The organism is Streptomyces sp. T12 (assembly GCF_028736035.1).
Classification (GTDB): Bacteria; Actinomycetota; Actinomycetes; order Streptomycetales; family Streptomycetaceae; genus Streptomyces.
In genome coordinates this window covers 2,007,381-2,063,852 of the sequence record NZ_CP117866.1, presented here as the reverse complement: position 1 = coordinate 2,063,852, position 56,472 = coordinate 2,007,381, and the positions used below count along the sequence as shown (strand labels likewise).

Below are 56,472 nucleotides of genomic sequence, written 5' to 3'. Positions count from 1 at the left end.
AGCCCACACCTTCGACGCGGCCCTCGACGACGCCGAGCTCGCCGCGGCCCGCACCGCATTGGCCCAGGGCAGGTGGCAGACGGCCCGCTCACTGCTCACCCGGACCGGCGACGACTGGGACCGCAGAGGGCACCGCGTCACCGTCCTCGCCCAGGAGCCGTACTGCGCCCCTTGGGTCCGTGACTGGCTGCTCGCCGAACCCGACTCCGCCGACGCCGCCGTCCTGCTCGCCCTCGCCCTGGTCCGGCGCACCCTGCGCGGCAAGGAGAAGCCGGTCCGCGCCCGCGAGTCCTGCCACGCCGCCGCCGCGCTCACGCCCGCCGACCCCACGCCCTGGCTCGGCCTGCTGATGCTGGAGAGCGCCCTGGGCGCCGAGGAGGAGGTGCGGCGCCTCTTCGCCGAGGTCCGTGCCCGGTACGCCGACCACCACCACGCCCATCACCTGATGGTCGCCCGGCTCGCCGAGCGCCACCCCGGCGCCGGTCCCGACCCGCTCCACGAGGTCTACGACTTCGCCAACGACGCCGCCGAGCGGGCCCCCGCCGACTCCCCGCTCGCCATCCTCCCGGTCATCGCCCACACCGAGCGCTACCGCGTCCTCGCCGCGGCGGGCCACCAGCCCCGCGACACGGCCGCCTCCGGGCACTGGACCGGCCGCCGGGCCCGGCAGGTGATGCGGGCCGCCTTCGACTGGTGGCTGGAGTGGGAGCAGGAGGGTCACCCGCGCCGCCTCATCGACCTGAACTTCCTCGCCCACGCCAAGGTCCGCGAGGGCCGCAGCGCCGAGGCGGCCGCCCTGTTCCACCGCATCGGTGAGCACGCCACCCCGTCGCCCTGGTCGTACCCGGACCTCGATCCGTATCCCGCCTTCCGCGCCGCCCGCGCCACTGCACTCGGCACGTCGTAACCACACGGCCCCCGTCCACCCGCCCCAACGCCCCCGACCCGACCACACACCCAGCGTCGCCGACCCTGACCCGCACCCAGCGCCGCCGACCCCCGACCGGACGCCAGTGCCCCCGCCCCGACCACACACGCAGCGCTTCCGCCCCCGACCCGCACCCCCAGCGCCCGCCCCCGACCCGCACCCAGCACCCGCCCCGAGCAGGCACCCAGCGCCCACCCCCGACCACACACGCCCCCCACCCCCGACCCGACAAAGGACGGTCATTGCGATGACGACGGGCAGTTCCAGCACGAGCAGGGCCACCGCGGACGGCGGCGGCATCAGTACGTTCAAGGGGCAGGACCGAGCCCTGCGCGCCGACCGGCTGGGTACGACGGGCCTGCTGCTGTCCGTGCTCGCCGCAACGGCACCCCTCATGGTGGTCGCGGGTGTCATGCCCACGACCTTCGGGGTGATGGGCGTCCTCGGGCAGCCGCTGCTCTTCGTGATCCTCGGCCTCGTGCTCGCCCTGTTCAGCGTCGGGTACGCCGAGATGAGCCGGCACGTCCACAACGCCGGTGCCTTCTACGCGTACATCTCCCGCGGCCTCGGCGGCACCGCCGGCGCCGGTGCCGCGATGGTCGCGCTCGTCGCCTACAGCGCGCTCCAGGTCGGCATCTACGGCATCTTCGGGTTCGAGGTCTCCGGGCTGTGCGCCACCTACCTCGACACCGAGGTCGCCTGGTGGATACCGGCGCTGGTGGCCGTACTCCTCGTCGGCGCACTCAGCTGGCTGAAGATCGACCTCAACGCGCGCGTGCTCGGCGTTCTGCTGATCATCGAGGTCGCCCTCGTGGTCATCTTCGACGTCGCCGCGCTCGCCGACCCCGGCAAGGAGGGCCTGTCGCTGCACGCCTTCAACCCGGACACCCTCACCGGCGCGGGCATCGGCACCGCCCTGTGCTTCTGCGTCGCCGCCTTCCTCGGCTTCGAGCAGGCCCCCGTCTACGCCGAGGAGACCAGCCGCCCGCACGTCCTCGTGCCCCGCGTGATGTTCCTGGCCATCGGCGGTATCGCGGTGTTCTACACGATCAGCTGCTGGGCGTACACCGTCGCCGCCGGCCCCTCGGCGATCGTCGGCACCGCGCAGGAGCAGAGCGCCGGGCTGCTGTTCTTCCTCACCGAGGACCTGCTCGGCACCGGCTTCACCGACACCCTGCACGTGCTGTTCGTGACCGGCATGTTCGCGGCGATGCTCAGCTTCCACAACGTCGTCGCCCGTTACGCCTTCGCCATGGGCCGCGAGGGACTGCTGCCCGCCGGCTTCGGCCGCACCAGCGGCGCGAGCGGCGCCCCGGGCACGGGTTCGCTGCTGCAGACCGTGATCTCACTCGTGGTCGTCGCCGTCTTCGCGTTCACCGACGACAAGCCGGCCGGCGACCCGACCGCCCCGGTCCTGCACCTGTTCACCTGGATGGGCAGCCTCGGCGCGCTGGGCGTCGCCGCACTGATGGCCGCCGCCTCGGTCTCGGTCATCGTCTTCTTCGTCCGCCGGGGCGCCGTCGCCGCCCAGTTCTGGCGGCTGGCCGCCTCCGCGCTCGCCGTCCTCGCGCTGGCCTTCATCGTCGTCTACACCGTCAAGGACTTCGACGTCCTGATCGGGGCGGGCCCGGGTTCGTCCCTGAGCTGGGCGCTTCCCGCCGTCATCGCCCTCGCCCTGGCCGTCGGCCTGGTCCAGGGCCTGCTCCTGCGCTCCCGCGCCCCCGAGAAGCACGCCCGCATCGGGCTCGGCAACGAGGCGTTCCAGCTGGAGAAGGCGGCGACGGAGGCGTCGTAGCAGACGGAGCCGTCGTAGCAGAGGGCCGCCACTCTGAGAATCCCGTAAGAAGTGATTACGGAACCCTGACGAGCACCCGCGATTCCTGGTCCCGCCCGGGTCGCGGGTGTTCGAATGGACAGGTGAATCCCGAACAGCCCGAAGCCTCCGAAGCGAAGGGCGAGCAGAAGGGCAAGCCCGTCGGCCGCCGCGTCTTCCTCGGCACCCTCGGCCTGGGCACCCTCGGCGTGGTCACCGCGCCGACCCTGCAGCGCGGCCTGGAGTCCTTCCTCGCGGGCGCCTCCGACAAGGACCCGACCGGCCTGACGGGCCTGCTCCCCAACGGCGGCGGCTTCCGCTACTACTCGGTCGCCTCCTCCGTACCCCACAAGAACGCGACCAGTTACCGCCTCACGGTCGACGGCCTGGTCGACCACCCCCGCACCTACACGCTCGCCGACCTGCGCGCCCTGCCGCAGACCCGGATGGTGCGCGACGTCCAGTGCGTCACCGGCTGGCGGGTCCCCGGCACACCCTTCGAAGGCGTACGCCTGTCCCGGCTGCTCGACGCCGCGGGAGTGCGCCAGGAGGGCGGGGCGGTGCGCTTCACCTGCTTCGACGGCACCTACACCGAGAGCCTCACCCTCGACCAGGCCCGCCGCGCGGACGTCCTGGTCGCCCTGCGCATGCAGGACAAGGACCTGGGCCACAGCCACGGCGGCCCGGTCCGCCTCTATGTGGCCCCCATGTACTTCTACAAGTCCGCCAAGTGGCTCTCCGGCATCACCGTCACCAAGGACGTGAAGCCGGGCTACTGGGAGGAACGGGGCTACGACGTCGACGCCTGGGTCGGCCGCTCGAACGGACGCGACGATGAGCCTACGAGTTGACGCACCCGGCCGGTCCACCGGCGTCCGGCGCTTCAGCCGGGCCGAGCGCTGGGTGCACCGCACGACGGCCGCGCTGATGGGCGTGTGCGTGGTGACCGCGGCCTGCCTGTACGTTCCGCAGCTCGCCGAACTCGTCGGGCGCCGCGAGCTGGTGGTCCGCATCCACGAGTGGGCCGGCCTCGCCCTGCCCGTGCCGGTCCTGGCCGGCCTCGCCTCCCGTGCGTTCCGCGCCGACCTGGGCTTCCTCAACCGCTTCGGCTCGCACGACCGCGTGTGGCTGCGCGCCGCGTTCCGCCGTGACAAGCGGGCCGCGTCCCGTCCTGCGGGCAAGTTCAACGCCGGGCAGAAGATCTATGCGGCCTGGATCGCCGGGGCGACGCTGGTGATGCTCGGCACCGGTCTGATGATGTGGTTCACCCACCTCACGCCCCTGGTGTGGCGCACCAGCGCGACGTTCGTCCACGACTGGCTGGCCCTGACCATCGGCATCGTCCTCGCCGGCCACATCGGCATGGCACTAGGGGATCCGGAGGCCCGCCGGGGCATGCGGACCGGCTCGGTGAGCCGGGAGTGGGCCGAGCGGGAGCACCCGCTGTGGCGTCCGTGAGGCGGTGAGCGCCGGGGGCGGTGGTGCGGGGAGGAGCTCCGCAGGATCGCCGGGGGACGGCACCGACGCGCTGAGCAGCGGCTCCGATCCGCCGGAGGTCCCTGTGGCCAGGGCGGCGGAAGCGCCCGGGCCCGGCTCCGTGCCCACGCTCGGTTCGGGGTCCACGTCGGGAGCGGGGACGGTGAAGGCGGCCGGCAGGCGTACCTCGGTGCCCGCGTGCCGGACGGCCACGTCGACCGGGCCCGGCTCCAGGACCGGTACGACGACGGACAGCACCAGCCGGTCGCCCGACTCCGACGTCAGGACGGGCACTTCGGGTACCTGCCGGCCCCCGACGACCACGGTCGTGTCCCGCGGCAGTTCGGCGGGGTCGAAGTAGGTGCCCGCCAGCTCGATCCCGATCGTGTTGCCGGGCCGCGCCTCGGCATCACCGCCCGTGTCCACCCCGGCGATCCGGTAGCCGCACGCCGCGGGAGTACCGCTCGGCGAGGGCTTCAACCGCACGATGTCGCCGGGATGGCGCCGATGGAAGTCGAGCAGGGAGCCCAGGACGGCGTACGCGGCACGGCCCTTGCAGGTGTCGGCCTTGTCCGCCGGAGCGGCATGGTCCCGAACCGCCTGCCCCCAGCTGCCGCCCTGGCCCTGCACGGCCAGACAGGCGGAGGCCAGCCCGCGCAGCAGCGTCCACTCCGCGTCGGCCGGCGTCCGGGGGATCACATTCAGCGCGGTCCGGCACTCGGTGGGGGAGCGGAGCAGGTCGTACACGCTCGCCGGGTCCGGCGTGCCGTCGATGTCCGGTGAGTCGGGGCCGGGCGGGAGCCAGGCGGGGACCTCTAGGAGCTTCTCGCTCATGGAGGGGCTGGGGGAGGAGGGGCTCGGACTCTCGCTCACCGCTCCGCCCTGGGAGGCGCGGGGCGTGCCGGTGGCCGCGGGCACTGCGAAGTGGCCGTCCGGTGACTGCCGTACCGGAGGCGGGGAACTGCCCGGCGCACCGGCCGGCAGCCTCCGCGTGCCGTCGGAGGGCTCGGCGGTGACGATCGTGCCCCCGCCGCCCCTGCCGTCCGCAGTGACACCCCCGTCACTCGTGAAGGCCGCGGCGGCGACCGCCACCGCCCCCGCAACGAGCAGCCCCGAGATACGCATCCCGAGGGAAACCGCCATGACGCCCCCCGATGTTCCCGCCCCCGACGGCTGCGGCAGCCGCCAAGGGTCACCTCATCATCGGGCCGAGGGCGCCCTTGGGGAAGCCGCTTCATGCGATCGCCAGAGTGAGTTCAGGCACTGGGACATGGCGATCCCACGAAGCGGAACCCCTGCGCGACCCCGGCTGTTCAGCCCCCGAAGTCCAGCAGCACCTTGCACGACCGGCTCCGGTCCGCGGCGAGCGCGAACGCCGACTCGGCCTCCCGCACCGGCACCACCGCGCTGACCAGCCCGTCGAACGAGGGCTCGGCGGCGAGCAGTTCCAGTGCCGCGTCGAACTCCCCGTCGAAGCGGAACGCCCCCCGCAGCTCGATCTCCCGGCTCACGACGAGGTTCCCCGCGAACGGACTCAGTCCCGGCGGCAGCATCCCGAGCTGCACCACGGCACCCCCGCGCCGCACCAGCCGCAGGCACGCGTCCAGCCCCGCGGCGACCCCCGACGCCTCGATCGCCACGTCCACCTCGGAAGGCCACCCGGCATCGCCGGGATCATCGGCCCGTACGAGGCTGTCGGCGCCGGCGATCCGCGCGTACTCCAGCGCCGTCGGCAGCAGGTCCGTCACCGTCACGTGCGCCGCCCCGGCTGCCTTCGCCGCCGCGACCACCAGACACCCGATGGGCCCGGCACCGGTGACCAGGACATGCCTCCCGGCCACCTCTCCGGCCCGCCGCACCGCGTGCAGTGCGACGGACAGCGGCTCGGCGAGCGCCGCCCGCCGCAGGTCGAGCCCGGCCGGGAGGGCCCTCAACTGGTCGGCGGGCACGACCACTTGGGCCACAAACCCGCCCTGCACATGCGGGAAGCGTGCCGCGCTGCCGAGGTAGCGGGTGTCCCGGCAGACGTTGCGCCGCCCGTCCGCGCACTCGGGGCAGACCGAGCAGGGGGTGGCCGGGTGGACCGCGACGGCCGTACCGGCGACCGGACCTGATGCCCCGTCACCGTACGAGACGACCGTCCCTACCACCTCGTGCCCGAGCACCATCGGCTCCCTGAGCCGGAAGTCGCCGACCCCGCCGTGCCGCCAGTAGTGCAGGTCGGAGCCGCAGACCCCGCCGTACCGCACGGCCACCAGCGCCTGTCCCGGGCCGGGAACCGGCACCGGCAGCTCCTCGACCCGCAGGTCGTCCTGCCCGTGGATCACGCAACCGAGCATCCCCGAAGCCTCCTTCACAGCACGCTCGTCATGCCGCCGTCGACGTACAGCACCTGACCGCTGACGAAGTCCGCGGCGGGAGAGGCGAGGAACAGCACCCCGCCCACCAGGTCCTCGGTACGCCCCCAGCGCCCGGCCGGGGTGCGTCGCCGCACCCAGGCGCTGAACTCCTCGTCCTCGACGAGAGGTTGGGTGAGCTCGGTCTCGATGTAGCCGGGGCCCAGGCCGTTGACCTGGACGCCGTGCGGGCCCCAGTCCGCGCACATGCCCTTGGTGAGCATCTTCAGCGCGCCCTTGGTGGCGGCGTAGGGGGCGATGCCGGGGCGGACGACCTCGCTCTGCAGCGAGCAGATGTTGATGATCTTTCCGTGGCCGCGTTCCGTCATCCGCCGGGCGGCCTCCCGGCCGACCAGGAACGCGCTGGTGAGGTTGGTGTTCAAGATCCGGTGCCAGTCGGAGTCAGTGAACTCCAGCAAGGGCGCGCGCAGTTGCATGCCCGCGTTGTTGACCAGGATGTCGAGCGGGCCCACCCGCTCCTCGACGTCCGCGATCCCGGCGGCCACCGACGGGCCGTCGGTCACGTCGAACGCGGCCGTGTGGACGTCGCCGGGCAGTTCGGCGGCGGCCTTGGTGAGGCGTTCGCCGTCCCGCCCGTTGAGGACCACCGTGCAGCCGGCCTGAGCCAGACCGCGGGCGAGCGCGAGGCCGATGCCCCGGCTGGAGCCGGTGACCAGGGCCGTGCGGCCGCCGATGTCGAAGAGGGGGTGAGCCGTCATCGTCGTACTCCTGAAGTCGTACTGAAAAGGCGCTGGATGACCGCTAGATGACCAAGGACAACAGCAGGACCACGCCACCGGCGACGACCGAGATGATCGTCTCCATGACGGACCAGGTCTTGATGGTCTGTCCGACGTTCAGGCCGAAGTACTCCTTCACCAGCCAGAATCCGGCGTCGTTGACATGGCTGAAGAAGAGCGAGCCGGCGCCGATCGCCAGGACCAGCAGGGCCGCGTGGGTCGTCGACATGTCGGCCGCGAGCGGGGCGACCAGGCCGGCCGCCGAGACCGTCGCCACCGTCGCCGAACCCGTCGCGAGGCGGATGGCCACCGCGATCAGCCAGGCCAGCAGCAGTGCCGGGATCGACCAGTCCTCGGAGATGTCCAGGACCATCTGGCCCACACCGGTGTCGATCAGCGTCTGCTTGAAGCCGCCGCCCGCACCGACGATGAGCAGGATGCCCGCGATGGGTGCGAGACCCTTCTCGACCAGCGGAGAGATGCGCTCCTTGCCGAACCCGGCGGGCGCGAGCAGCGTGAAGATGCCCAGGAGCACGGCGGCGAGCAGCGCGATCATCGGGGAGCCGATGACGTCGAAGACACGCTGGACGGTGTTGGCCGGGTCGTCGATCACGATGTCGACCAGCGCCTTGGAGAGCATCAGGACGACCGGGAGGAGGATCGTGATCAGCGTGGGCCCGAAGCCGGGGAGCTTGCGCTTGCCCAGTTCGTCGGATTCCTCGGAGGGACGCTGCGGGATCATCCGGTCCGGGGCCGGGACGTCCACCCAGCGGGCGGCGTAGCGCGAGAACAGCGGACCGGCGATGATCACGGTCGGTATGGCGACGAGGACGCCGAGCGCCAGCGTGACACCGAGGTCGGCGCCGACCGCGTCGATCGCGACCAGCGGGCCGGGGTGCGGCGGGACCAGGCCGTGCATCACGGACAGGCCGGCGAGGGCGGGGATGCCGATGCGCATCAGCGAGTAGTTGCCGCGCTTGGCGACCATCAGCACGACCGGGATCAGCAGTACGACGCCGACCTCGAAGAACAGCGGCAGGCCGATCACGGAGGCGATCAGCACCATCGCCCACGGCATCGAACGGCCGCCCGCCTTGGCGAGGATCGTGTCGACGATCTGGTCGGCGCCGCCGGAGTCGGCGAGCATCTTGCCGAGAATCGCGCCGAGCGCGATCAGTACGCCGACACCGGCGACCGTGGTGCCGAGGCCGGTGGTGAAGCTGGCGATGGCCTTGTCGAGCGGCGCCCCGGCGATCGCGCCGAGCACGAGCGTTCCGAGGGTCAGCGACAGGAACGCGTGGAGCTTGAACTGGGTGATGAGCAGGACGATGACGGCGATGCCCGCCAGGACGGCGATGCCCAGCTGAGCGTGGCCGGCCGAGGTGATGGGCTCGACGGTGTCCGCTGCCAGCATCTCGACGCTGAGTCTGGTCACGGGGGTTCCCTTGCAGGTACGGGGATGGGGGACGCGTGGGGGGTGTTACCGGCGCTTGCCGGTGGTGCCACCGGTGGGGGCTACCGGCGTTGCCGGTGTCAGTCGGGAAGTTCGCTCAGCGCCTTGACGGCTCGCTCGGTGATCTCCTCGGGGCTCCCGGCGACGTCCACGGCGACTCCGGCCTCGTCGGCCTGGAGCGGCTGGAGCGTGGCGAACTGGGAGTCGAGCAGCGCGGTCGGCATGAAGTGGCCCTGCCGATGCGCCATCCGGTCCTCGATGACCTCCCGGTCGCCCGTGAGGTGCACGAACACCACCCCGGGCGCGGCGGCCCTGAGCCGGTCACGGTACGACCGCTTCAGCGCCGAGCAGCTGACCACCCCACCGAGCCCGGCCCGCCCGTGCGCCCAGGCGCCGATGGCGTCCAGCCACGGCCACCTGTCCGCGTCGTCGAGCGGGGTACCGGCCGACATCTTGGCGATGTTGGCCTGCGGGTGGAAGTCGTCGCCCTCGGCATACGGGACGCCGAGCCGGGCGGCGAGCGAAGGACCGATCGTGGTCTTGCCCGTGCCGGCGACGCCCATCACCACGACGACGTGGGGGGTACGCATCACTGCCTCGCTGTCTTCCTCGACATCCGACGTCGACATCCGACGTCGGCCACACTGAAACCCATTAGGTACGACGAATTCAAGAGCCTGTGACAAATAAGTCTGACTTTTTGATTCCGTGATCTGCCCCGTACGCTGAGTGCATGAGCACACCGGGCCGGGGGCTGCACGGCCATGTACTGGAAACCCTCGGCCCCGCGATCGCCGCGGGCGAGTACCCGCCGGGCAGTGTCCTGCGCACGGACGAGCTGGCCCAGCGCTTCGACGTGTCGCGCTCGGTGATGCGGGAGGCGGTCCGCGTCCTGGAGTCCATGCACCTGGTGGAGTCACGCCGCCGCGTCGGCGTGACGGTCCTTCCCAAGGCCGAGTGGAACGTCTACGACCCGCAGGTCATCCGCTGGCGCCTGGCCGGCGCCGACCGCCCCCAGCAGCTGCGCTCACTCACGGTCCTGCGCTCGGCGATCGAGCCGGTCGCGGCAGGCCTGGCGGCCAAGTACGCCACCGCCGACCAGTGCGCCGCACTCACCGAGTGCGCCCTCGGCATGGTCGCCCACTCACGAGGCCACCAGCTGGAGGGCTACCTCATCCACGACGTCGCCTTCCACCGAGTCATCCTCAACGCCTCCGGCAACGAGATGTTCGCCCGCCTGGGCGACGTGGTCGCCGAGGTCCTCGCGGGCCGCACTCACCACGAGGTCATGTTCGAGGACCCCGACCCGGCCGCGGTCACCCTGCACGTCCAGGTCGCGGAGGCGGTCCGGGCCGGCGACGCGGTGCGCGCGGAGCACCTGACCCGCGAGATCACGGTCGGCGCCCTCCAGGAGCTGGACATCCTGGCGCCATGAGCGAGGCAGGCCGACGACTGGACATCGAGCGGACCACTGGCTGGAGCCGGGGGCGGCCGTGTACGTCACGTAGGGACCCCGCCTAGGCCATCACTGGGGGAAGTCCCCGTCCACGTACACCCAGGCCCCGCCCACCCGCTCGAACCGGCTCCGCTCATGCAGCGACCCGCCCCGGTAGGACGCCCGGAACTCCACGGTGCCGGTCGTGTGGAACGCCGTGCCGTCTCCCGCCGCGAGGATCTCCAGCCCCGTCCACCGCATCCGCGGATCGAGGTCGAGCCGCGGCGGCCGGGTCCGGGGGTGCCAGGTACGCAGAAGATACGCCTCGTCGCCCTTCACGAACGCGCTGTACCGCGACCGCATCAGCGCCTCGGCGGTGGGCGCGGCAGCCGTTCCGGAGTGATACCGGCCGCAGCAGTCGTCGTACGCCTTGGGCAGCCCGCAGGGGCAGGAACGCGAGGTCATGCCCGCCATTGTGCTAGCCCGCCGCCCGCGTCGGGGCCCCGGGCAGCGGCGGCAGCGCCGCCCCGTACACCCACGCCTCGAACAGCTCCTCCACCGGCTCGGTCGCGAAGCGGGCCACGTGCGAGGTGAGGGCGGCCGTCGTCACCGTGCCGCCCCGGTGCAGTTGCCCCCAGGTGCGCAGCATGCGGAAGAAGGCGATGTCGCCCAGCGCGCACCGCACCGCGTGCAGAGCGAGACCGCCGCGTTCGTAGAGCCGGTCGTCGAACATCGACTTGCGCCCGGGATCCGCCAGCCGCAGATCCTGCGGCAGCGTCGACAGCAACCGGTGTGCAGCAGTGGCGAGTTGCTGCGCCGTACGGCCGCCCGACCGCTCCGACCACAGCCACTCCGCGTACTTCGCGAACCCCTCGTTCAGCCAGATGTGCCGCCAGTTGGCGATGGACACGCTGTTGCCGAACCACTGATGTGCCAGCTCGTGCGCGACCAGCCGCTCCGAACCCCGCGCCCCGTCCACATGGTTGGCGCCGAACAGCGACAACCCCTGTGCCTCGACGGGGACATCGAGTTCCTCCTCGGTCACGACGACCGCGTACTCGTCGAAGGGGTACGGCCCGAACAGGTCCTGGAACAGCTCCATCATCGCGGGCTGGCGGGCGAAGTCCCGGGAGAACTCCGGGAGCAGGTGCGCCGGGATGTGCCCGTGCTGCGGCACCCCGCCCAGGCCCGGGTCGCCCAGCAGCACCGTCTGGTACTTGCCGATCGACAGCCCGACCAGATAGCTGGACGTCGGCGCCGACTGCTCGTACACCCAGGTGGTCGTGGACGCCTTCGTCGTACGGGTCAGCAGCCGCCCGCCCGCCACCACCGCGTACGCCGACGGCGTCGTGATCGAGATCTGGTACGACGCCTTGTCCGCGGGCCGGTCGTTGCACGGGTACCACGACGGCGCCCCGATCGGCTGGCTCGCCACCAGCGCCCCGTCCTCCAGCTCCTCCCAACCGAGGCCGCCCCAGGGGCTGTTCACCGGCTTGGGGTTGCCCGACCAGTGCACCTCGACCGTGAAGGCCGCCCCGGCGCGGACCGGCTTGGCGGGGCGCACGCGCAGCCGCCCGCCACGGTGCGTGTAGTGCGGCTGCCGTCCGTCGACCCGGACCCGCCCGATCTTGAAGTCGCCCAGGTTCAGCACGAACTCGGCGAGCGGTGCCCGTCCCGCGATGGCGTTGATCCGGGCCGTCCCCGAGAGCCGGTTCGGGCCTGGGCGGTAGTCCAGCGCGAGCTCGTACCGGTGCACCCGGTACCGGGGGTCGCCGTGCTCCGGGAAGTACGGGTCCGCGCCCGCCGTCTGCTGAACTGCCACTGCTGTCTGTGCTCCCTGCGCCGTACTGCTGCCACTCCCCGCCGGCCCACCGCTCTCCGGCTCCGAGTGGGCCGGCATCAGGGACGCCATGCCTCGATCGGATTGCCGAGCCAACGGGTGTCGTCGGGGACGGACTCCGCGGCCATGACGAGCGAGGCGGGACCCAGCGTCGTACGGGCCCCGATCGCGCTGCCGGGCAGGACGATCCCGCCAGGACCCAGCGTCGCGCCCTCACGGAGGACCACAGTATCCGTCCGCAAGATCCGGTCGTGGAAGAGGTGCGTCTGCAGCACACAGCCCCGGTTCACGGTGGCCGCGTCCTCAAGCGTCACCAGATCCGTCTCCGGCAGCCAGTAGCTCTCCACCCATACGCCCTTGCCGATCCGCGCGCCGAGCCCGCGCAGCCACGCCGTCATCACCGGCGTACCCGGAACCGAACCCGCCAGCCACGGCACGGCCAGCACCTCCACGAAGGTGTCCGCCAGCTCGTTGCGCCACACGAAGGAGGACCACAGCGGATGCTCACCGCTGTGATGCCGCCCCACGAGCAGCCACTTCGCGAGGATGGACACGAGCCCCGCCACGACCCCGGCGCCGAGCAGCACCAGCCCCGACAGCAGCGGCGCCCAGACCCCCAGCGCACACAGCGCCGCCACCGTCAGCACCGCCAGCCACGCCGAGCAGAACACCGGCACGATCCGGCACAGCTCCACCAGCCCACGCGCCCACAGCAGCCGGGCCGGCGGATCGTACGTCAGGCTCTGGTCGCCGTCGGCGGCGGCACGCGGCAGCTTCACCGGCGGCAGCCCCAGATACGACGTGCCCTTCTTGGCCTTCTTCGGCGTCGCCGACAGCACGCCGACCAGCCCGCCGTCCGGCACGGTCCGCCCGGGCGCGGTCATTCCCGAGTTCCCGAGGAAGGCCCGCCGCCCGATCTCCGCCCGCCCGATCCGCATCCAGCCGCCACCGAGCTCGTACGGCGCGGTCAGCGTGTCGTCGGCCAGGAACGCGCCCTCGCCGACCGTGGTCAGACTGGGCAGCGCCAGGACGGTCGACACCTCGGCGCCCCGCCCGATCCGCATCCCGAGCAGCCGCAGCCACACCGGCGTGACCAGCCCGGCGTACAGCGGGAACAGCGTCTCGCGCGAGCGGTCCATCAGCTGCGTGACCGTCCAGGCCTGCCAGCCGACGCGGCTGTGCGTCGGGTGCGTGCCCTCGCGCAGACCGAGACTCAGCAGCCGTACGGCGATCAGGAGCAGCACGGCGTACGCCAGCCCGAAGGCGAGCGTCGCCGGGACGAGGGCCAGCGCGGCGCCCGTCAGGGGCGCGTCCGGCGTGAAGAACACCTGGGCCACGAGGAACGCGGCCGCGCCCGCCAGCACCGGCAGCGCGGTCAGCGCCAAGCCCGTGATGCCGTACATGACACGCCAGTACGTCCCGCGTCGCGGCCGGTCCTTGGGCCAGTTGCGCTTGGCCTTGCCCAGCTTGACCGCGGGCGCGCCCGCCCAGCGCTGACCGGTGGGAACCTGCCCCGTGACCGCCGAACCGGGCGCCACCTCTGCCCGCTTGCCCACCCGGGCACCGGGGAAGAGCATGCTGCGCGTGCCGACGACGGCATGCGCGCCCACCTTCACCGCGCCGATCTCCAGCCGGTCCCCGTCCAGCCAGTGCCCGGACAGATCCACCTCGGACTCGACGGCCGCGCCCCGCCCCAGCTTGAGCAGCCCGGTGACCGGCGGCAGCGAGTGCAGGTCGACGTCGGGCCCGACCTTCGCGCCCAGCGCCCGCGCGTACCGCTCCAGCCACGCCCCGGTCAGCGAGGTCGCCCCGCTGAACTCGGCCAGCCGCTCGGCGGTCCACAGCCGCAGATGCACACTGCCACCGCGCGCGTACCGCCCGGGCTTCACGTTCCGGAGCAGCAGCCGCGCGCCACCGGCGGCCAGCGCCAGCCGCCCCGGCGGACTGAACAGGACGACCGCTCCGACCGCCACGAGCCACCAAGGGGCCGTCGGCAGCCACGCGTAGGCGGGCAGCAGATTCCCGAGCGCGGCCAGCGCGACCGTCCAGCGCAGCCCGAGCAGCGTGAACAACGGAACGAGAAGCAGGAGTTGGATCACCTGCGCGCGCCCGGGCACCGGGGTGATCGTGCGTTGCGCCCCGTCGTCCTGCGCGGACTCCTCCAGGCGCCGGGCCAGCTTGCGCAGCACCGGCTGCTGGTAGATGTCCAGAACGGCCGCGCTCGGATAGCGCGTACGCAGCCGTGTCGTCAGCTGCGCGGCGGCCAGACTGCTGCCGCCGATCGCGAAGAAGTCGTCGCGGGCGCCGGAGACCGGGATGCCGAGCACCTCGGCCCACTGCTCGGCGAGCCAGGCCTCGGTGCCGTAGAGCTGCTCGGCCGGACCACCGCTTTCGAGCCCCTCCAGCGGCCAGGGCAGCGCGCCCCGGTCCACCTTGCCCGAGGTCCGGGTCGGCAGCTCCTCGACCGGCGCGAGCAACGGCACGAGCGCGGCGGGCAGTTCGGCCCGCAGCTTCTCCACCGCGGCCGCGTGATCCCAGCCGTCCTGGGTGACGACGTACCCGACGAGCAGCTGATTACCACTGCGAGCGGTCCGCACGGCGGCAGCCGCACCGGCCACCCCCGGCAGCGCCTGCAACGCGGCATCCACCTCACCGAGCTCGATCCGCCTCCCGCCGAGCTTGATCTGCTCGTCGGCCCGCCCGAGGAAGACCAGCCCCTCGGGCTCCGCCTTGACGAGGTCACCGCTGCGGTACGCCCGCTCCCACCCCAGGGACTCAAGCGGCGCGTACTTCTCCGCGTCCTTCTCGGCATCGAGATACCGGGCCAGCCCGACCCCGCCGATCACCAGCTGCCCGCTGGAGCCCATCGGCACCGGCTCCCCGGCCTCGTTGACGACGGCCAGCTCCCAGCCGTCCAGCGGCAGCCCGATCCGGATCGGCTCCTCCCCGCTCATCAGCGAGGCACAGGCCACGACGGTCGCCTCGGTCGGCCCGTAGGTGTTCCACACCTCGCGCCCCTCGGTCACCAGCCGCTGCGCCAGCTCGGGCGGACAGGCCTCACCGCCGAAGATCAGCAGACGTACGTCGTTGAGGGTCTCCGGCTCCCAGAGCGCGGCCAGCGTCGGCACCGTCGACACGACGGTGATCTCCTGCTCGACCAGCCAGGGTCCGAGATCGGCACCGCTCCTGACCTGAGAGCGCGGCACCGGCACCAGACAGGCCCCGTACCGCCAGGCCAGCCACATCTCCTCGCAGGAGGCGTCGAAGGCGACCGACAGCCCCGCCATGACCCGGTCCCCGGGCCCGATCGGCTCCTCGGTCAGGAACAGCGCGGCCTCGGCGTCCACGAACGCGGCGGCACTGCGGTGGGAGACGGCGACACCCTTCGGCTTCCCGGTCGAGCCGGAGGTGAAGATGATCCACGCGTCGTGCTCGGCACCGGGACGGGCGGCCGGAACCTCGCTGTGCGAGTGGACGGTCAGCTCGTGCCCGGCCCCCACGACGGCCCGTACGTCCGCCTCCCCGAACACCAACTCGGCCCGCTCGTCCGGGTCCTCGGCGTCCACGGGGACGTAGGCGGCACCGGCCGCGAGCACGGCGAGGATCGCGACGTAGAGGTCATTGGTCCCGGACGGCACCCGCACGCCCACCCGGTCACCGAGCCCGACCCCGGCGGCCGCGAGTCGGCGTCGCAGCCGCTGCACCTCGACGGCCAGCGCGCGATAGGTGAGGCTGGTCGTGCCGTCGTCCAGGGCCGGCTCGTCCGGATAGGACCGTACGGACGCCTCGAAAACGTCGACGAGGGTGCGCGGGGAGGCCGCCGGACCCCCGGAGAAACGTGCCGTGTCACCGAACCGCTGCTGGATCTCCGCGCTGAGCTCTGTACCGATCTCTTCGCCGAGCAGGCCGAGAGCGCTGCTCTCCTGTATGGCTGCCATCCGGTCCTCGCGTCTCGATCCCGGAAGCTCCGGGGCGCTGGCGGGCCCGCAGGTCTGCCTGGGGTTGTCCGGCTCCAGCTCCGTAACAAGCCGGAAATTTTAGTACGACGCTAGGTTCGGGCACTTCGATACGCCACTCGGAGCAGCCGTTCGGGGCGGCGGGGCGCCGGCGGAACAGGCGCTGACCTGGTGATCTTCGACCGACGAGACTTCCCCCACACAACGGCCGAAGGCCGTGACCTCGTGGTCACGGCCTTCGCCATTTCGCGTGTCCGAGGGGGGACTTGAACCCCCACGCCCGATAAAGGGCACTAGCACCTCAAGCTAGCGCGTCTGCCATTCCGCCACCCGGACAAGGTGTCTGTCGTGCGGGGTTTCCCCCGCGGCGACAGAGGAAACATTACCAGGCTTTCGAAGGGGGCCGATCACCCCCCGTCGTGGCGTGAACGGCGTGTGACGGGTCGCTGCCGGTCTTGGGCGCAACCGGAGGGAGGGGGAGGATGAGGGGGACCACCAGCGGCAACAGTGCGGGAGGAAGCAGCGTGAGCGAGACGGACACGGCCAGGGGCGTCACCGGCGAGGACGAGGTCGTGGACCTCTGCCGCGAGCTGATCCAGATCGACACCAGCAACTACGGCGACCACTCGGGTCCCGGTGAGCGCAAGGCGGCCGAGTACGTGGCCGAGAAGCTCGCCGAGGTGGGCCTCGAGCCGAAGATCTTCGAGTCGCACCCCGGGCGCGCCTCCACGGTGGCCCGCATCGAGGGCGAGGACCCCTCCAGGCCCGCACTGCTCATCCACGGCCACACCGACGTCGTACCGGCCAACGCGGACGACTGGACCCACCACCCCTTCTCCGGTGAGGTCGCGGACGGGTGCGTGTGGGGGCGCGGGGCCGTCGACATGAAGGACATGGACGCGATGACCCTGGCGGTCGTGCGCGACCGGCTGCGCAGCGGGCGCAGGCCGCCGCGGGACATCGTGCTCGCGTTCCTCGCCGACGAGGAGGCGGGAGGCAAGTTCGGCGCCAAGTTCCTCGTCGACAAGCACCCGGACCTCTTCGAGGGCGTCACCGAGGCGATCAGTGAGGTGGGCGGGTTCTCGTTCACGGTGAGCGAGGAGCGGCGGCTCTATCTGATCCAGACAGCCGAGAAGGGCATGCACTGGATGAAGCTGACCGTCGCCGGCACCGCCGGGCACGGCTCGATGATCCACCGGGACAACGCCATCACCGAGCTGTCGGAGGCGGTCGCGCGGCTGGGCCGGCACAAGTTCCCGGTGCGGGTCACCAAGACGACCCGGGCCTTCCTCGACGAGCTCGGTGACGCGCTCGGCACCGAGCTCGACCCGGAGAACATGGAGGGCACCCTCGCCAAGCTCGGCGGCATCGCCAAGCTCATCGGCGCGACCCTCAGCAACACGGCCAACCCCACGCAGCTCGGCGCGGGCTACAAGGTCAACGTCATCCCCGGCGAGGCCACCGCGCACGTCGACGGCCGGTTCCTGCCCGGGTTCGAGGAGGAGTTCCTCGCCGACCTCGACAAGATCCTCGGGCCCAAGGTCAAGCGCGAGGACGTGCACGCCGACAAGGCCGTCGAGACGAGCTTCGACGGGGCGCTCGTGGACGCCATGCAGTCCGCGCTGGTCGCCGAGGACCCGGCCGCGAAGGCCGTCCCCTACATGCTCTCCGGCGGCACCGACGCCAAGTCCTTCGACGACCTGGGCATCCGGGGCTTCGGCTTCGCGCCGCTGAAGCTGCCGCCGGAGCTGGACTTCGCGGGCATGTTCCACGGCGTCGACGAGCGGGTGCCGGTGGATGGGCTGAAGTTCGGGGTGCGGGTGCTCGACCGGTTCATCGATGCGTCCTGAATTGGCCCACTGAAACGACACTTCATTATTCGGCCAGGCGTACGGGATATGACCGAGGGGAGTGAACACGCTCATAAGGTCGTAGCCCTATTAGTTCCTCCTCGTTACAGGTGATGCGATCAGCTACTTGTGATCGCATTGCCAACAAGGAGGAATAATGATCAAGAAGGTCGTCGCTGCTGCGGCTGCCACTGGTGGGCTGGTTCTCGCGGGCGCGGGCCTGGCCGTTGCCGACGCCGGTGCTCAGGGTGCCGCGGTGCACTCCCCGGGCATCCTGTCGGGCAACGTCGTTCAGGCGCCGATTCACGTCCCCGTGAACGTCTGCGGCAACACGGTCTCCGTGGTCGGTCTGCTGAACCCTGCCTTCGGCAACACCTGCATCAACAAGTGACGTTGTGCCTCGCCCCGTGAATGGGGCTGAGCCCGTCGGCCCCGGAGCGCACGCCATGCGCTCCGGGGCCGACCGGCCTTTCGGAACGTCGGTCGAATTTCCGACGTCGTCCTTTCGGAACAAGGTCGAAGGCAGGTAATCAGTAAATGCGACAGGTCACCCGCAAGGGCCTGATGACCATGGCGGCCGCGACCGGCGTCATCGCCGCCGCGGGCGGCGCCGCCCACGCAACCGGCTCGGGTGCGGACGGCACCAGCACGAACTCGCCCGGCGTGCTGTCGGGCAACACGGTGCAGGCGCCGGTGCACGCGCCGGTCAACGTGTGCGGCAACACGGTCAACGTCGTCGGGCTGCTCAATCCGGCGAGCGGCAACAGCTGCAGCAACCAGGGCGGCGCGTCCGCCGGCCACGGGGACTCCGGTGGCGGCTCAGGGGCGTCGACGGGTGGGCACGCCAGTGACTCGCCCGGCATCGGTTCCGGCAACCACGTCGAGGCGCCGGTCGATGTGCCGGTCAACGTGTGCGGCAACAGCGTCGACGTCATCGGCATCGGTAACTCCGTCGAGGGCAACGACTGCACCAACGGCGGCGGTGGCTCCGGCCACACCCCGCCGGGCGGCGGCCACGAGACCCCGCCCGGGTCGCCGGAGCAGCCGGGCAACCCCGGTAACCCCGGCAATCCGGAGAACCCCGGAAACCCCGGAAGCCCGCAGAACCCGGTCGAGCCCACCCACCCCGGCACCCCGAGCACGCCGCCCAGCACGGGCGGCGAGACGCCGGGCGGTGGCTCCTCGCACGGGAACCAGCCGGGCGCCCAGTCCGTCACCCAGCCCCAGGGTGACGCAGAGCTCGCCCAGACCGGAAGCGACCTGCCGATGGGCCTCGTCCTGCCGGTCGGCGCGGGGGCGCTGCTGGCGGGCTCGGTGCTGTACCGCAAGGCACGGGCCTCGGCGTAGGCCAATAGTCGTCCGGCACGAGTAGTCGGTAGCCGTCCGGCACGACTGGTCCGTAGCCGTCCGGCGTGAACGCAGCGGGCCCCGCCGCGACGGGGCCCGCTCCGTTGTTGTTTCTCCTGCTGCCCCCGTTTCGCTGTCTTTCTGTCGCCTCAGCTCACCACGTGGCCCGCACCTGGCGGATGATCCGGCGGCGCAGCCGCACCCTGCGGCTGCCGTCGCGCAGCAGGCTCAGGCGGTCCAACTCCCAGTGTCCGTACTCGGCATGGTCTGTCAGCAGGCGTGTGGCGTCCTTGCGGGAGACCCCGCGCGGTACGTACACGTCGACAAATTCGTATTCCGGCATCGCATCTATTGTGCGGGCTGGGGCCCGGTACGGATAGCGTCTGCACTATGTCTGATGCTGTGCAGCCCACCGCTGCCGAGGTACGCGCCGCCGCCGAGGCGGTCAAGACCGCGCTCGACCGCCACCTGGCCGCGGTCGAAGGCCGGTCGGGGGAGGACGACCCGGCCGTCTACGAGGCGTTCAACCAGCTGGCCGCGGCCGCCGAGACCTACGACGAGCTGCTCTACGACCGCTACGACGAGGTTACGCCCTTCGAGATCCCCGGTACGGAGGACGCCCTGCCGCCGTACACGGGCCCCGAGGAACCGAACGCGGTGAGCGTGCTGATCCGCCGCGACTACTCCGTCGTGGAGCCGCAGCGGCTGCTGGCGCAGGCCCAGCGGGTCGAGGCGGCGGACTACGACGACGGTGCGGACACGGATGCCTCCGGCACGGTGCACGGGGCGCTGGGCATCCTGTTCGGCGAGTTCGAGCCGGATGAGATCGCCTCCCGGCACAAGGAGTTCGGCCTGGAGGAGGGCGACTCCACGCTCTGGGTCACCGCCTCGGACGAGCAGGCCGACCCCGGCGAGTGGCTGGAAGCGCCCTTCGAGGGGGTCGATCCCCAGCGGGTGGTCTGCCGCTTCGACGTCAGCACGGTGTTCGACGACGAGCTGGAAGACCTCGACGAGGCGGACGAGGGCGACGAGGACGCCGACGACTCCGACGACATCGATGACGACCTCGACACGGAGCTGGACGAGGACGAGGACCTGGAGCCGCTGGACTCGGACCGCTGAGCGGAGGCGACGGCTGTGGGAGGGCGGCGGTCATGGGAGCTGGGGCTTCCGTGACCGCCGCCGTTGTTTGACGGGGGCGGGGGCGGGGGCGGGGGTGTTGGTGTCGGCGGCCGACCGATCAGCCGGCCGTCGTCAGCTGGGGTGCCAGCAACGCCGGCAGGCGGGTCGTGCGGGGCTTGGCCGGGATTTCGGCGACCGCTCGGGGGAGGGCCTGTTCCGCGCCGTGGACCACGGAGAGGTGGCGGTCGGCGCGGCTGAAGGCCGTGTAGACCCAGGGGCGGCTCAGGGCCTGGGCCGCGTCGCCAGGGAGGACCACGACGACCGCCGGCCAGCGAGTGCCGGCCGCCTGGTGCGCGGTCAGGGCCCAGCCGTGCCGTAGGGACTGCTCCACCCGCTCCTTCGGTACGACGACGGCCTCGCCCGCGCAGGTCAGGTGCAGCCCCTCGGCGTCGGCCTTCACCACCTGTCCCGGCACCGTACGGCCCGGCGCGGGGGAGTAGGCGATGCGGTCACCGGGGTCGAAGCCGGCGAAGCGGCCGGGGCCGGGGTTGAGCCGTTCCTTGAGCGCGGCGTTGAGGGCGCGTGTGCCGGCCGCACCGCCGTGGCCCGGCGTGATCACCTGGGTCTCCTCGGTCGGGACGCCGATCGCGCGTGGCACCGAGTCCGCGACGAGCTGCACGGTACGGTGCACGGCCTCGCCCGCGTCCCGCACCGGCACGATCACGACCTCCTTGCCGGGCGCCTCGACCTGGTTCAGCTCGCCGATGCCGATACCGGACACCAGCTCGCCCAGCGGGCCGGGATCCGGTCGCCGCGAGGCGATCTGCGGGCAGATCCGCGCCGTCAGCAGATCGGCGAACACCCGCCCGGGGCCCGCCGACCACAGCACCGCCGGATCCCCGGCCAGCACCAGCCGGGCCCCGTCCGGCAACGACTCCGTGAGCAGAGCCGCCGTCTCGACGTCCAGCTGAGGCGCGTCGAGCACGACGAGCAGATCGAGGTCGAACGCCCCGTCCGCGTCCCGACCGGGTCCTTCGGCACCGGAGAGCAGACCGGCCACGGTGGCGACGCCGGGCGCGGACTCCGCCTGCGTGGGGTTATCCGGCTGGAGTGCCCCGCTCAGCAGCGCCGAGAAGCGCCCCCGGCCGACCGGGCCGTGGGTGGCCGCCCAGGCCCGCACGCCGAGAGCCTGCGCCGTGCGCAGCAGTGCCGCCGGTTCGGTCAGGGACGCTTCCCCGCCGGTGTGGAGGACCAGGCCGTGCGCGGCGACCGCGCGGATCAGGTCGGCGGCGGAGCCCGCGGCGGCCGCGGCCCGCTCCCACTCCTCGGCCGAACCGTCCTGCTTCGGCACCGAGTTGATCAGGCGGGCCAGTCCGTCGGCGAGGCTCTCCTCCGCGAGGGCGTACCGCTCCAGGCCGACGAGGACACGGACGGGCCGTTCCTCGTCCTCCGCCAGCTCCTCGTCCCGGCGGGCCGGGGTTGCGGGCTCGTCCAAGGCGTCCTGGAAGACCAGGGCCTCGCCCTCGGCCAGGGTGTCCTGCACGGCCGTATCGGCGTCCGGCACACCCCGTTGGGCCAGCGCGGCGGTGAGTGCGGGCATCTCCAGGGCCGTGTGCCCGGCCAGGGCCGCCTGCTCCAGGAGCCAGACGGTGACCGCCCGGCCGCGCCGCTCGTCGTCCGGTCCGGCCTCCGCGCCGAGCAGCGCCCGCGCGAACCCGTCGGCCTGCTCCGGCCGTACTCCGCCGACGCGCAGCAACTGCCAGGGGTCCGCCCGCAGTTGGTCGCCCGCGCCCTCGCCGAGGACCGCGGCGACCTGCGGGGCGAGAGTCTCGGGGGCGCCGCCTTCGGTCAGCACGCGCCGCACGGACTCGACGGTCTCCTGAGCGGGGCCCGCGGGCGCTTCGGCCACCACGGGCTGCGGCCGGCGTACCGGCTCAGGGGCGGGGCGGCGCGGTGGTTCGGGCTCGCTGAAGACGTTGGCCACGGGCTTCGCACCGCTCTCCACGGCCCGTACGGCGGCGAGCAGATCGGCGGCCTTCCCGCTGAGCTTGGCCCCGCTCTCGAGGGGTCCCGCCTTCTCGGCCTTGCGCCGCTCGATCCGCTCCCGCTCGATCCGCTGAGCGGCGATCTCGGCCTCGGCCTCGGACAACTGCGCCGCGGACGACTCTGTCGGGGACGACTCCGTGGGGGATCCGCCGTCGCCCTTCTGGTCCTCCGACGACTGTGCCCCGCCGTCACCGTCACCGTCTTCGGCCGTGGAACTCCGGGCAGTGGTGTCGCCGTTGCCGGCCCCCGGCGTCCCGCCCTCGGGCTCGGCCCCCGGCGTCCCCGGCTCCGTGTCCTCCGTGGTCTCGGGCGGCTCCGTGCTCACAGCGTGCTCCAGTCGTGATCGGGATAGCGGTGCACGGGCGCCGACACGTCGTCGAGCGCCCGGCAGATCTCGTCAGGAAGACTAAGGGCCTCCACTGACAACGCCGCCGTGAGCTGCTGTGCGTTGCGCGCGCCTATGACGGGCGCGGCCACGCCGGGCCGGTCGCGGACCCAGGCGAGGGCGACCTGGAGCGGGGTCACGGCGAGCCCGTCGGCCGCTGTCTGCACGGCGTCCACGATGCGGCTCGCCGTGTCGTCGAGGTACGGCGCGACGAACGGTGCCAGATGTTCCGAGGCGCCGCGTGAGTCGGGCGGCGTCGCATTGCGGTACTTGCCCGTCAGCACCCCGCGCCCCAGCGGCGAGGACGGCAGCAGACCGATGCCCAGATCCAGCGCGGCCGGCAGCACCTCGCGTTCCACGCCGCGCTGGAGCAGCGAGTACTCCAGCTGTGTGCTCGCCAGCCGGGTCCGTATGCCCGGCGCCGCCAGCTGCCAGGTCGCGGCCTTGGCGAGCTGCCAGCCGCAGAAGTTGGAGACACCGGCGTAGCGGGCGCGGCCGCTGCTGACCGCCAGGTCGAGGGCCTGGAGGGTCTCCTCCAGCGGGGTGTCCGGGTCGAAGGCGTGGATGTGCCAGACGTCGACGTAGTCCGTGCCGAGCCGGGTCAGCGAGGCGTCCAGCGCGGAGAGCAGGTGGCCGCGCGAGCCGTCGAAGCGGCGGTCGGGGTCGGGCACGCTGCCCGCCTTCGTCGAGATGACCAGGTCCCGGCGCGGGACCAGCCCTTCTATGAGCCGTCCGAGCAGATACTCGGCCTCTCCGTCGCCGTACACGTCCGCCGTGTCGACGAGGGTGCCGCCCGCCTCCCAGAACGTCTTCAGGACGTCCGCGGCGTCGTGCTCGTCGGTGTCCCTGCCCCAGGTGAGGGTGCCGAGCCCGATCCGGGACACGCGCAGGCCGGTGCGGCCGAGATGCCTCTGCTCCATGAACGCCGAGATTACTGGCCAGAACCTGCCATGTGGGGGCCTGTGGATGACCAGTTTCCGGGACGGTGACCGGGGATGCCGAGGGCCGGCCGGGCGACGCCCGCCACACCGGCCTCCCCGTGAGAGGTCCGTCGCGCTAGGGTCGGCCCCACAAGGGACGTTACTGATCGGTAAGGGGAATCCGCCATGCAGCTCGGGATCAACCTCGGCTACTGGGGCGCCGGAATGGACGCGGACAATCTCGCCGTCGCGCAGGAGGCCGACCGGCTGGGATACGCCGTGTGCTGGGCCGCAGAGGCGTACGGCTCGGACGCGGCCACCGTGCTCTCCTGGGTCGCCGCCCAGACCGAGCGCATCGACGTGGGCTCCGCCATCTTCCAGATCCCGGCCCGCCAGCCGGCGATGACCGCGATGACGGCCGCGACCCTGGACTCGCTCTCCGGCGGCCGCTTCCGGCTCGGCCTCGGCGTCTCCGGACCGCAGGTCTCCGAGGGCTGGTACGGCGTCAAGTTCGACAAGCCGCTGGCACGCACGCGTGAGTACGTCGAGATCGTCCGCAAGGCCATGACGCGCGAGCGCCTGTCGTACGAGGGGCAGCACTGGACGCTGCCGCTGCCCGGCGGTCCCGGCAAGCCGATCAAGCTGACCGTGCACCCGCAGCGCGAGCACATCCCGCTGTACATCGCCGCCATCGGCCCGAAGAACCTGGAGCAGACCGGCGAGATCGCCGACGGCGCGCTCGTGATCTTCCCCTCCGCCGAGCACCTCGAGGAGACCACGATCTGGCACCTGCGCGCGGGGCGCGAGAAGGCCGGCAAGACCCTCGACGGGTTCGACGTCTGCCCGACGCTCCCGCTCGCCGTCGGCGAGGACAAGGACGTGACCACGCTCGCCGACACCTTCCGTCCCTACACCGCGCTGTACGTCGGCGGCATGGGCAGCGCCAAGCAGAACTTCTACAACCAGCTCGCGCAGCGCATGGGGTTCGAGGCCGCGGCCGCCGAGGTCCAGGAGAAGTACCTGTCCGGCGACAAGCAGGGCGCCGCGGCCGCCATCCCGCACGAGCTGATCGACAAGACGACGCTGCTCGGCTCCGTCGACCGCATCGCGGACCGGATGAAGGAGTACGCGGCGGCCGGGGTCACCACCCTCAGCCTCGCTCCCGCGGGCTTCACGCTCGACGAGCGGCTCGCCTCGCTCCGCGCCGGCACCGAGGCCCTGGAGCGCGCCGGACTGGCGTAGCACGGGGGAGAGTGCCGGAAGTTTCCTGCGGCCGTGGTGGGGGCTCGGGGGTCTTCCCCGCCACGGCCGTTACGCAGAACAACGCGCGCGTGGCCGCGCGGTTACGCCCCCTCGCGCCCCGGCTGGTCATTCTTTTGGCGGAGTTGTCCGACACAGCTGTTGCAGTGCCTCTCTCGCCGCATTTGACTCGTTCTTTGCGGAATCCTGCGGAGTCCGGCGTCCTGCGCCCTGCAGAGAGGTGTCCAACGATGCTTTCGGCCAAGAGTCTGTTCCAGGAGATCCTCGACAACGACGAGTCCTTCCGCCTGTTCTGCTCCATCGCGGCCAGCGGGGAGTCCCAGGGCGGCTGGGAGAACGCCCGCATCGCCGCGCTCGTCCCGGAGAGCGAGCGCCCTCTCGCACCCAAGATCACCCGGCACGGCGCGGACGAGGACAAGCACGGTCGGATCTTCAACGCCCTGATGAAGAAGCGCGGCCTGCGACCGGTGCCCGTCCCGCCCGAGACCGACTACACGATGCTCCTGGAGAACCACGGCATCGGTCTCGCCCACGACAAGCTCAAGGGCGACGAGCCGCTCACCGTCCAGGACATCGTCACCTACCTGTCGCACAGCAGGGTCACCGAGCAGCGCGCCTCGGAGCAGATGGAGTTGCTGCGCAAGCACTTCGCCGACCACCCCGACCTCGGCCGCCCGGTCAGGATGATCTCCCACGACGAGGACAACCACCTCGCCTACTGCCACGAGGAGTTGCTGCGCTTCGCGGCCCAGGGACACGGCCGGGCCATCCAGCGGACGCTGCGCGAGTGCGCGCTCGCGGAGATCCGGATCTACCGGGACGTCAGCCTCGCGGTCATGGACCACATGGGGCGCATCCTCGGCTGGCCGAGGGCGAAGGCGGCGGTGCTCGCGGCCGGCATCCACGCGGTGTACGCCTGGGAGCGGGTCGCGGGCTGGCGGCGCATGGTGTCCCTGAAGATGCCGGAACGACGCGACGCGCTCGGCGGACCCGCCACCTCGGCACCCGAGTTCGCCTGACGCCGTGCGGGTCGCTACAACCAACCCCGGCTCTTGAACAGCCGGTACAGCAGCACCTCGAGGGCGGCCATCCCCGCGATCAGCACCGGATACGACCACCGCCAGTCCAGCTCCGGCATGTGGTCGAAGTTCATGCCGTAGATCCCCGCGATCATCGTGGGGATCGCGGCCATGGCCGCCCACGCGGAGATCTTCCGCATGTCGTCGTTCTGCCGGACGCTCATCTGCGCGAGATGTGCCGAGAGGATGTCGGAGACCAGCCGGTCCAGGCCCTCCACCGCCTCGTTCACGCGCGTGAGGTGGTCGCTCACGTCGCGGAAGAAGGGCTGCGCCTTGTCGTGCACGAAGGGCACGCGCGCGCCGATCATGCCGGTTCCCGCGAGCCGGGACAGCGGCTGGGCCAGTGGGCCCGTGGCCCTGCGGAACTCCAGGATCTGCCGCTTGAAGGCGTAGATGCGCGACGCCGAGTGCCGTGAGCCGCCCCCGGTCGGCGAGAAGACCTCCGTCTCCAGCTCCTCCAGGTCGGTGCCCAGCTCGCCGACCACGTCGACGTAGTGGTCGACCACCGCGTCGGCGATCGTGTACAGCACCGCCGTGGGACCGTGCCGGAGCATCTCGGGTTCGTGCTCCAGACGGCGCCGTACGACCCCGAGGGGCGCCTCCTCGCCGTGCCGGACCGTCACCACGAACGAGTCGCCGATGAAGACCATGACCTCGCCGGAGGAGACGATGTCGCTCTTCGGCTCGTACCCGACCGGCTTGAGGACCATGAACAGCGAGTCGTCGTACACCTCCAGCTTCGGCCGCTGGTGCGCCTTCAGGGCGTCCTCGACGGCCAGCGGGTGCAGCGCGAACTCCTCCGTGACCCGGTCGAACTCCTTCTCCGTGGGCTCGTACAGCCCGATCCAGACGAACGCATCGTCCTGTAGACGGCACAGATCCAGGGCGTCGGAGAGGTCCTCGGGCCCCTCTGTCCGGCGCCCGTCCCGGTAGATGGCGCAGTCGACGATCACGGAGCGTATTGTCCCGCCGTCCGGCGGCAAATGCACGCTGACATTTTCGCCTCCGGGCCGCCCAAGCCGGTGTCGAGAGCCCGACCGTGCTCGACCCTTCGGGCCTCCGCGCGCTCGACCTCTCGACACCGGCGCGGCCCTTCGGCGAGCGTCGTGCGCCTACGCTGGGCGGCATGCCCACGCTGATCCTGGTCCGGCACGGACGTTCCACCGCCAACACCGAGGGACTGCTCGCCGGGTGGACGCCCGGCGTCGCCCTGGACGAGCGCGGCGCCGCGCAGGCCGCCGCCCTGCCCGGGCGGCTCGACGGGCTGCCGATCTCCGAGGTCGTCAGCAGCCCCCTGCAGCGCTGCCAGGAGACGATCGCGCCGCTGCTCGAGGCCCGCCCCGGCCTGCGCGCCCACACCGACGAGCGGATCGGGGAGTGCCACTACGGCGACTGGTCCGGCCGCAAGCTCGCCGAGCTGGGGGACGAGCCGCTGATGGAGGTCGTCCAGGCGCATCCGTCGGCGGCGGCGTTCCCCGGCGGTGAGTCGATGCGGGCGATGCAGACCCGCGCCGCCGAGGCCGTACGCGAGTGGAACGCGCGCGTGGAGCGCGATCACGGGGCCGACGCGGTGTATCTGATGTGCTCGCACGGCGACGTCATCAAGTCCCTCGTCGCGGACGCACTCGGTCTTCATCTCGACCTCTTCCAGAGGATTTCCGTTGAACCGTGTTCCATCACCGCGATCCGTTACACACGCCTGAGGCCGTTCCTCGTACGCCTCGGGGACACCGGTGATTTCGCGTCCCTCGCCCCCCGCGAGGAACCGCCGGCCGGCGACGCCACCGTCGGGGGCGGCGCGGGCGCACCGTGATCGTCCGGCGCAGTAGGGTGAAGCGGTCGAAGTAGCGCTCGTACTCACGATTTCGCCGCACGCACGATTTCGCCGTACTCACGATTCCAATGGAGACAGGACGTGTCCCGTCAGGTGTTCCTCTACGACCCCCCGGACCGCTTCGTGGCCGGTACGGTCGGGCTTCCCGGACGCCGTACGTTCTTCCTCCAGGCCACCGCAGGCTCCCGGGTGACCAGCGTGGCCCTGGAGAAGACCCAGGTCGCCGCCCTCGCCGAGCGCATGGACGAGCTGCTCGACGAGGTCGTACGGCGTAGTGGCGGCAGCGCCGCCGTCCCCGCCGTGGCGCCCACCGAGATCTCCGACACCGCCCCGCTGGAGGCCCCCGTCGAGGAGGAGTTCCGCGTCGGCACCATGGCGCTGGCCTGGGACGGCGAGGAGCAGCGCATGATCGTGGAGGCGCAGGCCCTCGTCGAGCTCGACGCCGACTCCGAGGAGGACCTCGCCGAGGCCGAGGAGCGGCTGCTGCAGGACGAGGAGAACGGGCCCCCGATGCTGCGGGTCCGGCTCACCGGCGCGCAGGCGAGGGCCTTCGCCAAGCGCGCCCTGGACGTCGTCAACGCCGGGCGGCCGCCGTGCCCGCTGTGCAGCCTCCCGCTCGACCCGGAAGGACATGTATGTCCGCGCCAGAACGGATACCGCCGCGGAGCGTGACCCCGGTGGACCTGCTCGCCGAGGGTGAGCTGACCGTGCGCGGACGCATCCGCGAGGCGTCCAACGCGGCGCTGTTCTGCACGGTCGCGTACGAGGGGCAGGAGGCGTCCTGCGTGTACAAGCCGGTCGCCGGTGAGCGGCCGCTGTGGGACTTCCCCGACGGGACGCTCGCGCAGCGCGAGGTCGCCGCCTACGAGGTCTCCGAGGCGACCGGCTGGGGGCTCGTACCGCCCACCGTGCTGCGGGACGGGCCGAACGGCGAGGGCATGGTCCAGCTGTGGATCGACGTGACGCCCGAGGCCGAGCTGCTCGCCCTGGTCGACGGCGAGGAGCCCGAGCCCGGCTGGAAGGCGGTTGGTCTCGCCGAGGTCGGCGAGGGCAGGACAGCCCTGCTGGTGCACGCCGACGACGAGCGGCTGCGGCGGCTCGCGGTCCTGGACGCGGTGATCAACAACGCCGACCGCAAGGGCGGGCATCTGCTGCCCACCCAGGGCGGCCACCTGTACGGCATCGACCACGGCGTCACCTTCAACGTCGAAAACAAGCTGCGGACGCTGCTGTGGGGGTGGGCGGGGGAGGCACTGACGGCGGAGGCGGTCGAGGCGCTCGGCTCCCTGCGGGAAGGGCTGAGGGAGGGTGGCGCGCTGGCCGTACGGCTGGCCGGCCTGATCACAGCCGCGGAAGCGGCGGCCACACGCGCGCGTGTCGACGCGCTGCTCGCATCCGGGCGGCATCCGGAGCCGAGCGGGGAGTGGCCGGCCATTCCCTGGCCGCCTGTCTAGCAGCACAATGGCCGGTATCGCGCAAGAAGGCCTTACCGGCCATCCGGTCTGGTCCGGTTCGTATCCGGAACATCCGTCCGGTTAGGCTCATGACATGTATGCCTGGCCCGCTTCTGAGGTCCCCGCCCTGCCTGGTCAGGGCCGCGACCTGAGGATCCACGACACCGCGACCGGCGGTCTGGTCACCCTCGACCCCGGTCCCGTCGCCCGTATCTACGTCTGCGGCATCACCCCGTACGACGCGACCCACCTCGGTCACGCGGCGACCTACAACGCGTTCGACCTCGTGCAGCGCGTGTGGCTCGACACCAAGCGGCAGGTTCACTACGTCCAGAACGTCACCGACGTCGACGATCCGCTGCTGGAACGGGCGGCGCGCGACAACATCGACTGGGTCGCCCTCGCCGAGAAGGAGACCGCCCTCTTCCGCGAGGACATGACCGCCCTGCGCATGCTGCCCCCGCAGCACTACATCGGCGCTGTCGAGGCCATACCCGGCATCGTGCCGCTCGTCGAGCGCCTGAGGGACGCCGGCGCCGCCTACGAGCTCGAGGGGGACATCTACTTCTCCGTCGAGTCCGACCCCGACTTCGGCAAGGTGTCGGGCCTCGACGCCGCCGCCATGCGACTGCTGTCCGCCGAGCGCGGCGGCGACCCGGACCGTCCGGGCAAGAAGAACCCGCTCGACCCGATGCTGTGGATGGCCGCCCGCGAGGGCGAGCCCAGCTGGGACGGCGGTTCGCTCGGACGCGGCCGGCCCGGCTGGCACATCGAGTGCGTCGCCATCGCCCTCGACCACCTCGGCATGGGCTTCGACGTCCAGGGCGGCGGCTCCGACCTCGCCTTCCCGCACCACGAGATGGGTGCCTCGCACGCCCAGGTGCTGACCGGCGAGTTCCCCATGGCCAAGGCGTACGTCCATGCCGGCATGGTCGCCCTGCACGGCGAGAAGATGTCCAAGTCCAAGGGGAATCTGGTCTTCGTGTCGCAGCTGCGGCGCGAGGGCGTCGACCCCGCCGCCATCCGGCTCGCCCTCCTCGCCCACCACTACCGGGCCGACTGGGAGTGGACCGACCAGGTCCTCCAGGACGCCCTCGCCCGCCTCGACCGCTGGCGTGCCGCGGTGTCCCGGCCCGACGGGCCGTCCGCCGACGCGCTCGTCGAGGAGATCCGCGAGGCCCTCGCGAACGACCTCGACGCCCCGGCCGCGCTCACCGCGGTCGACCGCTGGGTCGAGCTCCAGCACGAGCAGGGCGGTACGGACATCGGCGCCCCCGGTGTCGTGTCGCGGGCCGTGGACGCGCTGCTGGGCGTGGCCCTGTAGGGGCCTGAGAACGAGACAGGGGCGCTTCCTCCCGCGGGAGGAAGCGCCCCTTTGGTTCCTGTGCCGGTCAGATGGTTCCCGGGCCGGTCAGATCCTGCGGATCTGGATGCCCCGCAGGACCAGCGGCTGGTTGCTGTCCCACACGCCGATGACCTGGTGGCCGAACGCGAAGGCCTCCTGGACCTGGTCGTGGGTCTGCAGGTTCGGGTTGTTGAAGACCCGGAACACGTTGTTGATGCGCAGGAAGATCTGCGAGGGCTGCCCCGGCAGCGGCTGGACGATGTCGATGTAGCCGTTCGCGATACCGGCCTGCAGGACCTCCGTCTGGACCTGCTGGACCGCGGCCTGCGTGACCTGCTGCATCAGCTGCAGCACCTGCTGCTCGGCCTGCTGTTGCTGCTGGTCGCCCTGGAGCGGTTGCCGGCCGTAGCCCTGCTGCTGTCCGAGCTGCTGCAGCAACTGCTGGAAGGGCTGCTGCTGGCCGAGCTGCTGGAGCTGCTCCAGGGAGCCGCTCATGCCGTACGGCTGCTGCTGGCCGTAGCCCTGCTGTTGGCCGTAGCCCTGCTGCTGGCCGAACGGCTGCTGCTGGTACGGCGACGTGCTCGGGAACTGCTGGCCCTGCTGTTGTCCCATGTGACTCATCTGCGGGGTGGTGCTCATACGGGTGTCACCTTCCCTTGATGTGATGGGCTGCGTCAGCCGGTGATCACCAGGCCGACGATCTCGTCGTCCGAGAACCACACTCGGACATCGGGCCGTCCCCCCGCGAAGGCGGTGTGGACCGCCTGGCGGATCTCCGGGGACGGATGATTGAGGTTGCGCCACTCGCCGGCCACGAACAGCCGGAGCCTGGGCGGAAGTTCAGGCGGATACGGCAGCAACTCGTCCCAGTACCGCTCGGCCTTGCCCGAGCCGACCGCCTGCGGCACCAGATGGGTCACCGCCGCCTTGATGTCGGGCCGGTGGCCGATCCGCTGGGAGGCGGGCCGGCCCGGCGCGTCCTGCTGCGGGGACCCGGTGGCCCGCAGCACCGCACGCGCACGTTCCGGGGACATCGGCTGCTGGCCGGCCGCCTTGAGCATCCCCTGCAGCGCGGCCAGCGCGCCGACCACCACCGGGGAGGCGGACGACGTCCCCGAGAACGTGTCGGTGTACCAGGCGATCTCCTCGGGCCCGCCCTGCAGATCGCCGGGCTTGTCCCAGAAGCCGCCGGTCGTCGTCACCTCGCGCCCCCAGCCCTGCGCGTCCACCCGGGCGCCGTAGTTGGAGAACGCGAGCCGTGAGCGGTCCGGGCCGTGGTCGCGGCCGTGCGTGCCGGGCGGCGGTGCGCCCGCGCCGACCAGGACGGCGCCGGAGGACGGGTTGGACGGGTTGAACGGGTTGCGCCACGTCTCCGGGAAGCCGTCCGGTCGACGCTCGTAGACCGCGTCGTCGAGCGACTCGGCGCCGTTGCCCGCGGCCGCCACCACCAGGACGCCCTTGGCGGTGGCGTAGCGGATGGCGGCGAGGTCGTCCGGCCACCACTCGAGCGCGATGTAGCCGCGCTGGTCGTCGCGGTCGGCGTACTCGAACCGGGGCCCCGGGCGGTGCAGTTCGATCAGCACGATGTCGCCGGGGCCGAGCCGGTCGGCGGCCGCGTGGATCGCGGCCGCCGTGCCGATGCCCTGGAAGGACGCGGCCGCGGTCACCGTGTCCGGCACGATGCCGGTGATGCCGAACTCGCCCCGGTCACCGCCGATCACCCCGATCACGGCGGTGCCGTGGTTGCGCCAGGCGAGGTCGGACAGCGGGGTGCCGACGACGACGCCGGCCAGCTTGGCCGCCAGGTCCTCGTGGCCCAGCTGCCAGGAGCCCTCCACGTCGATCACGGTCACGTCCTGACCGGTGCCGCCGGGCCGCTGCCAGGCCCAGTGCGCGTCGATGCCCTCGGGCGCCGGCCGCAGATAGCCCTGCCGGCCGCTGTAGTCGGGGGTGACCGGCGCGCCCTCCTTCAGGCGCCCGCTGTCCTCCCCGATCTGTCCGAGGACGGCCGGCACCGCTCCCGGCTTCACATACGCCGAGTCGATCCCCGGCAGCGCGGCGATGCGCGCCCGCAGCTCCTCGGCGCGGCTCTCCCCGCCGCGCACCCGGTAGAACAGCGCGAGGTCGGGCACGTCCTCGGCGCCGGGGGCCTGCTGAAGTCGCTCCTCGCTGCCGAACAGCGGCTCCAGCGCGAGTTGTTCGTCGGTGAGGAACATGTTGAGGGCCGACATGTCGGCGCCCGCCACCGACCGGACACCCTCGGCCTGGGCGCGCAGCCTGGACTCCGGGCGGGCGACGACGATCAGTTCCTGCTCGGCTCCTCGATAGGTGAATCCCGCTCCGTCGGGCCCCGGCCCGGACGCTCCCGGGCCCTGCGCCGGCTGTGCCTGGTCGCTCATCGTCTGCCGCTCCCTTCGGTCCTGCGGGTACCAAGTGCGGGTGGTGCGGCGCGCCTTCGCAGGACAACCAAGCACTCCCGGCCCGGTCCGTCCAGACTTATTTCGCCAAGTCGGTTTTAAGTAAGTTGAATTGGGTACCGCGCCCAATCCGTCCTGAAAGAGATGTCACGCCACAATCGGGCCAGATACTGTCCAGACGCTGTCGAGAGGCCGTCCATTGCTGCGGAGGCGCCGGGCGTGTGATGGGGTGGACGAGTCAGTTGACCGTTGGACCAGCTGTTGGCCGGTCCTGTCCGCGGAAGGACGCACAGTGGCCCCCGAACACCGCTCCTTCGCACCTCATCCCACCCGCCGCAGACTCTTCACGGCCGGCGCCGCCACCGCCGGTGCCGTACTCGTCGGGTCTGCCGGCACCCCCGCGGCAGCGGCCGGAAAGACCCGGCCCACCGTGATCCACCTCCCGAACGGCTTCCGCCCGGAGGGCATCGCCGTCGGCGGCGGACCGTACGCCTACCTCGGCTCGCTCGGCGACGGCTCGATCTACCGCGCCGACCTGCGCACCGGAGAGGGCGGCATCATCTCCACCGGCCCGGGCACGCCCTCGGTCGGACTCAAACTCGACGACCGGGGACGCCTGTTCGTCGCCGGACGCGGCCAGGGCGCCCGCGTCGTGGACGCCCGCACCGGCGCGATCCTCGCCTCGTACGTCCTCACCACGGCGACCCCGACCTTCGCCAACGACGTGTTCCTGACCCCGCGCACCGCCTGGTTCACCGACTCCTACCAGCCCGCGCTGTACGCCCTGCCGCTCGGTCGGCACGGCGAACTGCCGGACCCGGACGACGTCGTGACGGTCACGCTGAGCGGCGACTGGAGCCAGGTCCCCGGCGAGGTCGTGAACGCCAACGGCATCACCCGCACCCCCGACGGCTCGGCCCTCCTCGTCGTGCAGTCCGGGGTCGGCGGCCTGCACCGCGTGCACCCGCGCACCGGCGTCACCGAGCTCGTCGACCTCGGCGACGCGGCCCCGCTCACCAACGGCGACGGCCTGCTGCTGATCGGGCGCACGCTCTACGTCGTGCAGAACCGGCAGAACGCCATCGACGTGTTCGAGCTGGCCGCCGACGGCCGCAGCGGCGTCTTCCAGAGCCGCATCACCGACCCGCTCTTCGACGTGCCGACCACGGTGGCCGCCCACCAGGGCCGCCTCTACCTGCCCAACGCGCGCTTCACCACGACACCGACGCCTGAGACGACGTACGACGTGATCTCCGTATCGGCCTGACGAGCCCGTCCCCGCGGGACGGACGAGGGCGGTGCGCCCCGCGCACCGCCCTCGTCCTCACTCCTCCGACGACTCGTCGTCGTCCGTGCCGCTCGGCTTCGGCGGCTTGGGCGGCTTCGCACGGCCGCTCGGGTTGTCCCTCAGGAAGGGACCGGCCTCCCCGCCGTCCGCCGTTGCGTGCCCGCCGGCCGACGGACCGCCGCCGTCCCGTCTGCGCAGATACCGCTCGAACTCACGGGCGATCGCCTCGCCCGACGCCTCCGGCAGCTCCGCGGTGTCCCGGGCCTCCTCCAGCGACTGCACGTACTCGGCGACCTCGCTGTCCTCGGCGGCCAGCTGGTCCACACCCACCTGCCAGGCGCGCGCGTCCTCGGGCAGTTCGCCCAGCGGGATACGCACGTCGATCAGGTCCTCCAGGCGGTTGAGGAGGGCCAGCGTCGCCTTCGGGTTGGGCGGCTGCGAGACGTAGTGCGGTACGGCGGCCCACAGCGACACCGCCGGTACGCCGGCGTGCGTACAGGCTTCCTGGAGGACGCCGACGATGCCCGTGGGGCCCTCGTACTTGGTCTCCTCCAGGTCCATCCGGCGGGCCAGGTCCGCGTCGGACGTGGTGCCGCTGATCGGGACCGGGCGCGTGTGCGGGGTGTCGCCGAGCAGAGCGCCCAGGATGACCACCAGCTCCACGCCCAGCTCGTGCGCGAAGCCGAGCAGCTCGTTGCAGAACGAGCGCCACCGCATGGACGGTTCGATACCTCGGACGAGTACGAGATCACGTGGCTTCTCGCCGCCGACGCGGACCACCGACAACCTTGTCGTCGGCCAAGTGATCTTCCTCACCCCGGCATCCATCCACACCGTGGGGCGGTTGACCTGGAAGTCGTAGTAGTCCTCGGCGTCCAGCGCCGCGAACACCTCGCCCTTCCACTCCCTGTCCAGATGCGCGACCGCGGTGGAGGCGGCGTCGCCGGCATCGTTCCAGCCCTCGAACGCGGCCACCATGACCGGGTCGATCAGCTCGGGAACCCCCTCGAGCTCGATCACCCAGTGCCTCCTTCCGACGTGCCCTCGCTTGACCACCCAACCTTACGGCGTGCGGCGGGGGCGTCCGCAGCCCCCTTGCACGGGGGAGTGAACGGATCACTGCCCCGTTCGCCACCCCGGAACACCCGCTAGAGATCCGATGTCCGACGAATGGCAAGCGGCGGGGCAGGTCGGGCGGTATCACCCGCCCATGTGAAGGCCGGGCGATCGGCCGCCCGGTGCCCTGTGGGTGCGGAACTGTGCGTCGGGTGAGCGGAGTTGCCCCCAGGTCACGCGTGCGGCGCGCCGGGATCGTGTATCTGCCCCTGGGGCGGGCGCCTGTCTGTGGACTACGCCGAGTTGGGGGCGGCGGCGCCGGGTGAGTACGGGGTCCGACGCTTGCCGGGGTGCTGCTGGACCGGCGTCTGGTGCTGCCCGTGCTCGACGGGTTCGACGAACTGCCCGCCGAAATGAGCGGGTTGGCGCTGCACCGGATCGGTGAGGCGTTGCCGTACGGCTGCGGGCTGGTGCTGTCGAGCAGGCCCGCGGAGTACCGGGCGGCGCTGCGGCCCCGGACGGGGGCGTCGACGCGGCCGGGGGCGATACGCCGGCCGCGGCGCGGTGGGAGCCGGTGGTGGCGTTGCTGCGCACGGATGCGCCGACGGCAGGGGCGCTCAGGAGCCCGCCGAGGGTGTCCCTGGCGCGGTCCGTGTACAACCCCCCGGCCGGGGGGCAGGCAGAGGGGGGGCCTTCCGGGCCCTGCGGAGCTGGGCTCGGGCGGGTCCACCCGGCGGTACATCGCGCCCGCCGATCCAGTCGCGGCGGGCTGCGCGGCACTCCAGGTGGGCGTGGTTCGCGGCGGCCTGCCTGCTCCTGGACGGTCTGTGGACGGTCCCCGTCGACCGAGAGCCGGCACCGGGTCTACGCGGTCGGGCTGGTCCCCTCGCTGCTGACCGGGCGCACCGGCGCCGTCCACCAGTTCCGCCCCATCGAAGTGCAGCACCGCCTCGCCGAAGGGGACCTCCGCCCCGGGCCGTGACTCACAGCGTCGACCGCAGCCACTGCTCCACGCTCGCGATGTGCACCGTCGCCCACGACCGCGCTGCCTCCGCGTCCCGGTCCCGCAGTGCCTCCAGGATCGCCCGGTGCTCGTGCAGGGTCCGGCTCACCGCGTCCTCCTGGGTCAGTCCCCGCCAGATACGCGCCCGCGTCGTCGGCCCCGACAGGCCATCGAGGAGCGAGCACAGCACCGAGTTCCCCGAGCTCTGCACGATGCCCCGGTGGAACTCCAGGTCACTGGCGACGAGCTCCTCCACCGACGGAGCGCTGCCGAGCTTGTCCAACTGGTTGGCCAGCGCGTCCAGTTGCTGCTCGCTGATCCGCGACGCCGCCATCGCCGTGGCGGCCGGCTCCAGGATGCGGCGCACGGCGAGGAACTCCAGCACCGTGTCGTCGCGGTGGAAGTCGACGACGAAGCTCAGCGCCTCCAGCAGCAGCTGCGGGTCCAGGCTCGTGACGTACGTGCCGTCGCCCTGCCGCACGTCCAGGATCCGGATCAGTGACAGGGCGCGCACGGCCTCGCGCAGGGAGTTGCGGGAGAGCCCGAGGTCGGCGGCGAGCTCGCTCTCCTTGGGGAGCCGCTCGCCGGGGCGCAGCGCGCCGGAGACGATCATGCCCTTGATCTTCTCGATCGCCTCGTCGGTTACTGCCATGGCCGCCCTCCCGGTCGTTCAGGATGTCGCGCAAGACATCCGACGTCTCAGTCACATTATGCGGTCTGTTCACACGAGCGCCTCCAGGTCGGCGATCACCGCTTCCTCGTCCAGCGTCTGCAGCGCCCGGTCCCGCATCAGCACGCGCCCCTCGACGACCGTGTCCCGCACGTCCGCCGAGTGTGCCGCGTACGCCAGCGTGGACCACGGATCGTGCAGCGGACGCAGATGCGGGGCGCTCAGGTCGAGCACGATCAGGTCGGCCCGCTTGCCGGCCTCCAGCGAGCCCAGCTGCTCCCCGAGCCCCAGCGCCCGCGCTCCCTCGATCGTCGCCATGCGTACGGCCCGCTCGGCGCCGACCGCCGTGGGGTCGCCGCCCGCCTTGTGCACCAGCGCCGCCTGCCGCACCGCCCCGAGCACGTCCAGGGTGTTGGAGCTGACGGCCCCGTCCGTGCCGAGCCCGACGGTCACCCCGGCGCTCAGCAGCCGGGGTACCGGCGCGATGCCGCAGCCCAGCTTCAGGTTCGACACCGGACAGTGGGCCACGGACGTGCCCGTGCGGGCCAGCGCCGCGATCTCCGGTCCGGTGAGCTCCACGGCGTGGGCGAGCAGCAGGTCGGGACCGAGCAGCCCGAGGGAGTCGAGCAGTTCCACGGGGCGCTTGCCGTACCGCACCTCGACGGTGGCGACCTCGGTCGCGTTCTCGGCGGCGTGGATGTGCAGCAGTGCCCCGAACTCCCGTGCCAGGGCGGCGATCTCGGTGAGCTGGTCGGGGGAGAGGGTGTAGGTGGAGTGCGCGAAGACGACAGGGCGGACGCCATGGCGTGCCGGTCCGCGTGCCTCCAGGTCACGGCGGGCCCACGCCATCCGGTCCTCGTAGGCGAGCTTGTCCGGCGGCTCCGGTACGTCCATGAAGGTGGGCCCGGTCAGCAGCCGCCAGCCCGACTCGCGGGCCGCCCGCTCGGCCGCCTCGTGGAACCAGTACATGTCCAGCGCCGAGGTCACCCCGGCCCGTACGCTCTCGGCCACCGCCACCCGCACCGCCGCCGCCACGTTCTTCGGGGCCAGCAGCTCGGCCTCCCACCGCAGCACCCGCTCCAGGAAGCCCTGGAGCGTGACGTCGTCGGCACGGCCGCGCAGCAGGGTCATCGCGAGGTGGGTGTGGGTGTTGATCAGACCGGGGAGGACGAGACAGCCCGCGGCGTCGAGGGACTCCGTCGCTGTGAACCGCGTACACAGCTCCCCGGCGGAACCGACGGCGACGATCTCGCCCTCGTGGACGGCGACCGCCCCGTCCCGTACGACGGTTCCGGCGTCGTCGACCGTCAGGACGTCACCGCCGTGGACCAACAGGTCGATCGCGCTCACGCCGCGCTCCCCTCCGGGCGGTCGGCGGCATACTCCTCCGCCAGCAGCCGCAGCGCCTCCAGCGACACCACCGCGCCCCGCTCCACACCGGCCGCGACGACCTCCCGGTGCGGGTTGTACCCGCCGGTTGCGTCCTCGTCGACGAGTTCGTCGGCGTTGGCGCCGTCGACGACCAGCACGCCTCCGGCGACCAGGCCCCGCAGCGAGGCCGTCACCAGCAGTGCCGACAGCTCCATCTCGATCGCCGCGAGCCCGGCACCTTCGTACGAGAACAGCGGCAGCAGCCCCGGCTGGAACGCCGCCCGCGTCCACACGATGCCCCGGTGGTGCGGGGCTCCGGCCTCCCGCGCGGCCCGCTGCAGCGCGAGCACCGCCTCGGGCGCGGCCACCGCCGGGTACTCCGGCGGCAGCAACTGCTGGGTGACCCCGTCGTCCCGTACGGCCGCCTCCGCGACGACGAGGTCGCCGTCGCCGATACCCGGCCGCATCGCACCCGCCGTACCGAACCGGAGGATGGTGTGGACCCCCGCGTCCGCGAGCTCCTGGAACATCAGGATCGCGCCCGGCCCGCCCACCCCGTGCGAGGCGACGGTGACCGGCACGCCTTTCCAACTCCCGCTGAACACGCGGTACTCACGGTGGTGGGACACCTCCTCGGCACCGTCCAGCAGGGCGGCGACGGCCGCCGCGCGCGCCGGGTCGCCGACGACGACCGCGCGCGCCGGGAGCCCGGTGCGGGGTATGCGGGTGACGGGCAGCAGGTCCTGGGGCAGGTCCTGGCTCATGAAGCGGCTCCGGAGGGGCGGATACGGCGACGGCGGCGGGCCGTCGTGAGGAACAGGGCGCCGAGCGTGACGACGTACGGCGCGGCGTCGGTCGCCTGCTGCGGCAGACCGAGGCCCTGGAGGCGGAAGCCGGCCGCCTCGGCGAGGCCGAACAACAGGGCGGCCAGCAGGACACCGACCGGGGCGGCGCGGCCGAGCATGACGGCGACGACGGCGATCCAGCCGCGGCCCGCGGTCATGTTCTCGGTGAACAAGGTGACGTTACCCAGGGCGAGTTGGGCGCCCGCCAGCCCGCACAGGACACCGGAGACCAGGATCGCCCCGTACTTGTACCTGACCGGGCTCACCCCGAGGGTCGCCGCCGCGTCCGGAGCCTCGCCGACCCCGCGGAGCCTGAGCCCCCACACGTGCCGGGACAGCAGCACCGCGGCCACCGCGACCGCCGCCCACGACAGATAGGTGAGCGGGGTGAAGCCACCGATCAGCGGGAGCCCGGCGAGCGACGGGTCGTCAAAGGTGCCCTGCACGCCGAAGACCGTACGCAGCAGGAAGCCGGTCAGGCCGACGGCCAGGAGATTCATGGCCACGCCCAGAACGACCGCGTCCCCGCGCAGCGTCACCGCACCCACGGCCAGGATCAGCGAGTACCCGGCCGCCGCGAGCGCCGCCGCCAGGACGCCGAGCCAAGGGCTGCCGGTGAACCAGCTGGTGGCCACCGCCGTGAAGCAGCCCATCAGCATCATGCCTTCGAGGCCGATGTTGAACACGCCCGCCCGCTCGCAGATCGCGCCGCCGAGCGCGGCCAGCAGGATCGGGGTGAGCGCGCGCAGCGCCGACATCAGCAGATCGGAGTCGAAGAACATCACACCGCCTCCTTACGGCGGTCGAACCAGCGGCCGGGGAAGCGCAACCGGGCCGCCAGGAACACGATCACGATCGCCTGGAGCACCTGCGTCAGCTCGCGCGGCACCTCGGTCGTCCGCTCCATCGCGAGCCCGCCGACCTGGAGGACCGCGAAGAAGAACGAGGAGATCACCGTGCCGATCGGGGCCGCCATCGCCAGCAGCGCGGCCGTGAGCCCCGTCCAGGTGTAGCCCGGCGCGGTGAGCGAGCCGTCGACGAAGCGGTACGGGAAGCTCAACACCCCGATCGCGCCCACCAGTCCGGCGAGCGCGCCCGAGACGGACATCAACTTCAGGGTCAGGCCCCGGCGTTCGACACCGGCGTAGGCCGAGAAGCGCGCGTTGAGGCCGGTCATGCGTATCTCGTACCCGACGGCGGTGCGCCGATCCGTGAAACAGTACGCGGCGGCCGCGACGGCGACGAGCACCAGCCCGACGGTCACGGTCGAGTCGCCGAAGGAGGGCAGCTCCACCCCGTCGGGCATCGCCCGGGTCTGGGGGAGGCTGGAGCCGGGCTCCTTGAGCGGGTAGCGGGCCAGGTAGGAGGCCAACGACACCGCGGGGTAGCTGAGCAGCAGGCTGCTGACCAGCAGCGGGACGCCGAGGTGGTTCTCGCACAGGGCGGCGAGGGTCGCGTAGGCCGCACCGGCCGCCATGCCCGCGAGGAGGGCGAGGACGACGGTCAGGGGGGCCGGCAGCGGTGAGTACAGGCCGGTGACGGCCGCGGTGATGCCACCCAGCACCATCTGCCCGTCACCGCCGAGGTTGATGAGCCGGGCGCGCAGCGGGATCGCCAGCGCGAGCGCCATGCCGAGCACGCTGGTGGTCGTGGTCAGGGTGGAGCCGATGCCGTCGGCGCCGAGCGCGCCGGTCAGGACCGCCTCGTAGGCCGTGATCGGGTCCGCGCCGGTGCCGACGAGGAAGAGCGCGCCGATGAGGACGCCCGCGAGCACGGAGAAGGTGACGGGGGAGCGCAGGGCTCCGGTGATGCGTGCTGGATTCATGTCAGTCGGCGGCTTCCACTCGTGCGCTCGTCCCGCCCGCCATCGCGAGCCCCAGCGTCCGTTCGTCCGCCTCGGTCTTGTCGTACGTCGTCGTGATCCGGCCCTCGTACATCACCAGCACCCGGTCCGCGAGCCCCCGGATCTCGCTCAGCTCGGCCGAGACGAGGAGGACGGCGTGACCGGCGTCGCGGTAGGCGATCAGCTGGTCGTGGATGTTCTGGATCGCGCCGATGTCGACGCCGCGCGTCGGCTGCTCGACGAGCAACAGCGGGGCGTCATGGGCGAGTTCGCGGCCGATCAGCAGCTTCTGGAGGTTGCCGCCGGACAGGGCGGAGGCCGGCACGTCGGGCGTGGACGCCTTGATGCCGAAGCGCTCGATCAGCCGCCGTGCGTGCGCCCGGACGGACGTCGGCGGCAGCAGGCCGCGGTGCGACAGGGACGTACGGTGGTGTCCCATCGCGAGGTTGTCGGCCACGGACGCCGCCGGGGCCGTACCGACCGCGTGGCGGTCCTCGGGGACGTACGCCAGGCCCTTGAGACGGCGTTCGGTGGCCGAGGCGTGGGTGATGTCGTCGTCTTTGAGCCTCACTCGCCCGGCGGTGACCGGCCGCAGCCCGGCCAGCGCCTCGACCAGCTCGCTCTGCCCGTTGCCGGCGACACCGGCGATGCCGACGATCTCGCCCGCGCGGACCGAGAGCGTGATGTCGTGCACGGCGTCGGTGGACAGACCCGTCGTGTCGAGCACCACCTCGCCCGGGGTGCCCGGGGCATGGATGCGGTCCAGCTCGACCGCGCGGCCCGTCATCGCGGCCGCGATCTCGTCGGCGGACGTCTCGGCGGTGATCAGCCGGGCCACGACCCGGCCGTCCCGCAGGACGGTCACGTGGTCGCTGCCCTCCAGCACCTCACGCAGCTTGTGCGTGACCAGGATCACCGTACGGCCCTCGGCGGCCAGCGACTTGAGCACCGCGAACAGGGCGTCCGCCTCGGCCGGCGTGAGCACGGCGGTCGGCTCGTCGAGGATGAGCGTGCGGGCGCCCCGGTGCAGCAGCTTGAGGATCTCCACGCGCTGGCGCAGGCCGACCGGCAGGTCTCCGACCCGGGCGTCCGGATCGACGGACAGGCCGTGTTCCTCGGCGAGTTCGCGCACCCGGCGGCGGGCGGCCGCGCGGTCCACCAGGCCGAAGCGGCGCGGCTCGGCGGCGTACACGACGTTCTCGGCGACGGTCAGCGAGTCGAACAGCTTGAAGCTCTGGTGGACCATGCCGAGCCCGGCGGCCATGGCGTCGGAGGGGCTGGCGAAGCCGTACTTGACGGCCTGCCCGTCGATCCGGACCGTTCCGGCGTCGGCGCGCTCCATGCCGTACAGGATCGACATGAGCGTCGACTTGCCCGCGCCGTTCTCGCCCATGAGCGCGTGGATCTCACCGCGGCGGACGGTCAGGTCGACGGCGTCGTTGGCGAGCGTGCCGGGGAACCGCTTGGTGATTCCCCGGAGCTCGACGGCGACATCGGCCGCACCGGCGCCCCCGTCGACGTCAGCTTGCGGCGGGGTCATCGACCGTCAGCTTCCCGGCCACGATCTGGTCGCGCAGCGCCTCGACCTGCGTCAGGACGTCCTTGTGCTCGGCGATCACGCACTTCGAGGAGTCCACGCCGTCCTCGAGCCCCGTCAGGCTGATGCCGCCCTCCTTCAGGCCGTACGAGACGGTCGTGCCCGTCTTGCCGGCGAGGACCGCCTCGATGCCCTTGTCCACGGCGACGTCCGTGCGCTTGATCACGTTGTCGACGACGGTGCCGGGCGCCGAGACGCACTGGTTGACGTCGACGCCGTACGCGTACGCGCCCTTGGCCTTCGCCGCCTCGAAGACGCCGTAGTTGCCGGCCGCGGCAGCCGCCATGATCTGGTCGTAGCCCTTGGCGAGCAGGGTGTTCGCCTGCTCCTTGGCACGGGCCGAGTCGTCGAAGGGGGACTGCCCGCCGACGAAGCGCGTCGACGTCTGAGTCTTGGCGGCGACCTTCTTGGCGCCGGCCGCGAACGGGTCGCTGTAGCGCCGGAACTGGGGCGTGTCGAGGACGTCGACCGCGCCGACCTTGCCGGACTTGCTGAGCAGACCGGCCTCGGCGCCGGCGAGGAAGACGCCCTCGTGCTCGCGGAAGACGGCGCAGCTGACGTTCTTGAACATCTTCGTCGTGCAGGCGTCGACGATCAGGAACTGCTGCTTCGGGTTCTTCTCGGCCTGCTGGGCGACGAGGTCGGCGAACTCGAAGCCGACCAGCACGATGACGTCCGGCTTGGCGTCGACGGCAGCCTGGACGTTCTGCTGCTGGGAGGCGGTGTCCGTGGACTCGTAGACCTTCTGCGACCCGTCGTGCTGCTTCGCCGCGTCCTTGACGCCGCTGACGGCGAGCTTCAGGAACTCGTTCTGCCCGACGGCGTCAGGGGTGACGAGGATGAAGGACTTTCCGCTGCCGCCGCTCGCACTGTCGGAGGCGTCCTTCTTCGCGGCGGCGTTGCAGGCGGTGGCCGCGGTGACCACGAGTGCGGTGGTGGCGGCGAGTTGCAGGGAACGGCGGAGTCTGCGGGGCATGGGGAACCTTCCGGGGAAGCCTTCCGGGGAACGGCAAGGCGCGCTCGGCGGTGAACGCGTGAGGTGAGAGGGGGGCGACGCGAAAGGGGCTGAGGTGGGGGCGGCTCAGCGGGGACAGCCGTCGCCGGCACAGCGGCCGAAGTCCAGGAAGCGGCGCTTGGTGAGCAGCACTCGTCCTCCTCGTCTCGGCCTGCGGGCTGCGCGGGTGGCTGGACTGTACACCTGATGTCCAGACATCTGCTCGCCTGTCTCGAACTGTGGTTCTCCGAGGTCATGTACGGTGACGGACACCCACAGGAGCAGTAGGAGTGTCCTCTTATGTCCGAGGAAGTGCGGCCCATGTCCGAGGAATTGCGTGCCGTCCACTGGACCGGAACCAGCCTTGCGCTGATCGACCAGACCGTGCTCCCGCACCGCACCGAGACCATGGACGTCCGCGATGTGGAGACCCTGGTCGACGCGATCCGGCGCCTCGTCGTGCGCGGCGCGCCCGCGATCGGCGCCGCCGGAGCCTACGGCGTCGCGCTCGCGCTGCTCCAGGGTGAGCGCGAGGGCTGGTCGGCCGACGAGATACGCGCGGCCGTGGCCCGCGTCCGTGAGGCCCGGCCCACCGCGGTCAACCTCATGGTGTGCGTGGACCGGGTCATGACCCGCTTCGACGAGGGCCTCGCCGCGGTGCTGGAGGAGGCTGCCGCCGTACAGCGCGAGGACGTCGAGGCGAACCGTGCCATGGGTGCGTACGGCGCCGACTGGCTGCTCGAACGCGTCGGTGCGGACCGGCCGTTGCGCATCCTCACCCACTGCAACACCGGTGCGCTCGCCACGGCCGGCTGGGGCACGGCACTCGGCGTCATCCGCGAACTGCACGCGCGCGGGCGGCTGGAGGTCGTGTACGCCGACGAGACGCGCCCGCTGCTCCAGGGATCCCGCCTGACCGCCTGGGAGTTGGTCCAGGAGGGCATCGCGCACTACGTCCAGGCCGACGGCGCGGCGGCCGGCACCATCCTGCGCGGTGAGGTCGACGCGGCGATCGTCGGCGCCGACCGCATCGCCGCGAACGGCGACACCGCGAACAAGGTCGGCACCGTGGGTATCGCCCTGGCCTGCGCGGACGCCGGTATCCCGTTCCTGGTGGCGGCGCCCACGACGACCGTCGACCTGGCCACGAAGACCGGCGACGACATCCACATCGAACTCCGGGGCGAGGACGAGGTGCTGGAGTGGGGCGGCGTACGGACGGCTCCGGCCGGGTCGCGCGGCCACAACCCGGCGTTCGATGTCACGCCGGGGCGCCTGGTGACGGGATTGGTCACCGAGCGCGGGGTGCTGGAGGTGTCGGCGGGGGAGCTGCCGGGGGAGCGGCTGCGCTGACGTCCCCGGGTCGCGGCACCGACCTATACTCCGAACCCATGACCGACGCTGCGACCTCACCGGATGCGGATCTGGTCGGCGCTCTGAAGGCGCTGGCCAACCCGGTGCGCCTGCAACTGCTGGCGTGGCTGCGCGAGCCCGAGCGGCACTTCTCGCAGTACGAGGCGATCGCGGACCCGGCCGAGGTGGGGGTCTGCGTGAGCCACATCCAGGCCAAGGCCGGGCTGGCCCAGTCGACGGTGTCGGCGTACATGGCCGAACTGCAGCGGGCGGGTCTCGTGCGGGCGACGCGGGTGGGCAAGTGGACCCACTACAAGCGGGACGAGGCGCGGATCGCCGAGCTGGTCGCCCGGCTCGGCCGGACTCTCTAGCGCAGAGAACTCGCCGTCCGAGCCCGCCTGTTGCATTTCATATCGAGAATCTGCGATATTTCGATGCATGATGAACCTCGGAACCTTCGGCATCTACACCTTCGACTTCGAGCACCAGCCGGCCGCGCAGTTACGCGACTCGGTACAGGAGTTGGAACAGCAAGGCTGGCGGGCGGTGTGGTTCCCCGAGGCGGGCGGGCGTGAGGCGCTCACCCAGGCCGGCTATCTGCTCTCCTGCACCGAACGGCTGCACGTGGTCAACGGCATCGCCCAGATCTGGTCGCGCGGGGCGGCGGCGACGCACGCCGCGAGTGCCCTGCTGGCCGACGCCTACCCGGGACGGCATGTGCTCGGCCTGGGATTCGGCGGCGCACGGCCGGGTGTCAAGCCACTTGCGGCGATGGCCGAGTACGTCGACGAACTGGACGCGCTCGCGAAGGAGTCACCCAACCCCGCGCCACAGACCCCGGTACGCCGCATCCTGGCCGCGTACGGTCCCAAGATGATCGCCCTGGCCCGGGACCGCTCCGCCGGCGCGCACACCTACCACGTCAACACGGCCCACACCGCCCAGGCCAGGGAGATCCTCGGCCCCGACGTGTTCCTGGGCGTAGAGCACGCGGTGCTCCTGGAGCCGGACCCCGACAAGGCCCGCGCGACGGCGCGCGAGCACCTGGACATCTACCTCAACACCCCTTACAACATCGCCAAGTTCCGCCGCCTGGGCTACTCGGACGAGGAGATCGCGCACGGCGGCAGCGACCGCATCGTGGACGACCTCGTGTTCTGGGGCGACGTGGACACGGTGGTGGACAAGCTCCGCGCCCACGTCACAGCGGGTGCCGACCACGTCGCCGTACAAGTGATCGGCACCGAACCGGGCGGCACCGCGATGCCGCACTGGCGGCGACTGGGTGAGGCGCTGCTGCCGCCGACGGCGTCCTGACGCCGTACACCCGCTGTCGCCGCACCCGGATACGGCGCCGCACCCGGATACGGCGCCGCACCCGGATACGGCGCCGCCTGGTCACCGCTGGGCGAGTTCCAACTCCAGCAGCCATTCCACCACTTCGGTGTGGTGCCGGGCCTGGCGCGGGTTGTCGCCCCACACGTACAGCCCGTGTCCGGCCACGACCACCGCGGGCATACGGGGGTCGCGCGCGGCCTCCAGGCGGTCGCCGAGGATCTTCATGTCCTGGCTGTTGGCGATGACCGGCAGGGTCACCTCGACGTCGTGGGCGGGCTGGCCGACGCCCTTGAGCATCTCCAGGTCCTTGAAGACGATGCCGCCGGGCTCGCGGCGGCCCATCGCCACGGAGGCGACCGTGTGGACATGGACCACGGCCCCGGCGCCGGTCAGCGCGGCCACGCGCGCGTGCAGCTCGGCCTCGGCGGACGGCTTGCCGCCGTGCACCGCGGCGCCCTGCCCGTCGACCAGCACCACGTCCGCGGGCGTCAGTTCGCCCTTGTCGTGACCGCTGGCCGTGACCGCGAGCCGCAGCGGGTCGCGGGTCAGCACCACGGACAGGTTGCCGGAGGTGCCCCGCATCCAGCCGAAGGAGGCGAACCGGGCGGACTCGGCGGCCAGGACCGCGCCCGCCTCCTCAAGGTCGAGTTGGCTGATCTCGGCGGTCACGTGCTGCTCCCGGAAGTGGTGATGGTGATCTCGTCGAACGTCCCCGCCTGCGCGTGGTCGCCGACACCCTGCTCGTAGTACGGCTCCCCGGGCCGTCGGACGCCGACCGTCCGCCAGCCCGCCGCGCGGGCCGCGTCCAGCTCGCCGGGGCGGTCGGAGAGGAAGAGGAGACGGGCCGGCGCGATGCCGGTCGACTCCGCGATACGGCGGTACGACTCCGGCTCCTGCTTGGGGCCCGCGTTCTCGGTGTCGTACAGACCGGAGACGAGCGACGTCAGGTCGCCCTCCGGGCTGTTCGTGAACCATGCCCGCTGGGCCGCCACCGACCCCGACGAGTAGACGTACAGCCGTACGCCCGCCGCGTGCCACGCGCGCAGCCGCGGGACGACGTCGTCGTAGAAGTGCGACACGAGGTCACTGCGGGCGAAGCCCTCGGACCAGATGATGCCCTGGAGGGTCTTCAGCGGGGTGGCCTTGCGATCCTCGTCCAGCCAGGTGTTGAGGGCCTTCTCGATCCCTGCGGCGTCGGCGTCCGGGTCGCCCGTCAGCTCCCGCACCTGCGCGACCGCCCGCGCCACCTCCGGGTCGCCGCCGCGCTCGGCGAGCAGCGCCGCGAACCGCGAGCGTGAGTAGGGGTACAGCACGTCCACGACGAACCCGGTGGCGCTCGTGGTGCCCTCGATGTCGAGCACCACGGCGTCCACGGCCTGCGAGCCCAACCGGGGGTCCCGCACGGTCACGCCGCGGCCCCGTCGGCCTCGTAGCCGGCGGCGATCGTGTCGTAGTCCGGGAAGCGGGCGGCGATGGTGGAACCGGTGAAGTTGCCGATCCAGCCGTCCTCCTCGTGGAAGAAGCGGATCGCGGTGAAGGACGGCTTCGTGCCCATGTCGAACCAGTGCGTCGTGCCGCGCGGCACGCCCAGCAGGTCGCCCTTCTCGCAGAAGACGGCGTGCACTTCGCCGTTCACGTGGAGGTAGAAGATGCCGGAGCCGGAGACGAAGAAGCGCACCTCGTCATCGTCGTCGTGCGTGTGCTCCTGGAGGAACTTCTCGCGCGCGGCCTTCGCCTTCGCCGGGAACTCCGGGTCGTCGCTGGGGTGCAGGCCCAGGACGTCGACGGTGGTGAAGCCCTCCTCGGCGTTGAGCCGGTCGATCTCCGGGCCGTACGCCGCGAACACGGTGTCGCTGTCCGCGTCGAACGGGACGTCCTCGCGGATCGGCCACTGCTCGTAGCGCACGCCCAGCGGCTTCAGGGCCTCGGCGATCTCGGCGGGGTCCGAGGTGCGGCGGATCAGGGTCTGCGGTCCGGACTCGGGCCAGGTCGTCAGCAGGGTCATGGGGGCAACTCCTGGAACTGGAAGGGAAGTCCGGGTACCGAGACAAGCACCCGGAGGGGGCGGTGAGGAAGGGCGCAGCGGTGCGGAAACTGGTCAGCGCTTGTCAGCCGCGACACATCGCGCCGGGACAGCACCGCATGCAGGGCATGCGCATCGCTGTCGCGGGGGGTGTCGTCATCAGGGCCTCACTGTGCCGGTTCGGGTGCCGGTTCCGTGATCGTAACTCCCGCGGGACGTCGGCGCGGTGTCAACGAGGTGTGACTTACTCGCTGTCTCACGTGGTGAGAAACCGCTTCCATCGCTTTGACGGGTGGCTGAAATCGTTCCCATGATCTCCGTATGAAGACGCTGCTGCTCGTGCGGCGGCTGTACGTGGACTTGCTCCGGTCGACCACGGCCAGCTGTCGCTGACCTCATCCGGAGCTCTCCTGCGCCCGCACTCTCGCGAGGCGCCCGTTCGTACATCGGTGTCCCGGCTCCGGGTCCAGCACTCCCCACCCCCACCCCCCTTCCTCGCACCTGGAGCCCCGCCATGTCCCGTGTCCGTCTGCCCCTTGCCGCCCTCTCCCTCGCCTCCGTGTCCGCCCTGCTCCTCGCGGGCTGCTCGCAGTCCACGGACGCGTCCAAGACCTCCGGCAACACCGCCGCCTCGGCCGCGGCCGCCACCGGCGCGAAGCCCGCCCCCTTCAGCGAGGGCACCGTCAAGGTGGCCCTCGTCCGGCAGAGCGGCGCCGGCGACTACTTCGAGCAGTGGGGCAACGGCGCCAAGGCGCAGGCCAAGGCCCTCGGCATCGACCTGACGGTGTACGACGCCCAGGCCGACAACGCCAAGCAGGCCACCGACCTGTCCTCGGCCATCAACTCCGGCGCGCAGGCCATCATCGTCGACCACGGCTTCCCGGCCACCATCCAGCCGGAGATCGACAAGGCTGTGAAGAAGGGCATCAAGGTCGTCGTCTACGACGTCGAGACCGCCACCAAGGGCGTCGTCAGCACCAAGCAGAACGACGCGAGCATGGCCCAGGCCGTCCTCGACGTGATGGCCAAGGAGGTCGGCAAGGACGCCAAGGTCGGCTACGTCAACGTCGCCGGCTACGCAGCCCTCGACAAGCGGAACACCGTCTGGGCGAAGGAGGTCGCCGCGCAGGGCTGGAAGCAGCAGTTCAAGGTCGGCAAGGTGACCGACTCCACGGCCACCGACAATGTCCCCCTCGTCTCCGCCGCGCTGACCCAGCACTCGGACGTGACCGGCATCTTCGCCCCGTACGACGAACTCGCCAAGGGCACCGTCCTCGCCGTCCAGAACAAGAAGCTCCAGGACAAGGTGAAGGTCTTCGGCGCGGACGTCTCAGGCGCCGACATCCAGAACATGACCGCCATCGACAGCCCCTGGGTCGCCACCGCGGGCACCGACCCGTCCGCCGTCGGCGCCGCCGTCGTCCGTACGACCGCCCTGGAGCTGGCCGGTCAACTGGGCAAGACCTCGGTCGAGTTCCCGGCGGTCGCCATCACCCAGGACTTCCTGCGTGAGAAGAAGATCGAGAACATGGACCAGCTGCGCAAGGCGCTGCCCGCGCTGAACCTGGCGCAGGTCTCGACCGCCGACTGGATCTCCAATGTCGCCCACTGAGGTTCCTGCCGTCGCTCTGACCGACGTCAGCATGGCCTTCGGCGGCAAGACGGTGCTCGCCTCCGTCACCCTCGACATCGCCCCGGGCAGCGTGGTCGCGCTGCTCGGCGCGAACGGCGCCGGCAAGTCCACGCTCATCAAGATCCTGTCGGGTGTGCACACGGACCACGGGGGAGCGGTGCGGGTCGCCGGGGAACCCGCTGCCCTCCACTCCCCGCTGGCCGCCCGTCAGTTGGGTATCCAGACGGTGCACCAGCGCATCGGCGAGGGCATCGTGCCGGGCCTCTCGGTCGCGGAGAACCTGGTCTTCGAGGAGCTGGCGCAGGCGCGCGGCAACCCGTTCCTGAACGGCGGCCGACTGCTGGCCCGCGCCCGCGAGATCCAGGCGGGCCTGGGCCTGGACTGGAGTGACTCGGTGTTGCGCAGGGACGTCACCGAACTCGGCATCTCCGACCGTCAGTTGCTGATCCTCGCCCGCGCCCTGGCCACCCGCCCCCGCCTGCTGATCCTCGACGAGCCGACCTCGGCGCTGTCCGCCGCCGAGGCCGAACGCCTCTTCGCGCTGGTCGAGAAGATGCGCGACGACGGCATCGCGGTCCTCTACGTCTCCCACCGCCTCGGCGAGATCGACGCGCTCGCCGACCGCCTGGTCGTCCTGCGGGACGGCCGTCTCACCGAGGACCAGGCCAAGCCCTTCGACTGGGACCGCGCCCTGCGCGCGATGCTGGCCCAGGCGCAGGAGGCGACGACGGCCCGCCCGGTCCGGGAAGGGGCGTCCGGGGATGTGGTGTTGTCGTTGCGCGGCGTACGGCTCTTCGAGGGCCGCACGCCCCTGGACCTCGACCTGCGCAGCGGTGAAGTCACCGGCGTGGTGGGCCTGTTGGGCGCCGGCAAGACCGAGCTGGCCCGCGGCCTGTTCGGTGCCGAGCCCTTCACGACCGGCACGGTCGAACTCGACGGCAAGCGGTACGAGCCCCGCCGCCCCTCCGACGCCATCCGGGCCGGCGTCCACCTGGTCCCCGAGGACCGGCACGCCGACGCGCTCGTCCCCGGCTGGTCGCTGGCCCAGAACATCTCGCTGCCGTTCCTGAAGTCGCTCTCCCGGGCCGGTCTCGTCCAGCGCTCGAAGGAGGACGCCCTGGGCCGCGACACCATCGAGGCCCTCGGCGTGGTCGCCCGCGACGAGCACAGCACCGTCGAGGAACTGTCCGGCGGCAACCAGCAGAAGGTCGTCGTCGGCCGCTGGCTCGCCCGCACCCCGCGCGTCCTCATCCTGGACGAACCCTTCCGGGGCGTGGACATCGGCGCCCGGCGCGACATCGGCCGCCGCGCCAGGGCGCTGGCCGCCGAGGGGGCCGCCGTGCTCGTCCTGTCCGCCGACGTCGACGAGGTGCTGGAGGTCGCCGACCGGGTCGTCGTGCTGGCCGCCGGCGAGGTCCACCTCGACGCGTACGGCGAGGACGCGGAACGCGACCGCGTGATCCAGACGATCTCGGCGTCCGTCTGATGCCGCCCGCCAGTCGTACGCCTCGCATGCCCCGCACGCCTCGTACGCCCGAAGGAAGCAGCACCCCATGACCACCCAGCAGAGCACCGAGGTCCCGGTGAAGGCGGCGATCCCGCCTGCCACCAGCACCGCCGTACGCGTCCAGAACGCCGTCATCAAGTACGGCTTCATCTTCGTCACGGTCACGCTGTTCCTGTACTTCGCGCTGAGCGAGGGCTCCTTCCGCGAGTCGGCGACCCTCCTCGACACCCTCCGGTACGTCTCCGTCGCCGCGATCCTCGGCCTCGGCGTCACCCTCACCATGGCCGTCGGCGGAATGGACATGTCCGTCGGCGCGGTGGCCGGCCTGGGTGTCTCGGTCGCCGCCCAGGCGATGGTCGTCCACAACCAGATCGGCGCGATCGCGATCGTCGCGGTGCTGGCGGCAGGCGCGCTCGCTGGCCTGCTCAACGCGCTCCTGATCGTCGTACTGAAGATCCCGGACATGCTCGCCACCCTCGGCACGATGTTCGTGATCCAGGGCAGCAAGCTCATCCTGGTCGACGGCCAGTCCATCACCCCCGGCATGACGCTGGACGACGGCACCACCGCCCCCGGCCGGTTCACCGACGGCTTCCTGCGCATCGACCGCGGCACGATCCTCGGCATCCCGATCTCGGTCCTGATCTTCGGCGCGCTGACCATCGGCGCCTGGGTCTTCCTCGCCCGCACCCGCTGGGGCCGTGTCCTGTACGCCATCGGCGCCAACCCCGAGGCCTCCCGCCTGGCCGGCATCCGCGTCGGCGCGTACCGGGCCCTCGCCTACGTCCTGTCCGGCGTCCTCGCCTCGATCGGCGGCCTGATCCTGGCCTCCCGTATCGGCCAGGGCGACGTGTCGGCGGGCACCTCGCAGCTGCTGGAGGCGGTCGCGGTGGCCCTCGTCGGCACCTCCGTGCTGGGCCGCGGCCGCCCCAACGTCTGGGGCACGGCCCTCGGCGCCGTCCTGATCGGCATCATCACCACCGGCCTGACCATCAAGGGCCTGCCGTACTACACCCAGGACGTCGTCGAGGGCGCGGTCCTCATCCTCGCCCTGGTCTTCAGCTTCACCCTGTCCAAGCGCCGTACCGCATAAGGAAGTTCGAGGAGTTACTGCGATGGGCTACCGCATCCTGGAGACCGACGACATCCCCGGCTACCTGCGCGAGCGCGGCCACTGGGACGACGGGACCGACATCCGTGTGCGCGAGGTGTCGGACGGCAACATGAACCGCGTGTTCCTCGCCTCCTCCGGAGACGGCACCCGCAGCCTCGCCGTCAAGCAGGCCCTGCCCTGGGTGCGGGTCGCCGGACCCTCCTGGCCGATGAACCCCGACCGTGCCGACGCCGAGGCCCGTGCGTACGACCAGGTGGCGAAGGTCGCCCCCGACAAGATCCCGGCGATCCACGGCTACGACCCCGAGAACTACGCCCTCGTCATGGAGGACATGTCGGATCTGGAGGTCCTGCGCACCCGCCTGAACGAGGGCGAGCCGTACGGCCCGCACACCTCCGCCCGCATCGGCGAGTTCGTGGCCCAGCTCTCCTTCGCGACCAGCGACTTCGGCATGCCGTCCGCCGAACGCAAGGCGCTGATCGCGACCTCGGTGAGCCCGGAGCTGTGCAAGATCACCGAGGACGTGGTCCTCTCCGAGCCGTACATCGAGCACGAGCACAACCACTGGCACGAGGGGCTGGACGACCTGGCGGCGGAGTTCCGCGCCGACGGCAGGCTCCGCACCGAGGTCGCCGATCTCCGCCACACCTTCATGACCAGCGCCCAGGCCCTCCTCCACGGCGACCTGCACACGGGCAGCGTCATGGTCGGAGAGCGCGAAGGCACGCACGTGGTACGGGTCTTCGACCCCGAGTTCTCCTTCGTGGGCCCCGTCGGCTACGACCTGGGCCTGTACTGGGCGAACGTCCTGGTGTCGCAGGAGCGGGCGCGGGCGCTCGGCACGCTGTCCGACCACGGGGACCAACTCCGCCTCTCCCGGGAGGCGTTCGAAACGGAGTTCCGCCGCCTGTGGCCGACGCGCGTCGACGCCTTCTTCGACGACGCGTACGTGGACCGCTTCCTGCGCCGCGTGTGGACCGAGTCCCTCGGCTACGCCGGCACGGAGATCGTCCGTCGCATCATCGGTTTCGCCCATCTGACGGACCTGACGACCCTGCCGGACCCGGTACCTGCGTCCCGGCGGGCCCTGCTGCTGGGGCGTGACCTGATCGTGCGCCGCGAAGAGCTGTCGGACGTCGACGCCGTACGGGCGGTCGTGGAGTCGCCGGAGTCGCTGACCTGAGCGCACGTCAGGTACGCGCCCGGCAGGGCATGCGAAAGGGGCGGCTCCGTCGGCATGGAGCCGCCCCTTCCGATGGTGGCCGGCCCCGGTGCGGATGGGGCCGCCCTCGTGCGGTCCGGCCCGGTCAGGGGAGTGGCCGAACCCGGCGCCGTGGGAGCCTCATCCGGCGGGAATCTCCCACGGCGCCTGCGAGGCTCACTTCTTGTCGAGCAGGTCCTGGACCTTCGCGCGGACGTCGTCCGTGGCCAGGCCCCGGATGGTCAGCGTCGTACGGCGGCGCAGGACGTCGTCCTGCGTCTCGGCCCACTCGTTGTCGCGGGCGTAGACGACCTGGGCCCAGATCTCCGGGGCGTCCGGGTGGACGCGCTCGCTCAGCTCCGGGTTCTCGTTCGCGATGCGGGCGATGTCGAAGGCCAGCGAGCCGTAGTGCGTGGCCAGGTGCTTGGCGGTGTCGGCCGCCATGCGCGGGCCGGGCGCCGGGCGGTCGGTCAGCAGACGGTGGGCGACCGCGCGCGGGTTGGCGATACCCGGCAGCGGCAGCTTCTTCGGCAGCGAGGAGATCGGCTCGAAGTCGTCGCCCAGCGGGTGGCCCGGCAGCGCCTGAAGCTTCTGCATGACCGTACGGCCGATGTGCCGGAAGGTCGTCCACTTGCCGCCCGCGACGGACAGCATGCCGCCCTTGCCCTCGGTCACGACGGTCTCGCGCTTGGCCTTCGCCGTGTCACCGGGGCCGCCCGGCAGCACGCGCAGACCCGCGAAGGCGTACGTGATGAGATCGCGGTCCAGCTGCTGGTCCCGGATGGAGAACGCGGCCTCGTCCAGGATCTGGGCTATGTCCTTGTCGTTGACCGCGACGTCCGCCGGGTCGCCCTCGAACTCCTCGTCCGTGGTGCCCAGCAGGAGCATGTCCTCCCAGGGCAGGGCGAAGGTGATGCGGTACTTGTCGATCGGGGTGGCGAGCGCCGCCTTCCACGGCGACGTCCGCTTCAGGACCAGATGCGCGCCCTTCGACAGACGGATCGACGGCGCGGCATTCGGGTCCTCCATCTTGCGCAGGTGGTCGACCCAGGGGCCGGTCGCGTTGAGCACCAGGCGGGCGCTCACACCGAACTCGTCGCCGGAGAGGCGGTCGCGCAGCTCCGCGCCCGTCACCCGGCCCTTGGTGAAGCGCAGGCCGGTGACCTCGGCGTGGTTGAGCACCACGGCACCCGCCTCGACGGCCCCGCGGACCGTCATCAGCGCCATGCGCGCGTCGTTCATCTGGTCGTCGCCGTACACGGCCACGGCCTTGAGGTTGTCGGTGCGCAGTTCGGGCACGTCCTGCGCGGCCTTGGCCGGCGAGAGCAGGTGTCCCACTCCGTCGCCGAACGCGGAGAGCGCGGAGTAGGCGAAGACGCCCGCCCCGAGCTTCGCAGCGCCGTGCGGCCCGCCCTTGTACACGGGGAGGTAGAAGGTGAGCGGGTTCGCCAGGTGAGGTGCCACCTGGCGGGAGACCGCACGGCGCTCGAAGTGGTTCTCCGCCACCAGCTTCACCGCGCCGGTCTGCAGGTAGCGCAGACCGCCGTGGAGCAGCTTGGAGGAGGCGGACGAGGTGGCGCCGGCGAAGTCGCCGGCGTCGACCAGAGCCACCCGCAGGCCGGACTGCGCGGCGTGCCAGGCGGTGGAGATGCCCAGGATGCCGCCGCCGATCACGAGAAGGTCGTACGACGCCTTGGCGAGCTGCTCCCGGGTCTCGGCGCGGCTCGGGTTGGAGCCGGAGGCCGGGCGCGTACCGAGGGCAGGCACGGACTGCAGGGTGGACTGACTGGTCATTTCGGGTTCTTACTCCTCATCAGAGCTCGCGTCGGAGCCTTCGTCGGCTCTCGTCAGCTCTCGTCGTCCTCGAGCCAGCCCATGGTCCGCTCGACGGCCTTGAGCCAGTTCTTGTACTCACGGTCGCGGGTCTCCGCGTCCATGCGGGGGGTCCACTCGGCGGCCCGGCGCCAGTTGGCGCGCAGGTCGTCGGTGCTGTTCCAGAAGCCGACGGCGAGACCGGCGGCGTAGGCGGCGCCGAGGCAGGTGGTCTCGGCGACCATCGGGCGCACCACCGGCGCGTCCAGGACATCCGAGAGCGTCTGCATCAGCAGGTTGTTGGCGGTCATGCCACCGTCGACCTTGAGCGCCACCAGCTCGTCGCCGGAGTCCTTGACCATGGCGTCGGCGATCTCCCGCGTCTGCCAGGCGGTGGCCTCCAGAACGGCACGCGCGAGGTGCGCCTTGGTGACGTACCGGGTCAGGCCGGCGATCACACCGCGGGCGTCGGAGCGCCAGTGCGGGGCGAACAGGCCGGAGAAGGCCGGTACGAAGTAGGCGCCGCCGTTGTCCTCGACCGAGAGCGCGAGCGTCTCGATCTCGGCGGCGGTGGAGATCAGGCCCATCTGGTCGCGCATCCACTGCACCAGGGAGCCGGTGACGGCGATCGAGCCCTCCAGGGCGTAGATCGTCGGCTGGTCGCCGATCTTGTAGCCGACCGTGGTCAGCAGACCCGCGTAGGAGTTGATGATCTTTTCACCGGTGTT

51 protein-coding genes and 1 tRNA gene (2 of these 52 running past the window's edge) are annotated in these 56,472 nt (G+C 71.7%); 23 read left to right on the top strand and 29 right to left on the bottom strand.

Annotated elements, in window-relative coordinates; all coding sequences use genetic code 11:
* The 4 genes from PBV52_RS09100 to PBV52_RS09085 all read left to right on the top strand — a co-directional run.
* A protein-coding gene (locus tag PBV52_RS09100; RefSeq protein WP_274237781.1) for a hypothetical protein crosses the window boundary here: on the top strand, positions 1-907 show its 3' portion. It extends 44 nt beyond the left edge of the window; the window shows 907 of its 951 coding nt (coding positions 45-951); its start codon lies beyond the left edge, outside the window; it ends in the stop codon at positions 905-907.
* 268 nt (positions 908-1,175) lie between these two features.
* Positions 1,176-2,723 carry an APC family permease gene (locus tag PBV52_RS09095; RefSeq protein ID WP_274237780.1) on the top strand — a complete coding sequence of 516 codons (1,548 nt, stop codon included), beginning with the start codon at positions 1,176-1,178 and terminating at the stop codon, positions 2,721-2,723.
* Positions 2,724-2,845: 122 nt separating this feature from the next.
* On the top strand, positions 2,846-3,592 hold the full coding sequence (locus tag PBV52_RS09090) for a molybdopterin-dependent oxidoreductase (RefSeq protein ID WP_274237779.1): 747 nt from the start codon (positions 2,846-2,848) through the stop codon (positions 3,590-3,592).
* Positions 3,576-4,199 (top strand): cytochrome b/b6 domain-containing protein, encoded by a 624-nt coding sequence (locus PBV52_RS09085; protein ID WP_274237778.1) that lies wholly within the window; start codon positions 3,576-3,578, stop codon positions 4,197-4,199. Before PBV52_RS09090 ends, PBV52_RS09085 begins: the two co-directional genes overlap by 17 nt.
* Here PBV52_RS09085 and PBV52_RS09080 read toward each other — a convergent pair.
* The 5 genes from PBV52_RS09080 to PBV52_RS09060 form a co-directional block, all read right to left on the bottom strand.
* A complete protein-coding gene (locus PBV52_RS09080) occupies positions 4,110-5,360 on the bottom strand; it encodes a hypothetical protein (protein WP_274237777.1) in 1,251 nt (416 codons plus the stop codon). The two genes, PBV52_RS09085 and PBV52_RS09080, sit on opposite strands and share 90 nt — an antisense overlap.
* Positions 5,361-5,530: 170 nt before the next feature.
* Positions 5,531-6,556, bottom strand: a complete 1,026-nt coding sequence (locus tag PBV52_RS09075; protein WP_274237776.1) for an L-idonate 5-dehydrogenase — start codon at positions 6,554-6,556, stop codon at positions 5,531-5,533.
* Positions 6,557-6,570: 14 nt separating this feature from the next.
* Positions 6,571-7,332, bottom strand: coding sequence for an SDR family oxidoreductase (locus PBV52_RS09070; protein ID WP_274237775.1), 762 nt, complete (start codon positions 7,330-7,332; stop codon positions 6,571-6,573).
* Between the two features lie 43 nt (positions 7,333-7,375).
* Positions 7,376-8,788: a GntP family permease gene (locus PBV52_RS09065; RefSeq protein WP_274237774.1), complete on the bottom strand. Its 1,413-nt coding sequence runs from the start codon at positions 8,786-8,788 to the stop codon at positions 7,376-7,378.
* 98 nt (positions 8,789-8,886) lie between these two features.
* Complete coding sequence (locus PBV52_RS09060; protein ID WP_274237773.1) at positions 8,887-9,396, bottom strand: gluconokinase; 510 nt, start codon at positions 9,394-9,396, stop codon at positions 8,887-8,889.
* Between the two features lie 143 nt (positions 9,397-9,539).
* On the opposite strand from PBV52_RS09060, the gene PBV52_RS09055 reads away from it, so the two are divergent.
* Positions 9,540-10,241 carry a FadR/GntR family transcriptional regulator gene (locus PBV52_RS09055; protein WP_274237772.1) on the top strand — a complete coding sequence of 234 codons (702 nt, stop codon included), beginning with the start codon at positions 9,540-9,542 and terminating at the stop codon, positions 10,239-10,241.
* Between the two features lie 90 nt (positions 10,242-10,331).
* Here the strand turns inward: PBV52_RS09055 and PBV52_RS09050 are convergent, their stop codons facing one another.
* The 4 genes from PBV52_RS09050 to PBV52_RS09035 all read right to left on the bottom strand — a co-directional run bounded on the left by PBV52_RS09050 (position 10,332) and on the right by PBV52_RS09035 (position 16,373).
* Positions 10,332-10,706, bottom strand: coding sequence for a YchJ family protein (locus tag PBV52_RS09050; protein ID WP_274237771.1), 375 nt, complete (start codon positions 10,704-10,706; stop codon positions 10,332-10,334).
* Positions 10,707-10,719: 13 nt separating this feature from the next.
* Positions 10,720-12,063 carry a M1 family metallopeptidase gene (locus tag PBV52_RS09045; RefSeq protein ID WP_274237770.1) on the bottom strand — a complete coding sequence of 448 codons (1,344 nt, stop codon included), beginning with the start codon at positions 12,061-12,063 and terminating at the stop codon, positions 10,720-10,722.
* Between the two features lie 77 nt (positions 12,064-12,140).
* Positions 12,141-16,019, bottom strand: a complete 3,879-nt coding sequence (locus tag PBV52_RS09040) for a Pls/PosA family non-ribosomal peptide synthetase (protein WP_274237769.1) — start codon at positions 16,017-16,019, stop codon at positions 12,141-12,143.
* Positions 16,020-16,288: 269 nt separating this feature from the next.
* Positions 16,289-16,373, bottom strand: a tRNA-Leu gene (locus PBV52_RS09035).
* 188 nt (positions 16,374-16,561) lie between these two features.
* Between PBV52_RS09035 and PBV52_RS09030 the strand changes: the two genes are divergently transcribed.
* The 3 genes from PBV52_RS09030 (at position 16,562) to PBV52_RS09020 (ending at position 19,234) form a co-directional block, all read left to right on the top strand.
* A complete protein-coding gene (locus tag PBV52_RS09030; RefSeq protein WP_274237768.1) occupies positions 16,562-17,887 on the top strand; it encodes a M20/M25/M40 family metallo-hydrolase in 1,326 nt (441 codons plus the stop codon).
* Positions 17,888-18,044: 157 nt separating this feature from the next.
* Positions 18,045-18,278, top strand: a complete 234-nt coding sequence (gene chpH / locus PBV52_RS09025; RefSeq protein ID WP_274237767.1) for a chaplin ChpH — start codon at positions 18,045-18,047, stop codon at positions 18,276-18,278.
* A 146-nt stretch (positions 18,279-18,424) separates the two neighbouring features.
* A complete protein-coding gene (locus PBV52_RS09020) occupies positions 18,425-19,234 on the top strand; it encodes a chaplin (protein WP_274237766.1) in 810 nt (269 codons plus the stop codon).
* Between the two features lie 154 nt (positions 19,235-19,388).
* On the opposite strand, the gene PBV52_RS09015 is transcribed toward PBV52_RS09020, so the two are convergent.
* Positions 19,389-19,577, bottom strand: a complete 189-nt coding sequence (locus PBV52_RS09015) for a DUF5703 family protein (RefSeq protein WP_005485166.1) — start codon at positions 19,575-19,577, stop codon at positions 19,389-19,391.
* 47 nt (positions 19,578-19,624) lie between these two features.
* On the opposite strand from PBV52_RS09015, the gene PBV52_RS09010 reads away from it, so the two are divergent.
* On the top strand, positions 19,625-20,356 hold the full coding sequence (locus tag PBV52_RS09010; protein ID WP_274237765.1) for a hypothetical protein: 732 nt from the start codon (positions 19,625-19,627) through the stop codon (positions 20,354-20,356).
* A 118-nt stretch (positions 20,357-20,474) separates the two neighbouring features.
* Here the strand turns inward: PBV52_RS09010 and PBV52_RS09005 are convergent, their stop codons facing one another.
* Positions 20,475-22,727: a helix-hairpin-helix domain-containing protein gene (locus tag PBV52_RS09005; protein WP_274237764.1), complete on the bottom strand. Its 2,253-nt coding sequence runs from the start codon at positions 22,725-22,727 to the stop codon at positions 20,475-20,477.
* On the bottom strand, positions 22,724-23,707 hold the full coding sequence (locus tag PBV52_RS09000; protein ID WP_274237763.1) for an aldo/keto reductase: 984 nt from the start codon (positions 23,705-23,707) through the stop codon (positions 22,724-22,726). The genes PBV52_RS09005 and PBV52_RS09000 overlap by 4 nt, the downstream gene beginning before the upstream one ends.
* A 186-nt stretch (positions 23,708-23,893) precedes the next feature.
* Between PBV52_RS09000 and PBV52_RS08995 the strand changes: the two genes are divergently transcribed.
* Positions 23,894-24,949 carry an LLM class F420-dependent oxidoreductase gene (locus tag PBV52_RS08995; RefSeq protein WP_274237762.1) on the top strand — a complete coding sequence of 352 codons (1,056 nt, stop codon included), beginning with the start codon at positions 23,894-23,896 and terminating at the stop codon, positions 24,947-24,949.
* 248 nt (positions 24,950-25,197) lie between these two features.
* Complete coding sequence (locus PBV52_RS08990) at positions 25,198-25,986, top strand: ferritin-like domain-containing protein (protein WP_274237761.1); 789 nt, start codon at positions 25,198-25,200, stop codon at positions 25,984-25,986.
* 14 nt (positions 25,987-26,000) lie between these two features.
* Here the strand turns inward: PBV52_RS08990 and corA are convergent, their stop codons facing one another.
* Positions 26,001-26,999, bottom strand: a complete 999-nt coding sequence (gene corA / locus PBV52_RS08985; RefSeq protein ID WP_274237760.1) for a magnesium/cobalt transporter CorA — start codon at positions 26,997-26,999, stop codon at positions 26,001-26,003.
* A gap of 173 nt (positions 27,000-27,172) precedes the next feature.
* On the opposite strand from corA, the gene PBV52_RS08980 reads away from it, so the two are divergent.
* The 4 genes from PBV52_RS08980 to mshC all read left to right on the top strand — a co-directional run bounded on the left by PBV52_RS08980 (position 27,173) and on the right by mshC (position 30,658).
* Positions 27,173-27,859: a histidine phosphatase family protein gene (locus PBV52_RS08980; RefSeq protein ID WP_274237759.1), complete on the top strand. Its 687-nt coding sequence runs from the start codon at positions 27,173-27,175 to the stop codon at positions 27,857-27,859.
* A gap of 102 nt (positions 27,860-27,961) precedes the next feature.
* Positions 27,962-28,552: a DUF3090 domain-containing protein gene (locus tag PBV52_RS08975; RefSeq protein WP_274237758.1), complete on the top strand. Its 591-nt coding sequence runs from the start codon at positions 27,962-27,964 to the stop codon at positions 28,550-28,552.
* Entirely contained in the window at positions 28,516-29,334 is an 819-nt protein-coding gene (locus tag PBV52_RS08970; protein WP_274237757.1) for an SCO1664 family protein, read from the top strand. The genes PBV52_RS08975 and PBV52_RS08970 overlap by 37 nt, the downstream gene beginning before the upstream one ends.
* A gap of 94 nt (positions 29,335-29,428) precedes the next feature.
* The gene (gene mshC / locus PBV52_RS08965; protein ID WP_274237756.1) at positions 29,429-30,658 is read left to right on the top strand and encodes a cysteine--1-D-myo-inosityl 2-amino-2-deoxy-alpha-D-glucopyranoside ligase; all 1,230 of its coding nucleotides are present in this window, start codon (positions 29,429-29,431) and stop codon (positions 30,656-30,658) included.
* 87 nt (positions 30,659-30,745) lie between these two features.
* Here the strand turns inward: mshC and PBV52_RS08960 are convergent, their stop codons facing one another.
* Together PBV52_RS08960 and PBV52_RS08955 are read right to left on the bottom strand one after the other, a co-directional pair.
* Positions 30,746-31,318: a hypothetical protein gene (locus tag PBV52_RS08960; RefSeq protein WP_274237755.1), complete on the bottom strand. Its 573-nt coding sequence runs from the start codon at positions 31,316-31,318 to the stop codon at positions 30,746-30,748.
* 35 nt (positions 31,319-31,353) lie between these two features.
* Positions 31,354-33,078 carry a S8 family peptidase gene (locus PBV52_RS08955; RefSeq protein WP_274237754.1) on the bottom strand — a complete coding sequence of 575 codons (1,725 nt, stop codon included), beginning with the start codon at positions 33,076-33,078 and terminating at the stop codon, positions 31,354-31,356.
* A gap of 310 nt (positions 33,079-33,388) precedes the next feature.
* Here PBV52_RS08955 and PBV52_RS08950 point away from each other — a divergent pair, with 310 nt between their 5' ends.
* Positions 33,389-34,363, top strand: a complete 975-nt coding sequence (locus PBV52_RS08950) for an SMP-30/gluconolactonase/LRE family protein (RefSeq protein WP_274237753.1) — start codon at positions 33,389-33,391, stop codon at positions 34,361-34,363.
* A 57-nt stretch (positions 34,364-34,420) separates the two neighbouring features.
* Here the strand turns inward: PBV52_RS08950 and PBV52_RS08945 are convergent, their stop codons facing one another.
* The 9 genes from PBV52_RS08945 to PBV52_RS08905 form a co-directional block, all read right to left on the bottom strand.
* A complete protein-coding gene (locus PBV52_RS08945) occupies positions 34,421-35,404 on the bottom strand; it encodes a PAC2 family protein (protein WP_274237752.1) in 984 nt (327 codons plus the stop codon).
* A 329-nt stretch (positions 35,405-35,733) separates the two neighbouring features.
* On the bottom strand, positions 35,734-35,874 hold the full coding sequence (locus PBV52_RS08940) for a hypothetical protein (RefSeq protein WP_274237751.1): 141 nt from the start codon (positions 35,872-35,874) through the stop codon (positions 35,734-35,736).
* Between the two features lie 549 nt (positions 35,875-36,423).
* A complete protein-coding gene (locus tag PBV52_RS08935) occupies positions 36,424-37,095 on the bottom strand; it encodes a FadR/GntR family transcriptional regulator (protein ID WP_274237750.1) in 672 nt (223 codons plus the stop codon).
* Between the two features lie 69 nt (positions 37,096-37,164).
* A complete protein-coding gene (locus tag PBV52_RS08930; RefSeq protein ID WP_274237749.1) occupies positions 37,165-38,463 on the bottom strand; it encodes an amidohydrolase in 1,299 nt (432 codons plus the stop codon).
* Positions 38,460-39,236: a nucleoside phosphorylase gene (locus tag PBV52_RS08925; RefSeq protein WP_274249340.1), complete on the bottom strand. Its 777-nt coding sequence runs from the start codon at positions 39,234-39,236 to the stop codon at positions 38,460-38,462. The genes PBV52_RS08930 and PBV52_RS08925 overlap by 4 nt, the downstream gene beginning before the upstream one ends.
* Positions 39,237-39,244: 8 nt before the next feature.
* Positions 39,245-40,111: an ABC transporter permease gene (locus tag PBV52_RS08920; protein ID WP_274237748.1), complete on the bottom strand. Its 867-nt coding sequence runs from the start codon at positions 40,109-40,111 to the stop codon at positions 39,245-39,247.
* Positions 40,111-41,154, bottom strand: coding sequence for an ABC transporter permease (locus tag PBV52_RS08915; RefSeq protein ID WP_274237747.1), 1,044 nt, complete (start codon positions 41,152-41,154; stop codon positions 40,111-40,113). The genes PBV52_RS08920 and PBV52_RS08915 overlap by 1 nt, the downstream gene beginning before the upstream one ends.
* Position 41,155: 1 nt before the next feature.
* Positions 41,156-42,712 (bottom strand): ABC transporter ATP-binding protein, encoded by a 1,557-nt coding sequence (locus tag PBV52_RS08910; protein WP_274237746.1) that lies wholly within the window; start codon positions 42,710-42,712, stop codon positions 41,156-41,158.
* Complete coding sequence (locus PBV52_RS08905; protein ID WP_274237745.1) at positions 42,693-43,745, bottom strand: BMP family ABC transporter substrate-binding protein; 1,053 nt, start codon at positions 43,743-43,745, stop codon at positions 42,693-42,695. The genes PBV52_RS08910 and PBV52_RS08905 overlap by 20 nt, the downstream gene beginning before the upstream one ends.
* Before the next feature lie 339 nt (positions 43,746-44,084).
* Between PBV52_RS08905 and mtnA the strand changes: the two genes are divergently transcribed.
* The 3 genes from mtnA (at position 44,085) to PBV52_RS08890 (ending at position 46,433) form a co-directional block, all read left to right on the top strand.
* The gene (gene mtnA, locus PBV52_RS08900; RefSeq protein ID WP_274237744.1) at positions 44,085-45,116 is read left to right on the top strand and encodes an S-methyl-5-thioribose-1-phosphate isomerase; all 1,032 of its coding nucleotides are present in this window, start codon (positions 44,085-44,087) and stop codon (positions 45,114-45,116) included.
* A 38-nt stretch (positions 45,117-45,154) separates the two neighbouring features.
* Positions 45,155-45,487, top strand: a complete 333-nt coding sequence (locus PBV52_RS08895) for a helix-turn-helix transcriptional regulator (RefSeq protein ID WP_274237743.1) — start codon at positions 45,155-45,157, stop codon at positions 45,485-45,487.
* Between the two features lie 67 nt (positions 45,488-45,554).
* A complete protein-coding gene (locus tag PBV52_RS08890; RefSeq protein ID WP_274237742.1) occupies positions 45,555-46,433 on the top strand; it encodes a TIGR03620 family F420-dependent LLM class oxidoreductase in 879 nt (292 codons plus the stop codon).
* A gap of 81 nt (positions 46,434-46,514) precedes the next feature.
* Here PBV52_RS08890 and mtnB read toward each other — a convergent pair whose 3' ends face one another.
* From mtnB to PBV52_RS08875, 3 genes are read right to left on the bottom strand one after another with little or no spacing between them, the layout of a single operon-like run.
* Positions 46,515-47,123 (bottom strand): methylthioribulose 1-phosphate dehydratase, encoded by a 609-nt coding sequence (mtnB, locus tag PBV52_RS08885; protein WP_274237741.1) that lies wholly within the window; start codon positions 47,121-47,123, stop codon positions 46,515-46,517.
* Positions 47,120-47,863 carry an acireductone synthase gene (gene mtnC, locus PBV52_RS08880; protein ID WP_274237740.1) on the bottom strand — a complete coding sequence of 248 codons (744 nt, stop codon included), beginning with the start codon at positions 47,861-47,863 and terminating at the stop codon, positions 47,120-47,122. Before mtnC ends, mtnB begins: the two co-directional genes overlap by 4 nt.
* The gene (locus PBV52_RS08875; RefSeq protein WP_274237739.1) at positions 47,860-48,459 is read right to left on the bottom strand and encodes an acireductone dioxygenase; all 600 of its coding nucleotides are present in this window, start codon (positions 48,457-48,459) and stop codon (positions 47,860-47,862) included. Before PBV52_RS08875 ends, mtnC begins: the two co-directional genes overlap by 4 nt.
* 532 nt (positions 48,460-48,991) lie before the next feature.
* Between PBV52_RS08875 and PBV52_RS08870 the strand changes: the two genes are divergently transcribed.
* The 4 genes from PBV52_RS08870 to mtnK all read left to right on the top strand — a co-directional run bounded on the left by PBV52_RS08870 (position 48,992) and on the right by mtnK (position 53,914).
* On the top strand, positions 48,992-50,089 hold the full coding sequence (locus PBV52_RS08870) for a substrate-binding domain-containing protein (protein ID WP_274237738.1): 1,098 nt from the start codon (positions 48,992-48,994) through the stop codon (positions 50,087-50,089).
* Positions 50,076-51,596, top strand: a complete 1,521-nt coding sequence (locus PBV52_RS08865) for a sugar ABC transporter ATP-binding protein (RefSeq protein WP_274237737.1) — start codon at positions 50,076-50,078, stop codon at positions 51,594-51,596. The genes PBV52_RS08870 and PBV52_RS08865 overlap by 14 nt, the downstream gene beginning before the upstream one ends.
* Positions 51,597-51,663: 67 nt before the next feature.
* Entirely contained in the window at positions 51,664-52,710 is a 1,047-nt protein-coding gene (locus tag PBV52_RS08860) for an ABC transporter permease (protein ID WP_274237736.1), read from the top strand.
* Between the two features lie 22 nt (positions 52,711-52,732).
* Positions 52,733-53,914 (top strand): S-methyl-5-thioribose kinase, encoded by a 1,182-nt coding sequence (mtnK, locus tag PBV52_RS08855; RefSeq protein WP_274237735.1) that lies wholly within the window; start codon positions 52,733-52,735, stop codon positions 53,912-53,914.
* Positions 53,915-54,109: 195 nt separating this feature from the next.
* On the opposite strand, the gene PBV52_RS08850 is transcribed toward mtnK, so the two are convergent.
* Both PBV52_RS08850 and glpK read right to left on the bottom strand, forming a co-directional pair.
* The gene (locus tag PBV52_RS08850) at positions 54,110-55,726 is read right to left on the bottom strand and encodes a glycerol-3-phosphate dehydrogenase/oxidase (protein ID WP_274237734.1); all 1,617 of its coding nucleotides are present in this window, start codon (positions 55,724-55,726) and stop codon (positions 54,110-54,112) included.
* Between the two features lie 53 nt (positions 55,727-55,779).
* A protein-coding gene (glpK, locus tag PBV52_RS08845) for a glycerol kinase GlpK (RefSeq protein WP_274237733.1) crosses the window boundary here: on the bottom strand, positions 55,780-56,472 show its end. It continues 849 nt past the right edge of the window; the window shows 693 of its 1,542 coding nt (coding positions 850-1,542); its start codon lies off the right edge, out of view; the stop codon is at positions 55,780-55,782.

Excerpts from the sequence above, each read along its gene's own strand:
- PBV52_RS08895 (WP_274237743.1), top strand. The coding sequence starts at position 45,155 with ATGACCGACGCTGCGACCTCACCGGATGCGGATCTGGTCGGCGCTCTG.
- PBV52_RS08980 (WP_274237759.1), top strand. The coding sequence starts at position 27,173 with ATGCCCACGCTGATCCTGGTCCGGCACGGACGTTCCACCGCCAACACC.
- PBV52_RS08970 (WP_274237757.1), top strand. The coding sequence starts at position 28,516 with ATGTCCGCGCCAGAACGGATACCGCCGCGGAGCGTGACCCCGGTGGAC.
- PBV52_RS08995 (WP_274237762.1), top strand. The coding sequence starts at position 23,894 with ATGCAGCTCGGGATCAACCTCGGCTACTGGGGCGCCGGAATGGACGCG.
- mshC (WP_274237756.1), top strand. The coding sequence starts at position 29,429 with ATGTATGCCTGGCCCGCTTCTGAGGTCCCCGCCCTGCCTGGTCAGGGC.
- PBV52_RS09050 (WP_274237771.1), bottom strand. The coding sequence starts at position 10,706 with ATGACCTCGCGTTCCTGCCCCTGCGGGCTGCCCAAGGCGTACGACGAC.
- PBV52_RS08905 (WP_274237745.1), bottom strand. The coding sequence starts at position 43,745 with ATGCCCCGCAGACTCCGCCGTTCCCTGCAACTCGCCGCCACCACCGCA.
- PBV52_RS09010 (WP_274237765.1), top strand. The coding sequence starts at position 19,625 with ATGTCTGATGCTGTGCAGCCCACCGCTGCCGAGGTACGCGCCGCCGCC.
- PBV52_RS09070 (WP_274237775.1), bottom strand. The coding sequence starts at position 7,332 with ATGACGGCTCACCCCCTCTTCGACATCGGCGGCCGCACGGCCCTGGTC.
- PBV52_RS08875 (WP_274237739.1), bottom strand. The coding sequence starts at position 48,459 with ATGACCCTGCTGACGACCTGGCCCGAGTCCGGACCGCAGACCCTGATC.
- PBV52_RS09080 (WP_274237777.1), bottom strand. The coding sequence starts at position 5,360 with ATGGCGGTTTCCCTCGGGATGCGTATCTCGGGGCTGCTCGTTGCGGGG.
- PBV52_RS08990 (WP_274237761.1), top strand. The coding sequence starts at position 25,198 with ATGCTTTCGGCCAAGAGTCTGTTCCAGGAGATCCTCGACAACGACGAG.
- PBV52_RS09020 (WP_274237766.1), top strand. The coding sequence starts at position 18,425 with ATGCGACAGGTCACCCGCAAGGGCCTGATGACCATGGCGGCCGCGACC.
- mtnK (WP_274237735.1), top strand. The coding sequence starts at position 52,733 with ATGGGCTACCGCATCCTGGAGACCGACGACATCCCCGGCTACCTGCGC.
- chpH (WP_274237767.1), top strand. The coding sequence starts at position 18,045 with ATGATCAAGAAGGTCGTCGCTGCTGCGGCTGCCACTGGTGGGCTGGTT.
- PBV52_RS08915 (WP_274237747.1), bottom strand. The coding sequence starts at position 41,154 with ATGAATCCAGCACGCATCACCGGAGCCCTGCGCTCCCCCGTCACCTTC.
- PBV52_RS09055 (WP_274237772.1), top strand. The coding sequence starts at position 9,540 with ATGAGCACACCGGGCCGGGGGCTGCACGGCCATGTACTGGAAACCCTC.
- PBV52_RS08870 (WP_274237738.1), top strand. The coding sequence starts at position 48,992 with ATGTCCCGTGTCCGTCTGCCCCTTGCCGCCCTCTCCCTCGCCTCCGTG.
- PBV52_RS08865 (WP_274237737.1), top strand. The coding sequence starts at position 50,076 with ATGTCGCCCACTGAGGTTCCTGCCGTCGCTCTGACCGACGTCAGCATG.
- PBV52_RS09015 (WP_005485166.1), bottom strand. The coding sequence starts at position 19,577 with ATGCCGGAATACGAATTTGTCGACGTGTACGTACCGCGCGGGGTCTCC.
- PBV52_RS08890 (WP_274237742.1), top strand. The coding sequence starts at position 45,555 with ATGATGAACCTCGGAACCTTCGGCATCTACACCTTCGACTTCGAGCAC.
- PBV52_RS08920 (WP_274237748.1), bottom strand. The coding sequence starts at position 40,111 with ATGTTCTTCGACTCCGATCTGCTGATGTCGGCGCTGCGCGCGCTCACC.
- PBV52_RS09095 (WP_274237780.1), top strand. The coding sequence starts at position 1,176 with ATGACGACGGGCAGTTCCAGCACGAGCAGGGCCACCGCGGACGGCGGC.
- PBV52_RS08910 (WP_274237746.1), bottom strand. The coding sequence starts at position 42,712 with ATGACCCCGCCGCAAGCTGACGTCGACGGGGGCGCCGGTGCGGCCGAT.
- PBV52_RS08860 (WP_274237736.1), top strand. The coding sequence starts at position 51,664 with ATGACCACCCAGCAGAGCACCGAGGTCCCGGTGAAGGCGGCGATCCCG.
- PBV52_RS09000 (WP_274237763.1), bottom strand. The coding sequence starts at position 23,707 with ATGGAGCAGAGGCATCTCGGCCGCACCGGCCTGCGCGTGTCCCGGATC.
- PBV52_RS09060 (WP_274237773.1), bottom strand. The coding sequence starts at position 9,396 with ATGCGTACCCCCCACGTCGTCGTGGTGATGGGCGTCGCCGGCACGGGC.
- PBV52_RS08955 (WP_274237754.1), bottom strand. The coding sequence starts at position 33,078 with ATGAGCGACCAGGCACAGCCGGCGCAGGGCCCGGGAGCGTCCGGGCCG.
- PBV52_RS08960 (WP_274237755.1), bottom strand. The coding sequence starts at position 31,318 with ATGAGCACCACCCCGCAGATGAGTCACATGGGACAACAGCAGGGCCAG.
- PBV52_RS09075 (WP_274237776.1), bottom strand. The coding sequence starts at position 6,556 with ATGCTCGGTTGCGTGATCCACGGGCAGGACGACCTGCGGGTCGAGGAG.
- mtnA (WP_274237744.1), top strand. The coding sequence starts at position 44,085 with ATGTCCGAGGAATTGCGTGCCGTCCACTGGACCGGAACCAGCCTTGCG.
- PBV52_RS08935 (WP_274237750.1), bottom strand. The coding sequence starts at position 37,095 with ATGGCAGTAACCGACGAGGCGATCGAGAAGATCAAGGGCATGATCGTC.
- PBV52_RS08850 (WP_274237734.1), bottom strand. The coding sequence starts at position 55,726 with ATGACCAGTCAGTCCACCCTGCAGTCCGTGCCTGCCCTCGGTACGCGC.
- PBV52_RS09040 (WP_274237769.1), bottom strand. The coding sequence starts at position 16,019 with ATGGCAGCCATACAGGAGAGCAGCGCTCTCGGCCTGCTCGGCGAAGAG.
- PBV52_RS09085 (WP_274237778.1), top strand. The coding sequence starts at position 3,576 with ATGAGCCTACGAGTTGACGCACCCGGCCGGTCCACCGGCGTCCGGCGC.